A 56,412-nucleotide genomic window follows, 5' to 3' on the forward strand; every position below is an offset into this window, starting at 1 on the left:
ACGGTGGTCGCGGGTGACGGTGTCGCGTGGGCCGGTCCCCGGCGGGTTGTTTCAGGGCTTGATCGGTGGCAAGCCCGAGCCGCGTCCGGTGCGGTCGCCGGGCGCGTGGCGCAGTCGTTGTCGCAGTTCGTGGCCGAACCGGTGGCGGACCGCCACGGCCAGGCACAGTGTCCCGACGGCCATCAGTGCGGCCAGGTGCTCCTTGCCCGCCAGGTTCTCCTTGATGAGCACCTCGGCCACCATGGCGACGGTCACCGCGCCCGCCGTGGCGTACGCGCCGTACCGCCAGGCCACGTACACGGCGAGTCCCACCACGGCCGCCGACGGGCCGGTGTCCACCACCTGTGCGTCCGTCCAGGGCAGCCCGAACGGGGCGTGCGTGCCGAGGGAGATGCCCACGCGTGCGTACAGGGTCCCGGCGAGCGTGGCGACGTACGCGATGGTCAGCGTCCGCCACCAGCCGATGCACACCTCGGCGATCCCGAACACGAGCAGGATCTGCGCGAGCGCACCCCACACGGGCAGGTCCAGCGCCGGCACGAAGAGGGAGAGGGGGGTGCGCAGCAGGGCCAGCCACAGGGGGTCCTCGGCCCGTACGGCGCCCATGTTCTGCACGAACTGAAAGCCCCACTGCTGGTTCTGCACCCACTGGAGCAGAGCGGTCAGGCCCACTGCCGAGAGTGTCATCGGGACCGCCCGCAGGCGCCGCTTCAGCAGGGCGTTGCGCAGGGTGACGCAGAGCAGCCCCCACTCCTCACGGGCCCAGCGGGCGAGCGTGCTCATCAGGTGTTCCTCATCCCCGTACGGTCATCGGTGCGTGTCGAGATGCCTGCGGTGCAGCCACTTCGGCAGTCCCGGCGCCGCGGGGCCTGTCGCCGGATTCCCGCCTGCCCCGCGGCGTCTGGCACGCACGCTCGCCGCGTTGCCGAAACGCCCACGTGGCTCCTCCCTCACGCTCGGCTTCGCTCGCGCGGGGGCACCCCCATCGAGGACGCTCCGGCGCCTTGCGATCGCACGCATCAGACGCCGCGGGGCCCGCCCTCCGGGCGGACGGCGGGAATCCGGCGACAGGCCCCCCAGGAAACCCTCCGCGCGGGCCGAGGCGAGTCCGATGCGCAGCAGGTCCGCGCTCTTCTCGAAGAGCAGGAACCGAGGCTCCCAGATGGGCCGGTACTTGGCGTTGGCGCGGTACAGCGACTCGATCTGCCACCAGCGGGAGAAGAAGCTGAGCAGCGACCGCCACAGCCGCAGCACCGGACCGGCGCCGAGGCGCGCGCCACGTTCGAAGACCGAACGGAACATGGCGAAGTTCAGTGAGACCTGCGTGATCCTGATCTCGCCCGCCCGGCGCAGCAGTTCGATGACCATGAACTCCATCAGCCCGTTGTCGGAGTCGCGGTCCCGGCGCATCAGGTCCAGCGACAGTCCGTGCGGGCCCCACGGCACGAAGGACAGCAGCGCGCGCAGCCTGCCCTCGGCGTCGGCGCACTCCAGCATCACGCACTGTCCGTCCTCGGGATCCCCGAGCCGCCCGAGCGCCATGCTGAACCCGCGCTCGGTCGCCCCGTCGCGCCAGTCGTCCGCCCGCTCCACCAGCTGCGTCATCTCGTCCGCCGGGATGTCCGCGTGGCGCCGGATGCGCACCGTGTACCCGGCCCGCTTCACCCGGTTGTGCGCCTGGCGCACGGTGCGCATGGCCCGTCCCTCCAGGGTGAACTCGGCCACCTCCACGAGCGCCTCGTCGCCGAGTTCGAGCGCGTCCAGGCCGTGCCGGGCGTAGATCGTGCCCGCCTCCTCGCTCGCGCCCATCACCGCCGGGATCCAGCCGTGCGCCCGCGCCTCGGCCAGCCATGGATCGATCGCCCCCGGCCAGGCCTCGGGGTCCCCGATCGGGTCCCCGGAGGCGAGTGAGACCCCGCCGACGACCCGGTAGGCGACGGCCGCCTTCCCGGTCGGCGACCACACCACGCTCTTCTCCCGGCGCAGCGCGAAGTAGCCCAGCGAGTCCCGCTCGCCGTGCTGGTCCAGCAGGGCCCGCAGCCGTTTCTCGTCGTCCTCGGTCAGCGGGTCGACGGCGCGCCGGGAGCGGAAGGCGGCGTAGAAGACGGCGAGGACGAGGGCCGTGCTGAGCACGTTGATCGCGACGTTGGCCCAGTTCGGCGGGTCGATGCCGGGGAAGCGGGACTCGTCGGCGGCCACCGACACCAGGCGCAGGGCGCCGTAGTGCCAGCGCTCCAGGAAGGTCGAACGGGCCGCGTCCGGCGCCTCGTTGGTCAGGGTGATCAGGAGCCCGGCGAGCAGGGAGGCGGCGAGCCCGCCGCCGGTGGCGACCGTCGCGGCGAGCCGGGGGTTGGATCGGTCGCCCTTGGCGTAGAACTCCCGGCGGCCGGCCAGCAGCGCGGCGACGAAGACGGCCGTGAGGCCGAGCGAGATCCAGTTCTGCGTGTACCGCCGGATCTCCGGGAACACCATGGCGAACGCGAACAGTGCCAGGAACGCCCCGCTCATCACCAGGTTGAGGATCCACGCCGCGCGTTTGCGACGGCGCATGGTGATCGCGAGGAACGCGGTGAAGACGCCCGAGGCGAAGCCGGCCGTCAGCAGGTATGGCGTGAAGTAGTCGTCCTGGTTGTGCCGGCGCACGTCCTGCCCGAGCGAGACCCAGACCGCGCTGAGGAAGTTGATGAAGGCGACGGTCCGCAGGTACCAGACGGCGAAGGCGGCGGCCCGTCGGGAAGCCCCGGTGGACCGCCGCCCCTGCTCACCCGGGCGCCCCGGTTCGGCTTGCGGTGGTACGGCAATTCGGGCATCTCCCATGGGGCAGGATCATATGGGGGCCGCCCTGGCGAACCACACTTTTCCGCCGGGGCGCCCCTCTCGTCCCGCTGCCCCCGGGCGCTGCCGCTCTACTCCTCTTCCGCCGGTTCCCCTGCTGTCCCCGCTACCTCTGCTTCCCCGGGTTCCTTCGCGGAATTCCCGGAAAGTTCCTCCGGCTTCTCGGGCAGCTCCGCTGCCAGCGCCGCCGCGGAGCGGACCAGGGGCAGCGCGAGCAGCGCACCCGTGCCCTCGCCGACCCTGACGCCCTGCCGCAGCAGCGGTTCCAGCGCCATCCGGTCCAGCGCCTTCGCCTGCCCCGGCTCCCCGCTGTCGTGCCCGGCCAGCCACCAGTCCGGCGCCCGGAAGGCGATCCGCTGCCCGACCAGCGCACAGGCCGCGGTCACCACGCCGTCCAGGATCACCGGCAGCTTCCGTACGGCGCACTGGAGCAGGAACCCGGTCATCGCGGCCAGATCCGCGCCGCCCACGGCCGCCAGCAGCTGCAACTGGTCCCCGAGCACCGGCCGGGCCCGCCGCAGCGCGTCCCGGATCGCCGCGCACTTGCGCATCCACGCCAGGTCGTCGATCGCGAGCCCGCCGCGTCCGGTCACCACCGACGCGTCGGTCCCGCACAGCGCCGCGATCAGGACCGCCGCCGGCGTGGTACCGCCCACGCTGATGTCGCCGAGCACGACCAGGTCCGTACCCGAGTCGGCCTCCTCGTCGGCGATCGCCATGCCCGCCCGCAGGGCCGCCTCGGCCTCGTCCGCGGTGAGCGCGTCCTCGATGTCGATACGGCCGCTGCCGCGCCGCACCCGGTGCCGTACGACGTCCTCGGGGAAGGCGTCCGGGTCGCAGTCCAGGGCCATGTCCACGACCCGTACGGGGACCTCCTGGCGCCGTGCGAGCACGGACACCGGGCTCGCGCCCTCCAGCACCGCCCGCACCAGCTGCCCGGCGCCGCCCGCCGGCCGCGCCGAGACGCCCAGCTCGGCGACCCCGTGGTCACCGGCGAAGAGGATCACCCGTGGCCGCTCCACCGGCCGTACCGGTGCGGCGCTCTGTGCGGCGGCCAGCCACTCGCCCAGCTCGTCGAGGCGCCCCAGTGCCCCGGGGGGCACGATCTGGCGCTCCCGCCGGGCCTCGGCGTCACGGCGAACACCCCCGTCGGGGCGCTCGATCAGATCGGTGAAGTCGTCCAGATTAAGCCTGCTCATTCGCCGAACAGTACCGCCAGCGAACGGCTCCTTCCGCGCCACGTCGCCACCACACCCGCATGACGTCTTTGCGCCCAAGATCGGTATCCCATACGTTCCGTTTTACAGCGGAATGTCGCACAGGGAGCCGCCCATGCCGACCTCGCCCCCCACCCCGCACACCGGGTCGCCCGCCGACCCGCACCACGAGCCGCGCCGCGCGGACTGCCCCTGGTGCGGCGGCAGGCGGCTGCGCACCCGGGCGCGGGCCACGCCGCCGCGCCGCCGCGGCCCGGGCACCTGCGCCGTGCAACAGTGCCGCGACTGCGGGCACGCCTTCCAGAACCCCCGGCTCACAGCGGAGGGCCTCGCCCTGCGCCACCTGGCCTTCTACGCCAGCCACCTGGGCGACTTCGCCGACCGGATCCTGTCCCCGGGCGCCGTCCGCCGCCGGCACCTGGCCGCGGCCCATGCCGTGCTGGCGCTGGCCGAGCCGGAGAGCTGGCTGGACGTGGGCACGGGGCACGCCCGCTTCCCCGAGACGGCCAGGGAGGTCTTCCCGTACACGTCTTTCGACGGCCTGGACCCGACCCCGCGCGTCGAACAGGCCCGCCGGGCGGGCCGCGTCGAGGAGGCGCACATCGGCGATCTCACGAACCCCTGGGTCCTGCCCCGGCTGCGCTCGCGCTACGACGTGGTCAGCGTGTTCCACCACCTGGAGCACAGCCCCGACCCGCGCGCCGAACTCCGCGCGGCCCTGGCGGCGCTGCGCCCCGGCGGCCTCCTGCTGATCGAACTCCCGGACCCGCGCAGCCTGTTCGGGAGACTGCTGGGCCGCCGGTGGCTCCCGTACGGCCAGCCCCGCCATCTCCACCTGCTGCCGCTGGCCAACCTGTGCGCGGAACTGGAGGCCCAGGGCTGCACGATCCTCACGACGGACCGCCGGGCACCCCACATCCCCTACGACCTGTCGGCGGCGCTGTCCCTGTCCCTGGCCCAGGCGCCCTCGTTCCTCCGGCGGGCCTTCGGCCCCGCCGTCGCCGCGGCCTCGGCCCTGGACCACATCCTGGCGCCGCTGCTGCGCCGCACCCGCTTCTCGAACGCGTACCGCGTCCTCGCCCGCCTCGACCGGGCGCCCGGCGCGGGAGCCCGCCGCGATCAGCCCCGCAGCACCAGCGCCTGACCCGCCACCACCAGCAGCACCTGTTCGCACTCGGCCGCGAACGCCGCGTTCAGCCGCCCGAGTTCGTCCCGGTAGCGCCGCCCGGAGGCGGTGGCCGGGACGATGCCCGAGCCCACCTCGTTCGAGACCGCCACCACCGTCCGGCGCGTGGCGCGCACGGCGTCCGTCAGTTCGCGCACCCGCTCCCGCAGCAGCTTCTCGCCGCCGCCCGCCCACTCCGCGTCGTCCCACGCCCCCACGGCGTCCATCGCGTCCGTCAGCCACAGCGACAGGCAGTCGATCAGCAGCGGCGGGCCGTCCCGGCCCAGCAGGGGCACCAGATCGGTCGTCTCCGTCGTACGCCACGAGCCCGGCCGCCGGTCCCGGTGCAGGGCCACCCGGGCCGCCCACTCGGTGTCCCCGCCGCGCATACCGCCGGTCGCCACGTACAGCACGTCCGGGAAGGACTCCAGGCGCCGCTCGGCCTCCACGGACTTGCCCGAGCGCGCCCCGCCCAGCACCAGGGTGCGGCGCGGCACGTCCGGCACGTCCTCGTACACCCCGACCGTCAGCGTCGTACCGTCCGGCACCGCCCGCGCCCCGGCCGCCGCCAGCCGCCGCCGCGTCTCCGGGCCGGGCGGCACGTCGTGGTCCAGGTGGACGGCGACCACGTCCGTCGTCGGGCCGGCCGAACCCACCGCCCGCAGCCGGGCCAGCGCGTCGGGCCGGCCCGCCACGTCCGCGAGGACCAGGTGGTACGACTCCGTCCTCGGCCCCTCCAGACCGGCCGGGGCGCCGCCCGGCGGCAGGTACAGCAGCCGCTGTCCGTCCGGTCCCGTCACCGCGTACCCGGTGCCGCCCGCGTCCATCGCGACCGCCCGCACCCGATGCCCCGTCAGCAGCGCCAACTCCCGCCCGTCCGGGACCCGGCCGGGCTGCGGCAGCCCGGCCGGCACCTCCACCGCCGGGCCGTCGTGCGGATGCGACAGCAGCACCTGCCGCACCCCGCCCAGCGAATGCCCGGCTCGCGCCGCCGCGAACGCCACGCCCGGCGTGAGGTCGAGCAGCAGCGCCCCGTCCACCAGCACGGCGGTCGCCGCCCGGGCGTCCGGTCCGAGCGCACTCGCGCAGGCGGCACAGGGGCAGTCGGGGCGGGGCAGTCCGGCCGGGGCGCCGGTACCGAGCAGAGTCACTTCCACGGAATCGATTTTCGCCCGTCTGATCAGGTCTCGCGCTTCCGGCTAGTCTGCCAGCACGTGTCGGATCGAAGGAGGCCCTGCATGACGGCATGGACGTGGCGGTTCGAGAAGGCCGACGGGACGGAGGTCGAGCCCGCCGTGGAGCCCGAGGAGTTCACCACGCAGGGGGATGCCGAGTCCTGGATCGGCGAGCAGTGGCGGGCGCTGCTGGACGGCGGCACCGAGCAGGTGCGGCTGTTCGAGGACGGCACCGAGATCTACCCGGCTCCGATGAGCCTGCGCGCCGCCGCCGAGAGCTGAGGGCGGCGGGGGTACGGCCGTACGGTCGTACCCCCGGTCTCCCCTTCGCCGGTTCCTCACTGCTCGCCGAGCGTCACGTGCACCGTCTTCTCGGCGCCGCCCCGCTCGTACGTCACCGACGTCTTCTGGCCCGGCCTGTCCGCCGCCAGCGCCTCGGCGAGGGAAGTGATGGTGCTGATGGGCTGGTTGCCCAGCCTGGTGATGATGTCGCCCTGCCGCAGGCCCGCCCCGGCGGCCGCGCTGCCGGGCTTGACGCTGACCACCGCCACCCCGGCCGGCCGGTAGCTCGCGTCCACGACCGTCCGCCCGACGACGCCGAGCGCGGCCCGCTCCGAGTCGACGACCCTGCCTTCCTTCACGATCTGGCCGGCGATCGTCCTCACCATCGACGCCGGGATGGCGAACCCGATGCCGGGCGCGGCGCTGCCCCCGAGGGCGGGGTCGGCGGCGGCGAGCGTCGGGATGCCGATGACCTCCCCGTTCAGGTTGACCAGGGCGCCGCCGCTGTTGCCGGGGTTGATGGCGGCCGAGGTCTGCACCAGGTTGGCGAGCGTCGCGCCCGTACCGCCGCGCGAGCGGGTCTCGCTGACGGTCCGTCCGACCGCCGAGACGATGCCCTGCGTCACGCTGGACGACAGCCCGAGCGGCGAGCCCATGGCCAGCACGATCTGGCCGACGTCCACCTTCTCGGAGTCGCCGAACGTCGCCGCCCGCAGCCCGTGCGGCACCTTGTCCAGCTTGATCACGGCCAGGTCCTGCAAGGGATACGAGTACACGAGGCTCGCGGTGAGCGGCTCCTCGCTGTTGGCCGTGGTCACCCTGAAGGTCTTGTCCTGCCCGACCACGTGCGCGTTGGTGACGATGTGTCCCCGGTCGTCGTACACCACCCCGGAGCCCAGCTCGTCGCGCGCCTGGATCTGCACGACCGACGGCAGGACCTCCCTGATCACCTTCTGGTACTGGCCCTGGAGATCGCTCGCGGCCATCGGTACGTCCGCCCGTGCCGTCGTCGCGGAGTCCTGGGCCGCCGGGGCGGAGGCGGGGGAGCAGCCGGCGACGAGGGCCGCGCAGCACACCAGCGCGGCAGCGGCCACGGCCCGGCCGAGGGCACGGGTACGGGTAGCGTCCATGCCCCGAGTCTCACCGACCGCCGGTCACCCGGCCCGCGCTGTTCCTCCGAACGGGCGCGGGTGCCCGGCGCCGCCGGATCGGGGCGTCGTGGGCGGCCGTGTCGGTGAAGACCCGTACCTCGTACCGGGCGTGCGGCGGGGCCGTGAGGTCGGCCGGTCGGGCTGTGGTGGGTGGGGGCGTCGTCGTGGGAAGGGGTGGGGGTGGCTGGTTCAGCCGCGTACGCCGCACAGGTGCAGCAGTGCCGCCACGCCGCGGTAGGGGTCGGTGCGGCCGGCCCGTTCCTCGGCTGCCAGGAGCGTGTCCAGGTCGTCCGGGATGGGGGCGTCGTCGGCGGCCGTGTCGGTGAAGACCCGTACCCCGTACCAGGCGTGCAGCGGGGCCGCGAGGCCGGCGAGCGTCGCGGTCAGCGTGGCCAGCCGGTCGGCCCGGACGTCCAGGCCCAGCCGGTTGTGGTACGCCGTCGTGTCGTACGCGCCCAGGGCGCCCGCCCAGTCGCCGCACAGGCCCGGGCGCATGGCGAGCGCGTCGCCGTTGCGCACCAGCAGGGAGAGCAGGCCGCCGGGGGCCAGCATCCGGGCCAGGCCCGCCACCAGCGGGTCGGGCTCCTCGACGTACATCAGCACGCCGTGGCACAGCACCACGTCGAAGCTGCCCGGCAGGAAGTGCACACCCGTGTCCCGCCCGTCGCCCTGCACCAGCCGGACCCGCTCGCGGATGCCCTCGGGCTGCGCGGCCAGCGCCGCACGGGCGGCGTCGATCATCGCCGCGTCCTGCTCGACGCCGGTGACCTGGTGACCGAGCCGGGCCAGCCGCAGCGCCTGCGTGCCCTGGCCCATCCCCACGTCGAGCACCCGCAGCCGCTGTCCGACCGGGAACCGCCCGGCTATCTGCTCGTCCAGCTGCCGGGCCACCAGCTCCTGCCGGACGACATCACGCAGCCCGCCCAGCTTGCGCAGCCAGGCTCCTGCCGCATCCCCGGTGAAGGCGTCTGCGCTCAGGGCCGCTCTCCGCGCTTGACCTGCGGCTTGGGCAGCCGGAGCCGGCGCATCTGGAGGGAGCGCATCAGGGCGTAGGCGACGGCGCCCCGGGTGTTCTGCCCGGAGAACTTCTCCTTGAGGCGCTTCTTCAGCCGGAAGCCGCTGATCGCCCCGTCCAGCACGATGAGCACGATCACGACCAGCCACAGCAGCAGCGCGATGCTCTGGATCGCGCCCACCCGCACCACGCTCAGCACGAGGATGACCACGGCCAGCGGCAGGAAGAACTCCGCCACGTTGAACCGCGAGTCCACCCAGTCCCGGGCGAAGCGGCGCACCGGGCCCTTGTCCCGGGCCGGCAGATACCGCTCGTCGCCGGTGGCCAGAGCCTGGCGCTGGCGCTCCAGCGCCAGGCGCCGCTCCTCGCGCTGGCGCTTGGCGGCGTCCTTGCGGGTCGTCGGCGTATGGGCGACGCTGCGGCGCTGGGACTGGGCGTCACTGCGCTTGGGCGTGGGCCTGCCCTTCTTGGCCTGCGGGTCACGGGGCTGCTTGGAGTCGGTCACCTGCGCCTTGTCGGCGTGGGCCTTCTCTTCCTTGGCACGGCTACGGAACACAAAGACCAAGGGTAAGCGCTGCACCGGCATGGACCCCAGCCCAGTGGGGAACGATCCGGCAACGCCAGTCGTCATCAGGGGACAGAGGGGACGTCACGACAGGGGGTCACCTACTCCTCACGCCGGAGCGGTACGGTCCGCAGTCGTCCTTGGGGATGAGCGCATCACTCCCCGAACAGTGCGGTAATGGAGTCAGGGCCCGTACTGTGGGTCCTGTCGCAGGATCTGTGAGCTGGAGTCCGTCAGAAGGGGGCGCGCGAAGCCCATGAGCGGTGTCATGAAGCGTATGGGGATGATCTTCCGCGCGAAGGCGAACAAGGCCCTTGACCGGGCCGAGGACCCGCGCGAGACCCTCGATTACTCGTACCAGAAGCAGCTGGAGCTGCTCCAGAAGGTGCGCCGGGGCGTCGCCGACGTGGCGACCAGCCGCAAGCGTCTGGAACTTCAGCTCAACCAGTTGCAGCAGCAGTCCTCCAAGCTGGAGGACCAGGGCCGCAAGGCGCTCGCGCTCGGCCGCGAGGACCTGGCCCGCGAGGCGCTGTCCCGCCGCGCCGCGCTCCAGCAGCAGGTCACCGACCTGGAGACGCAGCACGCGACCCTCCAGGGCGAGGAGGAGAAGCTCACTCTCGCGGCCCAGCGCCTCCAGGCCAAGGTGGACGCCTTCCGCACGAAGAAGGAGACCATCAAGGCCACCTACACCGCCGCCCAGGCCCAGACCCGCATCGGCGAGGCCTTCACCGGCATCTCCGAGGAGATGGGCGACGTCGGCCTGGCCATCCAGCGCGCCGAGGACAAGACGCAGCAGCTCCAGGCCCGCGCCGGCGCCATCGACGAACTCCTCGCCTCCGGCGCCCTCGACGACCCGACCGGCACGGCCAAGGACGACATCGCCGCCGAGCTGGACCGGCTCTCCGGTGGTACGGATGTGGAGCTGGAGCTCCAGCGGATGAAGGCCGAACTGGCCGGAGGTTCCCCGCAGCAGGCCATCGAGGGCGGTACCGCGCAGGGGCAGCCCCAGCAGCAGCCGCAGGACACCCCGCGTTTCGACAAGCAGTAGTCCGGCACCGGGGCCCGAGCCGAGGAGGCCGACGTGATCGTGCGGATCATGGGGGAGGGCCAGTGGCAACTGGCCGACTCCCACTTCCCTGAGCTGAACAAGCTGGACGACGAGCTGCTGGACGAGATGGAGAGCGGCGACGAGGAAGGCTTCCGCCGTGTCCTCGGCGCCCTCCTCGACGCCGTCCGCCGCCTCGGCGCTCCGCTTGCGGACGATGCGCTGGAGCCCTCGGAACTGATCCTTCCGTCGCCGGACGCCTCGCTGGAGGAGGTCCGGGAGATGCTCGGCGACGAGGGACTGATCCCGGGCTGACCTCACGGGTGAACGGGGTGGTGCGTGACCACCCCGCCCGGCACGAGGACAGGGTGTTGCGAAGCCCCCGTACTGTTCCTCCTGTGAGCACTCTCGAACGCGCCCGGTGCAGCGTCAGGGCGCACCCGTGGGCCCTGGACGCGGGCCTCGCCGCGGGCGTGCTGGTCTGCATGATCGCGGGATCGTTCGTGACGCCGCGCGGGACCGACGGGGTCACCTGGGGTGCCCGCACCCCGGCCGCCCTGAGCCTCCTCCTCATGCTGCTCGCCGCGGGCGCGCTCGTCTTCCGGCGCCGCACCCCCATGCCGGTGCTCGCCGTCACCGGCACGCTCGCCGTCGTCGAGTGCGTCACCGGTGACCCGCGCGCCCCGGTCACGATGGCCGCCGTCGTCGCCCTCTACACCGTCGCCTCGACCACCGACCGGACCACCACCCTGCGCGTCGGCCTGCTCACCATGACCGTGCTGACGGCCGCCGCCATGCTCGGCGGCCCCCTGCCCTGGTACGCGCAGGAGAACCTGGGCGTGCTCGCCTGGACCGGTATCGGCGCCACCGCCGGGGACGCCGTGCGCAGCCGGCGCGCGGTCGTGCAGGCCATCCGCGAGCGGGCCGAACGGGCCGAGCGGACCCGTGAGGAGGAGGCCCGGCGCCGGGTCGCCGAGGAGCGGCTGCGCATCGCCCGCGACCTGCACGACGTCGTCGCCCACCACATCGCCCTGGTGAACGTGCAGGCAGGAGTCGCCGCGCACGTCATGGACAAGCGGCCGGACCAGGCCAAGGAGGCCCTCGCGCACGTCCGCGAGGCCAGCCGCAGCGCCCTCGACGAGTTGCGCGCGACCGTCGGCCTGCTCCGGCAGTCCGGCGACCCCGAGGCACCCACCGAGCCCGCGCCCGGGCTCGGCCGGCTGGAGGAGCTCGCGGGCACCTTCCGCAGCGCCGGGCTCCCGGTGGAGGTGGCCCGCGCCGGACCGGACGCGGATCTGCCCGCCGCCGTCGAGCTGGCCGCCTACCGCATCGTCCAGGAGGCCCTGACCAATGTGCAGAAGCACGCCGGGACCGGTGCCAGGGCCGAGGTCAGCGTCGTCCGGGTGGGACCGGACATCGAGGTGACCGTGGTGGACGACGGCCCGGGCGGGCCGAGCGCGCCCGGCACCGGCGGCGGGCACGGGCTGCTCGGCATGCGCGAGCGGGTCGCCGCCCTCGGCGGCACCCTCACCACCGGCCCCCGCTACGGCGGCGGCTTCCGCGTCCATGCGATCCTGCCCGTCAAGACCCGCACCGAGACCCGTACGGCCTGAGCGCCGTACGACGGCCCCCGGGGGAGCCCGCGTGACGATCCGTGTCCTGCTCGCCGACGATCAGGCCCTGCTGCGCAGCGCGTTCCGGGTGCTCGTCGACTCCGAGCCCGACATGGAGGTGATCGGCGAGGCCTCCGACGGCGCGGAGGCGGTCCGGCTGGCCAGGGAGCAGGGCGCCGACGTCGTCCTCATGGACATCCGGATGCCGGGCACGGACGGGCTCGCCGCCACCCGGATGATCAGCGAGGACCCGTCCCTCTCCGAGGTCCGCGTGGTCATCCTGACGACCTTCGAGGTCGACGACTACGTCGTCCAGGCGCTGCGCGCGGGCGCCTCCGGCTTCCTCGGCAAGGGCAGCGAGCCGGAGGAGCTGCTGAACGCCATCCGGGTCGCGGCGGGCGGCGAGGCCCTCCTGTCGCCGACCGCCACCAAGGGGCTGATCGCCCGCTTCCTCGCCCAGGGCGACGACGACGGCCGCGACCCCGCCCGCTCCGAGCGGCTCGGCGCGCTCACCGGACGGGAGCGGGAGGTGCTGATCCAGGTCGCCGGCGGCCACTCCAACGACGAGATCGCCGAGCGCCTGGAGGTCAGCCCGCTCACGGTCAAGACGCACGTCAACCGGGCCATGGCCAAGCTGGGCGCCCGCGACCGGGCCCAGCTCGTGGTGATCGCGTACGAGTCGGGGCTGGTCAGGCCGCGCACGGACTGATCTCCACCCCGGGGCCGACCCACGGTGTACTCCGTTCTCCACCCGGCGTACTGCGGGCGGAGTAGGGCGCGGATAAGGAAATGGACCCTGGGGCTACGGTTTCGCCCTTCGCGATGGGCGAGGGTGAGAGGGTCTGCCGCTCATAGATTGAGAGACCCTGACCCATGTCCTGGCTGTCGAGGTTCAGCCTGCGCCAAAGGGCCCTGATCGGCCTGATGTCGCTCATCGCGCTCGTCTTCGGGCTGATCGCGATACCCCAGATCAAGCAGCAGCTGCTGCCCACCATCAACCTGCCCATGGTCTCGGTGATCGCGCCGTACCAGGGCGCCTCGCCCGATGTGGTCGAGAAGCAGGTCATCGAGCCGATCGAGAACACCCTCCAGGGCGTCGACGGCGTCAAGGGCGTCACCTCGACCGCCAGCGAGGGCAACGCCGTGATCATGGCGTCCTTCGACTACGGCAACGACACCAAGCAGCTCGTCTCCGACGTCCAGCAGGCCGTCAACCGGGCCCGCAACCAGCTCCCGTCCGGCGTCGACCCGCAGGTCATCTCCGGCTCGACCGACGACATGCCGACCGTCGTCCTCGCCGTCACCTCCGACAAGGACCAGCAGGCCCTCGCCGACCAGCTGGACAAGACGGTCGTACCGACGCTGAAGGACATCTCCGGTGTCGGCCGCGTCGCGGTCACCGGTGTGCGCGACCTCCAGGTCACGGTCACCCCGGACGACGCGAAGCTGGCGCAGGCCGGTCTCACCCCCGCCGCGCTCGGCCAGGCCCTCCAGACAGGCGGCGCGACCGTCCCGGCCGGATCCTTCGACGAGGGCGGCGTGAGCCGCACCGTCCAGGTCGGCGGCGGCTTCACCTCGCTCGCGCAGATCCAGGACCTGACGGTCACCGGCGAGGGCGGCGGCAAGCCCGTACGCCTCGGTGACGTGGCCGCGGTCAAGGAGCAGCCGGCCCCGGCCGACTCCATCACCCGCACCGACGGCAGGCCCAGCCTCGCCGTCAACGTGACCATGGACCACGACGGCAGCGCGGTCACCATCTCGAACGCCGTCAAGGACAAGCTGCCCGGCCTGCGCACGCAGCTCGGCTCGGGTGCCGAGCTCACGGTCGTCAGCGACCAGGGCCCGGCCGTCTCCAAGTCCATCAAGGGCCTGACCACCGAGGGCGCGCTCGGCCTGCTCTTCGCGGTCCTCGTCATCCTGGTCTTCCTCGCGTCGATCCGCTCGACGCTGGTCACGGCGGTGTCCATCCCGCTGTCCGTCGTCCTCGCCCTGATCGTGCTGTGGACGCGCGGCCTGTCCCTGAACATGCTCACGCTGGGCGCGCTGACCATCGCCGTCGGCCGGGTCGTGGACGACTCGATCGTGGTCCTGGAGAACATCAAGCGGCACCTCGGCTACGGCGAGGAGCGGCAGGCGGCGATCGTCACCGCGGTGCGCGAGGTGGCCGGCGCGGTCACCTCCTCGACCCTCACCACGGTCGCCGTGTTCCTGCCGATCGGCCTGGTCGGCGGCATGGTGGGCGCCCTGTTCGGCTCGTTCAGCATCACGGTGACGGCGGCCCTGCTGGCCTCGCTGCTCGTGTCGCTGACGGTCGTCCCGGTCCTGTCGTACTGGTTCGTGCGCGCCCCCAAGGGCACCCCGGACGACGCGGCCGAGGCCCGGCGCCGGGCCGAGGAGAAGGAGGCGAGCAGCCGCCTCCAGCGCGTCTACGTCCCCGTCCTGCGCTTCGCCACGCGCCGCCGCCTGACCAGCCTGCTGATCGCCGTCGTGGTCCTGGTGCTCACGTTCGGCATGGGCGGCATGCTGAAGACCAACTTCTTCGACCAGGGCGCGCAGGAAGTCCTCACGGTCAAGCAGGAGTTGAAGCCCGGCACCAGCCTCGCGGCCACCGACGTCCAGGCGAAGAAGGTCGAGCGGCTCATCGCCTCGACCAAGGGCGTCAAGGACTACCAGGTCACCGTCGGCTCCTCCGGCTTCATGGCGGCCTTCGGCGGCGGCACCGGCACCAACCAGGCGTCGTACCAGGTCATGCTGAAGGACTCGAAGTCGTACGACGACGTCCAAAAGCACCTGGAGGACGGGCTGAAGAAGCTCTCCGGCATCGGCACGACCACCGTGTCCGCCGGTGACGGCTTCGGCAACCAGAACCTGAGCGTGGTGGTCAAGGCCGCCGACCCGCAGACGCTGCGCACGGCGGCGGACCAGGTCCGCTCCACGGTCGCGGGCCTCGGCGGCGTCACCGACGTCACCAGCGACCTCTCGACCAGCGTGCCGCGGATCTCGGTCAAGGCCAACGCGAAGGCGGCGGCCGCCGGTCTGGACGACCAGAAGCTCGGCGCGCTGGTCGCGGAGGCGGTGCGCGGCACGACGGCGGCGAAGGCGACCCTCGACGACACCGAGCGCGACGTCGTGGTGCGGTCGGCCGAGCCCGCGACGACCCTGGCCCAGCTGAAGAACCTGCGGGTGGGCCCGGCCAAGCTGGGTGACCTCGCCACGGTGCAGGTGGTGGACGGGCCGGTGTCGCTGACCCGGATCGACGGCCAGCGCGCCGCGACCATCACGGCGAAGCCGACCGGTGACAACACGGGTGCCATCAGCACCAAGCTCCAGTCGAAGATCAAGGCGCTGAAGCTGCCGACGGGTGCCACGGCCGAGATCGGCGGCGTCACCTCCGACCAGAACGACGCGTTCAAGAACCTGGCCCTGGCCATGCTGGCGGCCGTCGCGATCGTCTTCATGCTCCTGGTCGCGACGTTCCGTTCGCTGGTCCAGCCGCTGATCCTGCTGGTCTCGATCCCGTTCGCGGCGACGGGCGCGATCGGCCTGCTGGTCGCCACCGGCACCCCGATGGGCGTCCCGGCGATGATCGGCATGCTGATGCTGATCGGCATCGTGGTCACCAACGCGATCGTGCTGATCGACCTGATCAACCAGTACCGCGGACAGGGCTACGGCGTGGTCGAGGCCGTGATCGAGGGCGGCCGGCACCGGCTGCGCCCGATCCTGATGACGGCCCTGGCGACGATCTTCGCCCTGCTGCCGATGGCCCTGGGCGTCACGGGCGAGGGCGGCTTCATCGCCCAGCCCCTCGCGGTCGTCGTCATCGGCGGCCTGATCACGTCCACCCTGCTGACCCTGCTCCTCGTCCCGACGCTCTACGCCATGCTGGAACTCCGCAAGGAGCGCCGGGCGAAGAAGCGGGCGGCGAGGAAGGGCACGCCGGTCCCGACCGAGTCCGCCCTGGACGAACCGGAGCCGGCCGGAGTGTAGGAGCCGGTTGTGCCGTCGGCCGGGCCCGCGTCGCAGCGCGGGTCCGGCCGACGCGTATCGGGCCCGGTTCACCGAGACGACGGCGTCGAGCAGTTCGTGCAGAGGACGTCGCTTGCGGGGCCTTTCCGGTCAAATCCGCCAGGCGGTCGCCGAGGTGGTCCCGAGAAGTTCTCGGGCGTCATGGGGGCTTGGCGCAGTACGGCGTCTCGTGCACCACGAGCGCCTCGGCTTCGAGCCGAAGTATTCGAGCCGAAGTAGTGGCGGGCGGAGAGGCAGGCAGTGAGGGCGGTCGGTTGTCACGCCTCGCCGATGCCCTGGAGGCGGAGTCGCTCGACTCTGCCGAGGAGGTGTCGGCTGGGGCGCTCGGCTTCCGGAGAGGTGATCGGTCAGAGGAAGTCCGTGGTCTCCAGCTCGAAGGCGAAGGGTTCGGGGAGGGGGAGGGGCTTGCCGAAGGCGAGGACGCAGTGCTGCCTGTAGTCGCCGTTCTCCGGGTCGCTGAACAGGGTGACCTCGGAGCTACCTCGGTCGACCAGCAGGTAGAGAGGGATGCCGCCACGGGCGTAGCAGTGGCGTTTGGCCTCGCGGTCGATCTTGGGCTTGCTGGAGGTCACCTCCAGCACCATGGCAACTCCCTGGCAGGGCATCCACGGATCAGCGCCTCGGAAGAGCCGCAGTTCCACGGGGGCGAACGTGCAGTCAGGGATGACGTGGTCCTGCGGGCGGCCTTCCGCTTTCTCCAGCTTCAGCCCCTTGTTGCCGGAGAAATCCATGTCGGTCCGGGACTTCTTGATCACCTGCCTCACAATCCGGCTGAAATGATCCTCGTGGTCCCCGTCCGGCGGCGGTGTCACAACGATCTCCCCCTCGACCAGCTCAGCCCGGAAACCCTCCGGTGTGTCCAGGGCGAGAAACCCCTCCAGCAGGATCTCTGCCTGCGTGAGCGGCTCATGGGCCACGGCAGTCATGTCACGCCCCTCCTTCGGTCGCTCGTCAGACTCGGCCATCGCAAGATCACCTGTCCATGAGATCGGGAACCGTTCCCCCGATCGTGGCACGAAAGGGGCGCCTCCCGACACCGGGAAGCGCCCCTCCTCCACGTACGGCCGACCATGCTTACGGCAGCGCGAGCATCCGCTCCAGGGCCAGCTTGGCGAACGCCTCGGTCTCCTTGTCGACCTCGATCCGGTTGACCAGGGTGCCCTCGGCCAGGGACTCCAGGGTCCAGACCAGGTGGGGCAGGTCGATGCGGTTCATGGTCGAGCAGAAGCAGACCGTCCTGTCCAGGAAGACGATCTCCTTGCCCTCGGGAGCGAAACGGTTCGCCAGGCGGCGGACCAGGTTCAGCTCCGTGCCGATGGCCCACTTGGACCCGGCCGGCGCGGCCTCCAGGGCCTTGATGATGTACTCGGTCGAGCCGACGTAGTCGGCCGCGGCCACGACCTCGTGCTTGCACTCGGGGTGGACCAGGACGTTCACGCCCGGGATGCGCTCACGGACGTCGTTGACCGAGTCCAGGCTGAAGCGGCCGTGCACCGAGCAGTGGCCGCGCCACAGGATCATCTTCGCGGCCCGCAGTTGCTCCGCCGTCAGGCCGCCGTTCGGCTTGTGCGGGTTGTAGACCACGCAGTCGTCCAGGGTCATCCCCATGTCGCGGACGGCGGTGTTGCGGCCCAGGTGCTGGTCCGGCAGGAAGAGCACCTTCTCGCCCTGATCGAAGGCCCACTCCAGCGCCCGCTCGGCGTTCGACGAGGTGCAGATCGTGCCGCCGTGCTTGCCGGTGAACGCCTTGATGTCGGCCGAGGAGTTCATGTACGAGACCGGCACGACCTGCTCGGCCACGCCCGCCTCGGTCAGCACGTCCCAGCACTCGGCGACCTGCTCGGCCGTCGCCATGTCGGCCATGGAGCAGCCGGCTGCGAGGTCGGGCAGGACGACCTTCTGGTCGTCGGAGGTGAGGATGTCCGCCGACTCGGCCATGAAGTGCACACCGCAGAAGACGATGTACTCGGCCTCCGGGCGCGCGGCGGCGTCCCGGGCCAGCTTGAAGGAGTCACCCGTGACGTCGGCGAACTGGATGACCTCGTCACGCTGGTAGTGGTGGCCGAGCACGAAGACCTTGTCGCCGAGCTTCTCCTTGGCCGCGCGGGCGCGCTCGACCAGGTCCGGGTCGGACGGCGACGGCAGGTCACCGGGACACTCGACGCCCCGCTCGCTCTTCGGGTCGGCCTCACGGCCGAGCAGCAGCAGGGCGAGCGGAGTCGGCTGCACGTCGAGCTCCGGGGTCTGGGCGGTGGTCACGGCACGCACCCTTTCTACTTTTCGTCTAACTGACGCTATCTATCATATCCGCTTCACGTCACTTTGACGATGGCCATAACGTCGATGTGACATGAATCCCGCTCCAGCCGCCTCGTGGGCCGCTGTCCGCGTCCTCGGCCATGTGCGAGCATGAAGACGGAAGTGAAACCGCGACAACGCGACCGCCCGGCCCGGAATGAATCCGCGGAAGCGCCGGTTGCACTGGTCGGCAAGCAGTCTCCGTACAACCCGGGAGAGATGTAGATGTCCGTATCGGACGAGACCACCACCGTCACCGACGGCATCATCCTGACCGACGCCGCCGCGGCCAAGGTCAAGGCCCTGCTCGACCAGGAAGGCCGTGACGACCTCGCGCTGCGCGTCGCCGTCCAGCCCGGCGGCTGCTCCGGCCTGCGCTACCAGCTCTTCTTCGACGAGCGCTCGCTCGACGGCGACGTGGTGAAGGACTTCGGCGGCGTCAAGGTCGTCACCGACCGCATGAGCGCTCCGTACCTGGGCGGCGCCACCGTCGACTTCGTGGACACCATCGAGAAGCAGGGCTTCACGATCGACAACCCGAACGCGACCGGCTCCTGCGCCTGCGGCGACTCCTTCAGCTGAGCCCGCCACGGCATGACGAAGGCGGCGGCCCTCTCCGCGGGGCCGCCGCCTTCGTCGTACGCCCGGGTCACCGTGCCCGTGCCCCGGTCTCCGGTCGCAGCGCGCCCGGCTTGGCCTGAGGGATCGGCGTGCCGTCCGCACCGACCACCGTCCGCCCGTCCAGCGGCGCGGTCAGCCGCACGGTCTTCACGTACTCCTTGGCGATCATCACGCACACCTTGTCCGGCCAGGGATGCTCGGTGACGGTGACGGTCACCCTGCCGTCGCTCTCCTTCGCCGCCGCCGAGTAGTCCGCGCACACCCCGCCGTAGAAGCTCACGGTCAGCTCACGGTCGTCGGCCGTGTACCCCTCGACCTTCACGGTGTGCGGCTTCGGCGCCGTGCTCGGCCCGCCCGAAGGAGCCCCGCCGGAGGGAGCCCCGATGGACGGCGCGGGCGTCAGATACGCGGGATCGACCGCCGGGTACGTCACCGTGTACGCACCGCCCGCCGCGTCGCCCCGCACCCGGAACAGCCAGGACGGCACCAGTGCCTGCTTCCCGGCGACGGAGTGCGCGGCGAGCCCGAACACCGCCTTGTCGACGGTGGCCGTGTCCGCCCCGGAGGTGCCGGCGTCCGCCCCGCAGGGCCGCTCGAACCGGTCCTTGACCGGCACCGGACGGGTGCAGCCGCCGATCCCCATCCGGTGGTCGCCCTTCGGCGCCGCGTTCATCAGCTTCAACGTCTTCGCCGCGTCCAGGACCGGATACGTGTCGCCCTTCACCGGCGCCGCGAGCAGCCCGTGCCCGCCCGCCACCTCGCCCTGCCCGTCGACCGTCAGACCGGTCGTCCAGCCGTACGTCGGCAGCCCGCCGACCACCGGCTCGGCGTTCACCACCCGCTGGACTCCCATCACCTGGCTCGCGTCGACCTTCGCGTCGTCCAGCCCGGCCGCCTTCAGCACGGGGGCCGCCGCCGCGGTCGCCCTCGACACGCTCACCGCGCCGCCCGTCGGACCCATCGGGCCGTGTGAGCACAGGGCGCCCTTCGCGCAGTCGTCGGTGCCCGGCGCGTAGCGGCTGAAGGTCCAGCTGCCCGGCGCGTCCCGGTTCACCGTGAGGCTCGGGCCCGTGCCGTCCTTGCCGCCGACCCGCCAGATCCCGCCCTCGGCCACCGGCGTCCCGGCCACCCCGAGCGCCCGGGCGAGCCTGGTCACGGCGTCCTGGCCGACCTCGCCGCGCGGGGTGTACACCGGCGCGGAGCCGGGGCCGCCCGGCAGCCCGCCGTGGGCCACGTACGTCGCGCCGTAGGGGTCGCCGCTCCGGCCGTCCAGGGCGAGCGGCGGGGGAGTGGCCCCCGCGCCGGCCGCCCCCGGTCCGCCGTCCGTACGACCGCCCGTGGCGCCGCTCGCCGCGAGATAGGCGCCACCGCCGCCGACCAGCAGCACGGCGGCGGCCACGGAGAGGACGGCGGCCCGGGACCGGCGCCGTCCGCCGTGCTCGTCGTCGGCGCGCTCCGCACGACTCCCGGTGTGTGCGGAGCCCTCAAGGTGCTCGCGGTCCTCGGGTCGCTCGGTGTTCACCGCATCGCTCCTCGTTGGTCGAGGCAGGTCGTACCCCGCCTCCCCCTGGTGGGGGACGGCAATGGGACGCGTGAGGGGAGCGTGCGGTTCCCGGGCGGTGCGCCCGTGCGTCAGTCGCCGTAGTCGGACATCTCGTCCAGCAGCCGCGCGGAGCGCGCCGGCACGCGCACCCCATGGATACGGGACGGCGGCACCGGCCGCGACTCGGCATGCGCGGGCACCGACCAGCGCCCGGCCATCCGGGCGCAGTCGACGCGCAGCGTGGCGAGGTCGCCCTCCAGGTCGGCCGGGGCGGGGGAGTGGACCCTGAGGTTCGTCATGCTGGCACCGTAGGCTCGGCCGGCGGTGCGAAGAAAGGGCTACTATCGGGTAGTTTTGCCAACTACAGCGGTGTCGCCCGACCGGGTAGCGTGAACTGTCAATCCAGCCTCCCGCAGGAGAATGCCCGTCGTGCGCATCGCAGTCACCGGCTCCATCGCCACCGACCACCTCATGACCTTCCCCGGCCGTTTCGCCGACCAGCTCGTCGCGGACCAGCTGCACACGGTGTCGCTCTCCTTCCTGGTCGACAACCTCGACGTGCGCCGCGGCGGCGTCGCCGCCAACATCGCGTTCGGTATGGGGCAGCTGGGTACGCGGCCGATCCTGGTCGGTGCCGCCGGCTTCGACTTCGACGAGTACCGGGCCTGGCTCGAACGGCACGGCGTGGACACCGACTCGGTCCGGATCTCCGAGACCCTGCACACCGCCCGCTTCGTGTGCACCACCGACGCCGACCACAACCAGATCGGCTCCTTCTACACCGGCGCGATGAGCGAGGCCCGCCTCATCGAGCTGAAGACCGTCGCCGACCGCGTGGGCGGCCTCGACCTGGTCCTCATCGGCGCCGACGACCCGGAGGGCATGCTCCGCCACACGGAGGAGTGCCGCTCGCGTGCGATCCCCTTCGCCGCCGACTTCTCCCAGCAGATCGCCCGCATGGAGGGCGACGAGATCCGGGTGCTGATGGAGGGGGCGACGTACCTCTTCTCGAACGAGTACGAGAAGGGCCTGATCGAGACCAAGACCGGCTGGAGCGACGCCGAGATCCTGGCGAAGGTCGGCCACCGCGTCACCACGCTCGGCTCGCGGGGCGTGCGCATCGAGCGGGCCGGCGAGGACCCGATCGAGGTCGGCTGCGCCGAGGAGGAGCGCAAGGCCGACCCCACGGGCGTCGGCGACGCCTTCCGCGCCGGCTTCTTGTCCGGGCTGGCCTGGGGCGTGTCCCTGGAGCGGGCGGCGCAGGTCGGCTGCATGCTCGCCACGCTGGTCATCGAGACGGTCGGCACGCAGGAGTACCAGCTGCGCCGCGCCCACTTCATGGAGCGCTTCACCAAGGCGTACGGGGACGAGGCCGCGCGGGAGGTCCAGGCCCACCTGGGCTGAGCCCGGCGCGGCTCAGCCCACCCTGCGCACCACGTACGCCGTCCCCCGCTCCGCCGGCTCCTCCCCGACGTACTCCTGCCCCCGCATCTCGCACCACGCCGGGATGTCCAGCCGGGCGGCCTCGTCGTCGGAGAGGACGCGGACCGTGCCGCCCACCGGCACGTCACCGAACACCTTGGCCAGTTCGATGACCGGGATCGGGCAGCGCTTGCCGAGGGAGTCGACGACGAGTTCCCCGGCTCCCCCGGCCGGTACGGCCGGCGCGGGGGCCGGGGCGCCCAGCTTCTCCCGGACGCCCGCCACGGCCCCCGGCAGCACCTCCAGGAACCGCTCCACGTCCGCCTCGGCCGCCCCCGGCGGCAGGGACACCCGGACGTTGCCCTCGCTCAGCACCCCCATCGCCTTCAGCACATGGCTGGGCGTCAGCGTGCTGCTCGTGCACGACGATCCGGACGACACGGCGAAACCCGCCTCGTCCAACGCGTGCAGCAGGGCCTCTCCGTCGACATAGAGACACGAGAAGGTGACGATCCCCGGCAGTCGCCGCTCGGGGTCGCCGACGACTTCGACGTCGGGCACGGTCGCCGGCACCCGCGTCCGGATCCGTGCCGTCAGCTCCCGCAGCCGCACCGCCTCCTGGGCCGCCTCGGCGCGTACCGCGCGCAGCGAGGCCACGGCCGCCACGATCGCCGGGATGTTCTCGAACCCGGGTGCCCGGCCCGACTCCCGTTCGCCGGCCGGTCCTTGGGCGGCGAACCGCACCCCCTTGCGGACGACGAGCAGTCCGACCCCGGGCGGCCCGCCCCACTTGTGCGCGCTGGCCGCGAGCAGCGACCAGCCGCCCCCGACCGGTCCCCAGCCCAGCGACTGCGCAGCGTCCACCAGCAACGGCACCCCGGCCGCCCGGCACACCTCGGCCACCTCGGCCACCGGCTGCACGGTCCCGACCTCGTGGTTGGCCGACTGGAGCACGGCGAGCGCGGTGCCCTCCCGGAGCGCGGCCGCGTAGGCGGCGGGGTCGGCGCGCCCGGTCCGCTCGACGGCCACCTGGGTGACCGTCCCGCCGCCCGACGCGTGCAGGTCGGCCGCATGGAGCACGGAGGAGTGTTCGACGGACGACACGATCAGGTGGCTTCCGACCCGCCGCCGCCCGGCCAACGCCCCCGCGACACCGGCGTGTACGGCCTGTGTCCCGGACGCCGTGAACACCACCTCGTCCGCCCGGCAGCCCACCGCCTCGGCCGCCGCCTCCCGCGCCGCGTCCAACAACATCCGCGCCTTGCGCCCCTCCCTGTAGAGCCGAGCGGGATCGGCCCACCCGTCGTCCAGGGAGGCCAACAGGGCCTGACGGGCGACCGGGTGGAGAGGAGCGCTGGAGGCAGCGTCAAAGTAGGCCATACGGCAACGTTAAGACCGCGGACGGGGCAGCCGGACAAGGGGCGCGAGGAACCGTGCGACCAGCCACGACGAGCCCGCGCCCGCCAATTCAGCGAACCACCCGCTCCAGTAGGCACCCCTCCCCGCGAACCCTCGGAGAGGGTGGGCTAGGGTTTGGTCCGCATAAACATCCAAACCCCTGCCCGTCGCAGGGCGGCGACCGACCAGCGAGAAGGCCGCAGCCGACCGCGCGGGCGAGACTCTCGGGAAGGCGCTACGTGAGTCCCAACGGCTCCGACCGCTCGCCGCGGCGCCCGATGCGGCGGAAGCTGCTGCAGGCACTGACCGCGGGCCTGGTCCTGGCGACCGCAACCGGTTGCACATACAAGGACTTCCCCCGCCTTGGCATGCCCACCCCGACCACGGAAGAGGCTCCGCGGATCCTCTCCCTGTGGCAGGGCTCCTGGGCTGCTGCACTGGCCACCGGCGTGCTGGTGTGGGGCCTGATCCTGTGGAGTGCTTTCTTCCACCGGCGCAGCCGCACCAAGGTCGAGGTACCTCCGCAGACTCGGTACAACATGCCGATCGAGGCCCTGTACACGGTGGTCCCGATCATCATCATCTCGGTGCTCTTCTACTTCACGGCCCGGGACGAGTCGAAGCTCCTGGACCTCTCAAAGAAGCCCGACGTCACGGTCAACGTGGTGGGCTTCCAGTGGAGCTGGGGCTTCAACTACGTCGAGAGCGTTCCCGGTGTCTCCGGCGACGCGAAGACCGACAAGAACCTGGACGCCATTCCGGACCGGTTCAAGAAGGACTTCCCGGCGAACGCCGGCGGCGTCTACGACGTCGGCACGCCCGCCACGAAGAACCCGCAGACGGGCAACCCCGGTCCGACCCTCTGGCTCCCCAAGGGCAAGACGGTCCGCTTCGTCCTCACGTCCCGTGACGTCATCCACTCCTTCTGGGTGGTGCCGTTCCTGATGAAGATGGACGTCATCCCGGGCCACACCAACTCGTTCCAGGTGACCCCCAACCATGAGGGCACCTTCCTCGGCAAGTGCGCCGAGCTCTGCGGTGTCGACCACTCCCGGATGCTGTTCAACGTGAAGGTCGTTTCCCCGGCAGCGTACGAGGCGCACCTCAAGGACCTCGCCAAGAAGGGGCAGACCGGTTACATTCCCGCCGGCATCGCGCAGACGAGCCACGAGAAGAACCGGGAGACGAACAACCTGTGAGCATCCTCAACGAACCCCAGGGTGCCGCGGCAGCCGCAGGCTCGTACGCGGACGAGCTGCCGGTCAGGCGCAAGCAGCCCGGTAATGTCGTGGTCAAGTGGATGACGACCACCGACCACAAGACGATCGGCACGATGTACCTCGTGACGTCGTTCGCGTTCTTCCTGATCGGCGGCGTGATGGCGCTGCTCATGCGCGCCGAGCTGGCCCGGCCGGGACTGCAGATCATGTCGAACGAGCAGTTCAACCAGGCGTTCACGATGCACGGCACGATCATGCTGCTGATGTTCGCGACGCCGCTGTTCGCCGGTTTCGCGAACTGGATCATGCCGCTGCAGATCGGCGCGCCCGACGTGGCGTTCCCGCGGCTGAACATGTTCGCCTACTGGCTGTACCTGTTCGGCTCGCTCATCGCGGTGGGCGGCTTCCTCACTCCGCAGGGCGCCGCCGACTTCGGCTGGTTCGCCTACTCGCCGCTGTCGGACGCGGTCCGCTCGCCGGGCGTCGGCTCGGACATGTGGATCATGGGTCTGGCCATGTCCGGCTTCGGCACCATCCTCGGCTCGGTCAACTTCATCACGACCATCATCTGCATGCGCGCCCCGGGCATGACCATGTTCCGCATGCCGATCTTCGTGTGGAACGTGCTGCTGACCGCCGTCCTGGTCCTGCTCGCCTTCCCGGTCCTCGCGGCCGCGCTGTTCGCCCTGGAGGCGGACCGTAAATTCGGCGCCCATGTATTCGACGCCGCAAATGGCGGAGCATTGCTATGGCAACACCTCTTCTGGTTCTTCGGCCATCCAGAGGTGTACATCATCGCGCTACCGTTCTTCGGCATCATTTCCGAGGTCATTCCGGTCTTCTCCCGTAAGCCGATGTTCGGTTACATGGGTCTGATCGCCGCGACCATCGCGATCGCCGGTCTGTCCGTGACGGTGTGGGCCCACCACATGTACGTCACCGGTGGTGTGCTGCTGCCGTTCTTCTCCTTCATGACGTTCCTGATCGCGGTGCCGACCGGTGTGAAGTTCTTCAACTGGATCGGCACGATGTGGAAGGGCTCGCTGTCCTTCGAGACGCCGATGCTCTGGGCGACCGGCTTCCTGATCACCTTCACGTTCGGTGGTCTGACCGGTGTCATCCTGGCCTCGCCCCCGATGGACTTCCACGTCTCCGACTCGTACTTCGTGGTGGCCCACTTCCACTACGTGGTCTTCGGCACGGTCGTCTTCGCCATGTTCTCCGGCTTCCACTTCTGGTGGCCGAAGATGACCGGCAAGATGCTGGACGAGCGCCTCGGCAAGCTCACGTTCTGGACGCTGTTCATCGGCTTCCACGGCACCTTCCTGGTCCAGCACTGGCTGGGCGCCGAGGGCATGCCGCGCCGTTACGCCGACTACCTGGCGGCCGACGGCTTCACCGCGCTGAACACGGTCTCGACGATCAGCTCCTTCCTGCTCGGCCTGTCGATCCTGCCGTTCCTCTACAACGTCTGGAAGACGGCCAAGTACGGCAAGAAGGTCGACGTCGACGACCCGTGGGGCTACGGCCGTTCGCTGGAGTGGGCGACCTCCTGCCCGCCGCCGCGGCACAACTTCCTCACCCTGCCGCGGATCCGCAGCGAATCCCCGGCGTTCGACCTGCACCACCCTGAGATCGCCGCTCTGGAGCAGCTGGAGCACTCCGGCGTCGGTGCCATCGCGGGCAGCAAGGAGGCCGGCAAGTGAAGATCCAGGGTCGGCTGTTCATCTGGCTGAGCGTCTTCATCCTGATCATGGCCATCGTGTACGGCGTGTGGTCGAAGGAGCCGGCCGGCACCACCGCGCTGTTCCTGGCCTTCGGCCTGAGCGTCATGATCGGCTTCTACCTGGGCTTCACCGCCCGGCGGGTCGACGCGGGCGCCCAGGACGACAAGGAGGCCGATGTCGCGGACGACGCGGGCGAGCTGGGCTTCTTCAGCCCGCACAGCTGGCAGCCGCTGCTGCTGGGCTTCGGCGGTGCGATCGCCTTCCTCAGCATCGCGGTCGGCTGGTGGCTGATCTACTTCGCCGCCCCGTTCATCGTCCTCGGCCTGTTCGGCTGGGTGTTCGAGTACTACCACGGTGAGAACCGCACCCAGTAGCACACGAGAACGCGCGCCGGAAGCCCGGACACTCCATGTGGAGCGTCCGGGCTTCCGGCTGTCGTCGTTCAAATGGAGCAGTGTCGATCCCTCGTACGGGTTACGTACCGGGTAAATGGGGTCAACACCTCATAGCGTGATCGTATGAACCACACTCCGCGGACCCGCACCGTCGTCAGCTGCACGCTGCTGGTGACCGCCCTCGGCGCGGGCGTCACCGCCTGCGGTTCGGACGGCAACCCCCTGTCGGCCAAGCCGTACGACGCGGCGGACCAGATCTCCGTCAGCGGCCCCGCCGGTGCGGGAAAGCGGGCCGACCCGGACAAGCCCCTGGAGATCACCGCCAACGACGGCGAGGGCCGGATCACCGACGTGACCGCCCAGGACGCCGCAGGACGCCACGTGGCGGGCGAACTCACCGCCGACGGCAGTCGATGGCACAGCACCTCCCCGCTGGCCGCCAACGCCCATTACACGATCGCGGTGAGCACGGAGGACGAGGACGGCGCGCCCGGCCGCAAGGTCCTCACGTTCGACACCGGCAAGCCCACCGCCAAGAAGCGACTGACCGTCACGCTCGGCCCGGACTCGGGCGAGTACGGCGTCGGGCAGCCCATCACCGCCGAACTCGACCAGGAGATCAAGGACAAGGGGCAGCGGGCCGTCATCGAGCGCGCCCTGCGGGTGGAGTCCACGCCGTCCGTGCAGGGCTCCTGGTACTGGGTGAACGGCAAGGAACTCCACTACCGGCCCAAGGAGTACTGGCCCGCCCACGCCACCGTCACGGTGCACAGCAACCTGGACGGCATCAAGATCAGCGACCGGCTGTGGGGCGGCGCGTCCAAGCCGCTGAAGATCACCACCGGTGACCGGGTCGAGGCCGTCACGGACGCCGCCGCGCACCGGCTGACGGTCTACAAGGACGGCCAGGCGATCAGATCGATCCCCGTCACCACGGGCAGGCCCGGCTTCGAGACCCGCAACGGCGTCAAGGTCGTCCTGAACAAGAGCTACCTCGTACGGATGCGCGGCACCACGATCGGCATCGCCGAGGGCACCTCCGACTCCTACGACCTGAACGTCTACTGGGCCACCCGGGTGACCTGGTCCGGCGAGTACGTGCACGCCGCGCCCTGGTCCGTGGGCTCACAGGGCTCCGCGAACGTCAGCCACGGCTGCACCGGCATGAGTACGTCGAACGCCCAGTGGTTCTTCCACAACATCCGCGAGGGCGACATCGTCAAGGTCGTCAACTCCAACGGCAAGCAGATGGAGCCCTTCGGCAACGGCTTCGGCGACTGGAACGTCGACTGGAAGAAGTGGCGCCAGGGCACCGCCCTGGCGAGCGGCACGCCCGTCGGCCAGTCGGCGGCGGACAGGGTGAGACTCGTACCAACGGCGCAGTGAGGGTGCCCGGACGGGGCGCGGGGCCGCCGCGCCCCGAGCCGCTAGGCGCTCAACAGCCGCTTGTGCCGCAGCAGAGAGGCCAGCGAGGACGTGAACTCCACCGGATCCACCGGAAGGGTCACCGCGGCGTCCGCGCGGCTCCACGTGGCCAGCCAGGCGTCCTGCGGGCGGCCCATCAGCAGCAGCACCGGCGGGCAGTTGAACACCTCGTCCTTGATCTGCCGGCACACGCCCATGCCCCCCATCGGCACGGCCTCGCCGTCGAGCACGCACACGTCGATGCCGCCGCGGTCCAGCTCGCGCAGCACCGCGTCCGGGGTCGCGCACTCCACGAACTCGACGAAGGGGACGTCGGGAGCGGGCCTGCGCCCGGCTGCCAGCCGTACCTGTTCGCGGGTGTTGGAGTCGTCGCTGTAAACCAGCACGGTGGCGGTCGGCTGCATTGTTCCTCCGGGACGTCAGCGTCGTACGGACGGGACGGACAGGGCCGTTCGGGCGGAGCTTACTCCGGTCAAAGCGCCCATGAACACCACGTCAACACCGGTTCGGCGGGCAGCAACACTCCGAACGGCACCCCCCGGAGTGAGGGCGGGATAAGCGACCGACATAATGTCGGTCGTGGCGACAGCAACGACAGTAGAAACCGGGCACGCGCACCCGTCGGTCAACCGGCCGAACCTCACCAGCGTCGGAACCATCATCTGGCTGAGTTCCGAGCTGATGTTCTTCGCGGCCCTCTTCGCGATGTACTTCACCCTGCGATCGGTGACGGGTCCGGCGCACTGGAAGCACATGGCCGAAGCACTCAATGTGCCCTTCTCGGCGACGAACACCACGATCCTGGTGCTCTCCTCACTCACCTGCCAGCTCGGCGTGTTCGCGGCCGAGCGCGGGGACGTGAAGAAGCTCCGTGGCTGGTTCATCGTCACCTTCATCATGGGTGCGATCTTCATCGGCGGTCAGATCTACGAGTACACCGAGCTGGTGAAGAAGGACGGCATCTCGCTGTCCTCCGACCCGTACGGCTCGGTGTTCTACCTGACCACCGGCTTCCACGGCCTGCACGTGACAGGCGGTCTCATCGCCTTCCTGCTGGTCCTCGGCCGCACCTACATGGCCAAGAGGTTCACTCACGAGCAGGCGACCGCCGCCATCGTCGTGTCCTACTACTGGCACTTCGTCGACGTGGTCTGGATCGGCCTCTTCGCCACGATCTACTTGATCAAGTAGCGGGACCTCCCGCATCCAGAAGCATCGACGCTGAAGATCCTGACACCGGGGTAATCCGTGAAAAAGCTCTCCGCACGACGACGCCATCCGCTGGCGGCGGTCGTCGTCCTACTCCTCGCGCTGGCGGCCACTGGGGGGCTGTACGCCGCGTTCGCACCCGCGGGCAAGGCGCAGGCCGATGAAACCTCCCAGTCCCTGACCATCACAGAGGGCAAGAAGCTCTACGAGGTCGGCTGCGCCAGCTGCCACGGCACCGGTGGCCAGGGCTCCTCCGACGGCCCGAGCCTGGTCGGCGTGGGCGCCGCGGCGGTCGACTTCCAGGTCGGCACCGGCCGTATGCCGGCGGCCACCATGCAGGGAGCCCAGGTCCCCCGCAAGAAGGTCGTCTACAACCAGACGCAGATCGACCAGCTCGCCGCGTACATCGCCTCGCTGGGCGCCGGCCCGAGCGTCCCCACCAAGGACCAGTACGGTCCGGACGGCGCGGACATCGCCAAGGGTGGCGAGCTGTTCCGCACCAACTGCGCGCAGTGCCACAACTTCACCGGCAAGGGCGGTGCCCTGACGCAGGGCAAGTTCGCGCCGAGCCTGGAGGGTGTCGCTCCGAAGCACATCTACGAGGCCATGCAGACGGGCCCGCAGAACATGCCGTCCTTCCCCGACACCACGATGTCGTCGAAGAACAAGAAGGACATCATCGCGTACCTGAACGCGGTCAACGGCGACAAGACGGAGAACCCGGGCGGTCTGGAGCTGGGCGGCCTCGGGCCGGTCAGTGAGGGTCTGTTCGCCTGGATCTTCGGCCTCGGCGCACTGATCGCGGTCGCCGTCTGGGTCGCCGCTCGGACCGCAAAGGCCAAGAAGTCATGAGTAGCCAAGACATTCCAGAAGAGAACCTGCCCGCTGAGCAGGAGCACGCGCACGGCGCCGTAAGCGTCGCGGACGAGGAGAACCCGTTCGCCGACCCGGGGCTGCCCCCGCACGAGCACCGGATCCAGGACATCGACGAGCGGGCCGCCAGGCGGTCCGAGCGCGTCGTCGCCCTGCTGTTCACGGTGTCGATGCTGGCCACCGTCGCCTTCATCGCCGCGTACCTGGCGATCCCGCACGACAAGTCGATCTTCGTCTTCCCGATCGGTCACCTCAGCGCGCTGAACTTCGCGCTCGGTGTGACCCTCGCGGTGGCGCTGTTCTGCATCGGCGCGGGCGCGGTCCACTGGGCCCGCACCCTGATGTCCGACGTGGAGGTCGCCGACGACCGGCACGCGATCGAGGCCTCGCCCGAGGTGCGCGCGAAGGTCATGGCCGACTTCCGCCAGGGTGCCGCCGAGTCCGGCCTCGGCCGCCGCAAGCTGATCCGCAACACGATGTTCGGCGCGCTGGCCATGGTGCCGCTCTCCGGCGTCTTCCTGCTCGGCGGTCTCGGCCCGGCCCCGAAGGACAAGCTGCGGCACACCATGTGGGCCAAGGGCAAGCGCCTGGTCAACATGAACACGAACCAGCCGCTGCGCCCCGAGGACGTCGCGGTCGGCTCGCTCACCTTCGCCAAGCCCGACGGCCTGGAGGAGACCAGCGAGGACTTCCAGAACGAGATCGCCAAGGCCGCCCTGATGATCGTCCGGCTCCAGCCGGAGAACATCAAGGACAAGCGCGAGCTCGACTGGTCGCACCAGGGCGTCGTCGCGTTCTCGAAGATCTGCACCCACGTCGGCTGCCCGATCTCGCTGTACGAGCAGCAGACGCACCACGTGCTGTGCCCGTGCCACCAGTCCACCTTCGACCTCTCCGACGGTGCCCGAGTGATCTTCGGCCCCGCCGGCCACGCCCTGCCGCAACTGCGCATCGGCGTGGACAGTGACGGTTACCTCGAGGCGCTCGGCGACTTCGAGGAGCCCGTCGGTCCTGCATTCTGGGAGCGCGGATGAGTACTGCAGCGAACGAATCCCCCCGCGCACGCGGGAAGGCCCCGGCCGGCGAGCGCGTCGCCGACTGGGCCGACGGCCGACTCGGGATCTACTCCCTGGCCAAGAGCAACATGCGCAAGATCTTCCCCGACCACTGGTCGTTCATGTTGGGCGAAGTGTGCATGTACAGCTTCATCATCATCATCCTGACGGGTGTCTATCTGACACTGTTCTTCCACCCGTCGATGAACGAGGTCGTGTACCACGGCTCGTATGTCCCGCTCCAGGGACAGCTGATGTCCGAGGCGTTCAACTCGACCCTGCACATCTCCTTCGACGTGCGCGGTGGTCTGCTCATGCGGCAGATCCACCACTGGGCCGCGCTGATCTTCCTCGCCGGCATGTTCGTGCACATGATGCGCGTGTTCTTCACCGGTGCGTTCCGCAAGCCGCGTGAGATCAACTGGCTGTTCGGCTTCCTGCTGTTCGTCCTCGGCATGTTCACCGGCTTCACCGGTTACTCGCTGCCGGACGACCTGCTCTCCGGCACCGGTGTCCGCTTCATGGAGGGCGCGATCCTGTCCGTGCCGATCGTCGGCACGTACCTGTCGATGTTCCTCTTCGGCGGCGAGTTCCCCGGTCACGACTTCGTGGCCCGGTTCTACTCGATCCACATCCTGCTGCTGCCGGGCATCATGCTCGGCCTGATGGTGGGCCACCTGATCCTGGTCTTCTACCACAAGCACACGCAGTTCGCGGGTCCCGGGAAGACCGAGAAGAACGTCGTCGGCATGCCGCTGCTGCCGGTCTACATGGCCAAGGCCGGAGGCTTCTTCTTCCTGGTCTTCGGTGTCATCGCGTTCATCGCGGCGGTCGCCCAGATCAACCCGATCTGGGCCATGGGCCCCTACCGTCCGGACCAGGTGTCCACCGGCGCCCAGCCCGACTGGTACATGGGCTTCTCCGAGGGCCTGATCCGGTTCATGCCGGGCTGGGAGATCAACCTCTGGGGTCACACGCTCGTCCTGGGTGTGTTCATCCCGCTGGTGATCTTCCCGCTGGTCCTCGTGGCGATCGCGGTCTACCCGTTCATCGAGTCCTGGGTCACCGGCGACAAGAGCGAGCACCACATCCTGGACCGCCCGCGCAACGCCCCGACCCGTACGGGTCTCGGTGTCGCCTGGATGACGCTGTACCTGACGCTGCTGGTCGGCGGCGGCAACGACCTGTGGGCCACGCACTTCCACCTGTCGATCAACGCCGTCACCTACTTCGTCCGGATCTTCTTCTTCGTCGGACCGGTCCTGGCGTTCCTCGTCACCAAGCGGATCTGCCTGGGCCTCCAGCGCCGCGACCGCGAGAAGGTGCTGCACGGTCGCGAGACCGGCATCATCAAGCGGCTGCCGCACGGTGAGTTCATCGAGGTGCACGAGCCGCTCAGCCAGGAGCAGCTGCACACGCTCACCGCGCACCACCAGTACGAGCCGGCCGCCATCGGTCCGGTGGTCGACGAGAACGGGGTCCAGCGCAAGGTCGGAACCTCGGAGAAGCTGCGGGCCAAGCTGTCCAGCGCCTACTACGGCGAGGACAACCAGATCCCGAAGCCGACCGTCGACGAGTACAAGGAGATCACGAGCGGCCACGGCCACCACTGATCCCCGCGTCGCCACGCCACGCCGAAGGGCCCCGTCCGCAAGCCGGACGGGGCCCTTCGCCCTGTCCCGGGGCCGATAGGGTGGGATCGGACGACGATTTCGCAGGTACGACCCTCAGGAGCGACCATGAGCGCTGTGACCCCCGCTGGAGGCGACACCGCGGCGGGCCGCTCCTGGCCCGCCCTGCTGAACGGCCTGCTGAACGGCGAGAACCTGTCCGCCGACGACACCGCCTGGGCGATGGACCGGATCATGCGCGGCGAGGCGACCGACGCCCAGATCGCCGGGTTCGCGGTGGCCCTGCGGGCCAAGGGACAGACGGTCGAGGAGATCACCGGCCTGGTCCGCACGATGTACGAGCACGCGAACGTGATCGAGGTGCCGGGCCGCACCGTCGACATCGTCGGCACGGGCGGCGACGGAGCGCGGACGGTGAACATCTCCACGATGTCCTCGCTGGTCGTCGCCGGTACGGGCGCCAAGGTCGTGAAGCACGGCAACCGCGCCGCCTCCTCCGCCTCCGGTGCCTCCGACGTCCTGGAGAAGCTGGGCGTCAACCTCGACCTCACGCCCCGGCGGGTGGCCGAGGTCGCCGAGGAGGCCGGCATCACCTTCTGCTTCGCGGTCAAGTTCCATCCGGCGCTGCGTCATGTCGGCGCCGCCCGCGGCCAGTTGGGCATCCGGACGGTGTTCAACCTGCTCGGTCCCCTCACCAACCCGGCGAAGGTGCGGTCCCAGGCGGTCGGCGTGGCCGTCGCGCGGGAGGCGCCGATCGTCGCGGGCGTGCTCGCGGAGCGCGGCAACTCCGCGCTGGTCTTCCGCGGCGACGACGGCCTGGACGAGCTGACGACGACGGCCACGTCCCATGTCTGGGTCGTACGGGACGGCAAGGTCACCGAGGAGGTCTTCGACCCACGCGACGTCGGTATCGACCTCGTCCCCGTGGAGGCCCTGCGCGGCGGCGACCCGGCCCACAACGCGGAGGTGGCCCGCCGGCTGCTGGACGGCGAGCGGGGCCCGGTCCGGGACGCCGTCGTACTGAACTCGGCGGCGGCCCTCGTCGCCCTGGACCCGACGGACACCCCGCTCGCCGAGCAGCTCGGCGCCGGCATGGCCCGGGCCGTCGAGTCGATCGACTCGGGCGCGGCGAAGCGGGCGCTGGAGCGCTGGGTGGCGGCGACCAACGCATAGCGGTCACGACGGGCGTCCCGCGATCCGGACCGGGGTTGCGGGACGACGATCAGTTGACGTAGGTTCCTGAACCAGGTCATGAGTGACAGTCATGAGGCCCCGGCCGACTGTCCGGCAACCCTCCGTCCGTGGCGGGGTGCCCCGGGTGAAGACCAGGTCGTAGGCAGCGAGGTCTACGGCAAGCGCGGACCCCTCGCACACTTCTGAGAGTGTGGGGCCAGGGGTCCTGGTCGTTCGAGGGAGCCTTCCGTGAGCAAGCGAATGCGATAGGGCCGCAGAGCCCCGCCTCCGCATCCCCTTTTCTCTTCTTTCCGTACGCCGCCCCGTGTCGTCTTCGGCTCCTTCGGCGTACGTCCTCACGGGAGTCCACTCATGTCTGTCTTCACCGCTGCCGCCGACCAGTCCGTTTGCTCCCCCCTGCCCGTTCTGGGCCGGGATGTCACCGTCCCGCTCGTGACCGGTGGCGAGGTCACCTACGCGGCGCTCGACTACGCGGCCAGCGCCCCCGCGCTCCAGCGCGTCTGGGACGACGTCGCCGCCTACGCGCCGTACTACGGCAGCGTCCACCGCGGCGCCGGCTACCTCTCGCAGCTCTCGACCGACCTGTTCGAGAACGCCCGCAGGACGGTCGCCGAGTTCCTCGGCTGCCGCGCCGACGACCAGGTGGTCTTCACCCGCTCGACCACGGACTCGCTCAACCTGCTCGCCCGTGCCCTGCCCGCCGGCTGCCAGGTCTTCGTCTTCGAGACCGAGCACCACGCCTCCCTGCTGCCCTGGCAGGACGCGCGGGTCACCTACCTCAACGCCCCGCGCACCCCGCGCCAGGCGGTCGAGACCCTGGAGCGGGCCCTCGCCGACCGCACTGCATCTATTCAAGAGGGGTACGGCCCGGCCCTGGTCTGCGTCACCGGCGCCTCCAACGTCACCGGCGAGCTGTGGCCGGTGCGCGAGCTGGCCGCCGCCGCGCACGCCCACGGCGCCCGGATCGTCCTGGACGCCGCCCAGCTGGCCCCGCACCACCCGGTGGACGTGCGCGACCTGGACGTCGACTGGGTCGCCTTCTCCGGGCACAAGCTGTACGCGCCCTTCGGCTCCGGCGTCCTCGCGGGCCGCGCGGACTGGCTGCGCGCGGCCGAGCCGTACCTCGCGGGCGGCGGCGCGAGCCGCACGGTCACCCGGCGTCCGGACGGGGGAGTGGCCGTGGAGTGGCACGAGAGCGCCGCCCGGCACGAGGCGGGCTCCCCGAACGTCATCGGTGCCTACGCCGTCGCGTCGGCCTGCAAGGCGCTCACCGAGGCCGGCTGGGAGAACCTGGTGGCCCGCGAGGAGCACCTGATCGCGAAGGTCCGCGCGGGCCTGGCCGCGGTGCCGCAGGTGAAGGTGCTGTCCCTGTTCGGCGACGACGCCCCGCGCGTCGGCGTGATCTCCTTCGTGGTGGAGGGCTGGAACAGCTCCCACTTCGCCGCCGCGCTCTCCGCCGAGTACGGCATCGGCGTCCGCGACGGCCTCTTCTGCGCCCACCCGCTGGTCCGCACCCTGCTCGGCAGCGACCCCCAGACCCAGGGCGAGTGCGGCGCCCCCGAGGCGGCCCCCGGCGAGAAGTCCCTCAACGCCATCCGCGTGAGCTTCGGCGCGGGCACCCCCGACGAGCACGTCGAGCGCTTCGTGACCGCCGTGCGGGAACTGGTGACCGAGGGTGCCCGGTGGACGTACCGCACGCAGGACGGCCGCTGCGTGCCGGCGGTGTGAGGGTTCGTACGCCCGTTCCGAGGCGGCTTTCAGCCGGTCAGGAGTCCAGTCCGATCGCGAAGGCCGCCTCCAGGTCGTGCTGGGAGTAGGTGCGGAAGGCCACGTGGGTGTCGGTGGCCTCCACGCCGGGGATCTTGCTGATCCGGCCGGGGATGACGTCGGCCAGTTCCTCGTGCCGGCCCACCCGGACCATCGCGATCAGGTCGTACGTGCCCGTGACGGAGAAGACCTCGCTGACCGAGTCCAGCGAGGCGATCTGCTCCGCGATCTCGGGGATCCGGTCCACGCTGGTCTTGATGAGGACGATCGCGGTGATCACGGCTGGTTCTCTCCCTCGGGGGCCGGAGCTGGGGTGCACTTCACTCTAGTCCCACGCCCGTAGCGCACCCACGCGTAGAGGAAGCCCAGCCCGAACCCCACCAGGTGCGCCAGATACGCCACCCCGGGCCCCTCGGAGGCCTGGCTCGCCGCCGCCCACTGCACCGCCACCCAGAACGGCAGCACGACCCAGGCGGGGAACCGCAGCGGCACGAAGAGGAGGAACGGCAGCAGACTGGTCACCCGGGCCCGGGGGAAGAGATACAGGAACGCGCCGAGGACCGCCGAGATGGCACCCGAGGCGCCCACCAGCGACTGTGCGGAGTCGGCGTTGGCGACCGCGTACCCGAGCAGGGCCAGGTAGCCGCATCCGGCGTAGAACAGGGTGAACTCGATCCGGCCCATCCGCTCCTCCGTCATCGCCCCGAAGACGAAGAGGAACAGCATGTTGCCGAGCAGGTGCACCCAGCTGCCGTGGACGAACAGGGCCGTGGCGGGCGTGAGGATCTCGCGGGCCGGCCCGCCGAACAACTCGGCCGGGACCACGCCCCAGTGCCGGAAGTAGGCCTGCTGGGCGGCCGCGAGGGCCTCCCCGGAGCCGTAGCCGGGGGTGAGCCCGGAGGCCGGGCCCAGCACGAAGATCAGGCTGCACAGCGCGATGAGCCCGTAGGTGATGGGTGCCGAGGTGCTCCGCACCGCTCTGAGAGTCCGGCCGGCCGTCGCGCTCCACTCGCTGATCATGAACACAGAGCATGACGTAACGGGATGCATGCCGACAGACCGCCTCGCCGTCGTGGACGGACGGGCGGCGAGTCCCTGCCAGGCCGTAGGGTTACGGCCACACGCGTCGGCCGACGGCGCGGAACAGAGCACGAGAAGGAAGCGGACTGCCACGATGACGGTTCCCCTGCCGACCGCGACCACCCGGTGGCGCTGCACCCTGTGCGGCAACCTGACCCGGTTCGACGTGACCCGTTCGTCGAAGGTCGTCGAGTACGTCCATCTCGATCTGGCCGGCGACCCGACGGTGGAGGAGCGCGAGGTGGTCAGTGAGACCATCGAATCGGTGCGCTGCCGCTGGTGCAACGCGGTGGACCAGGTGGAGCTCGTGGACAGGCCGGGCGCCGACTCCTGAGAGGGAGACGGCCCCGTAGAGGCATTGGGGTGTGACGGATGGTGGAGACCGCAGGCGGGGGGCCGGGCGACGGCACCGCCGAGGTGCTTGACCGTCCGCTGCCCGACGGCGTGCGCCGGCGGGTCGTGCAGATCGTCTCGGACGGCTTCGGCGGCCTGACCATGTCCGAACTGCCCGCCCAATTGCGGCAGTACGCCCGGTTCACCCCCAGTCGCCGGGCCAAGTTCGCCGGAAACGCGATGGCGGCGGCGCTGGAGACCGATCCGCTGTTCCGGCAGCGGATCGGGGAGAAGCTCAGAGAGGCGCAGCCGGAACTCACCGGCGCCCTCGACTCCGGCTCCCCGCCCCCGGCCGCGGACCCGCTCGACGTGGCGGCCGCGGCCTACGTACTGCGCCCCGCGGGCTGGGTGAAGCTGGTCGCCGCGGCCGGCGAGGAGGCCCAGCGCGCCGACGCCGAGCGGGTGGACGAGGAGAGCCGGGTCGAGCTGGAGCGGCTGCGCGCCGAGCTGGCGCAGGCCCGCGAGCACACCCGCGCCGAGGCGGAACGGCTGCGCGCGGAGCTGGAGTCGGCGAAGAAGGAGGCGGAGTCGCTGCACCGCAAGCTCCGGGCCGCCCACAGCGACGTCAAGCGTGGCGAGGCCGCTCTGCGCAAGGCGCAGACCGAGATGGACGCCGTACGGGCCGAGGCGCAGACGCAGGTGTCGGCCGCCGAGAGCGAGTCGCGGCGGCTCAAGGCCCGGCTCGGCGAGGCGGAGGCGGCCCTGGAGGCCACCCGGCGCGCCGCCCGCGAGGGCCGCAGCGTGGAGGACATGCGGGTACGGCTGCTGCTGGACACCCTGCTGGACGCCGCCCAGGGCCTGCGGCGCGAACTCGCCCTGCCGCCGGTCTCCGTACGGCCGGCCGAGACCGTGGACGCCGTCGAGCCCGGCCGGATGACCCCGAAGGACATCGCGGCACGGGCCCTGTCCGAGCACGATCCGGCCATCCTCGACCAGCTGCTCGCGCTGCCGCAGGCGCATCTGGTGGTCGACGGCTACAACGTCACCAAGACCGGCTATCCGCAGATGCCGCTGGAGAAGCAGCGGCTGCGGCTCCTCGGCCAGCTCTCGGCGCTCGCCGCGCAGACCGGCGCCGAGGTGACCTGTGTCTTCGACGGCGCCGAACTGGCCGCGCCCGTGCTGCTCGCACCGCCGCGCGGTGTGCGGGTGCTGTTCTCGAAGCCGGGCGTGACGGCCGACGAGCTGATCCGGCAGCTCGTGCGCGCGGAACCGCCGGGCCGTCCGGTCATCGTCGCCTCCACGGACCGTGAGGTGGCCGACGGCGTCGCCAAGGCGGGTGCCCGACCGGTCGCTTCTGCGGTGCTTCTCAAGCGGCTGTCCTGAAGGTCCAACGGGCATAGGCAATGCCCGAATTGGCAGCATCTTCACGCAACGTAGTGTCCATTGCGCATCACTCCATGTGAGTCGAGTGCAAAGATTGCATTGCGTGAGGGGATTTTCTGCTGAGAGGATTTGAACTGATCACAAGAAGGTCACTAGGGTCTGGGCTCGAACCTCCGAACGGGTGATCACTCACTCACTCACACGAAGGAGTTCGTCCCTCGTGGCGTCCCACCGTCGACCCAAGCAGCAGAGTCGCGCCCGCGTGACCGTGCTGACCACCGCAGCCGCCGCGGCCGTCGTGCTGAGCGCGAACGCCGCCAACGCCGCGCCGAGCCAGAAGCTCAGCAAGGACCAGGTCAAGGCCAAGGTCGACGACCTCTACTCGAAGGCCGAGCAGGCCTCCGAGAAGTACGACGGGGCGAAGGAGAAGCAGCAGAAGCTGCAGAAGGAAATATCCACCATCCAGGACAATGTCGCGCGGGGTCAGCAGGACCTCAACAAGCTGCGCGACAGCCTGGGTTCGCTGGCCACCTCGCAGTACCGCTCCGGCGGCATCGACCCCTCGGTCCAGCTCTTCCTGTCGTCCAACCCGAACGACTTCCTCGACAAGGCCTCCACGCTCGACCAGTTGAGCGCCCAGCAGGTCGACGCGCTGAAGAAGATCCAGGACAAACAGCGCGAACTGGCCCAGGAGCGGGCCGAGGCCAGTGAGAAGCTCAAGGATCTCTCCGCCACCCGCGCCCAGCTGGAGCAGAACAAGAAGGACGTCCAGGCCAAGCTCGCCGACGCGCAGCAGCTGCTCAACACCCTGACGGCCAAGGAGAAGCAGCAGCTGGCCGACCAGCAGCAGCGCGCCGACCGCTCCGCCAGCTCGCGGGTCGACCTCGGCAACAGCAAGGCCGCCTCCGGCCTGGCCGGGGCCGCCTTCGCCGCCGCCCAGTCGCAGATCGGCAAGCCGTACGTCTACGGCGCCACCGGCACCGCCTCCTACGACTGCTCGGGCCTGACCTCCTGGGCCTACGCCCAGGCCGGCGTCTCCATCCCGCGCACCTCGCAGGAGCAGGCCACCATAGGCACCCGGATCAGCTCCATGAACGACCTCCAGGTCGGCGACCTGGTCTTCTTCTTCGGCGACATCCACCACGTCGGCCTGTACGCCGGCAACGGCCAGGTGCTGCACGCCCCGCACACCGGTGCCGTGGTCCGCTACGAGTCCATCTCCGACATGCCGTTCCAGTTCGGCGTCCGGGTCTGATCATGCCTGCGGGTGCCCGGGCCGAGTAACCCGGCGCACCCCCGCGGACCCGCTGCGAAACGCGGACGCCGGGCGCCCGAACGGGCGAATCCCCGGAACCGGAACTGACTCCTCGCCCCGCCGATGACCTGCGTCAGCGGCGGGGCGTCCCCGTATGTCGCCTTCCGGGTCTTTGGCCCGGCCCCTCGCGTACGGCTACTGTCTGGCGCGCTCCCCCGACGCCGGGGCCTCCCCGTCCCCAGGCGCCGGGGGAGCGGTATCTGTCCGCCAGCAGAAGGACCGCCGTGGGGTCTCACCGCCGCCTTGCCTCGTCCGGATTCCACCGGGGCGCCGCCGCCCTGTGTGTCCTGTCCGCCGCAGCCACCGCGCTCGGCGCCGTACCCGCGCACGCGGCACCGCACGCCGACACCCGTGCCGAGGTGGACCGCCTCTACCAGGAGGCCGAGCAGGCGACCCAGGCCTTCGACAAGGCCCAGGAGCAGACCGACGCGCTGCGCCGCGAGGTGCACGACGCCCAGGACCACATCGCCCGGCAGCAGGCGCGCATCAACTCCCTGCGCGAGCAGCTCGGTGCGCTGGCCGGGGCGCAGTACCGGTCCGGCGGCCTCGACCCGACCGTCGCGCTGCTCTTCTCGGACAACCCCGAGGACTACCTCGACAAGGCCGCCACCCTCGACCGTATCGACGTCCAACAGGCGGGTCGGCTGCGGGAGTTGAGCTCCGCGCTGCGGGACCTCGCGCAGGAGCGCTCGGAGACGGCCGGCAAGCTCGCCGAGCTGGAGAAGAGCCGCAGGGCCGTCGTCGTGCACAAGCGGACCGTGGAGAAGAAGCTCGCCAGGGCCCGGCAGCTGCTCGACGCCCTGCCGACCGACGCCCGCGACGCCTACGACCGCGCCTCCCGCGACAGCGGCATCGGCCTGCCCGACCTGACCGGCGCCGTCGCCCCCGACGCCCGGGCCGCGGCCGCCGTGGCCGCCGCCCAGGCCGCCCTCGGCCACCCCTACGTCTGGGGCGCGAACGGCCCCTCCGGCTTCGACTGCTCGGGCCTGATGCAGTGGTCGTACGCGCAGGCCGGGCTCCAGCTGCCGCGCACCTCGCAGGAGCAGCGCTTCGCCGGCCGGCAGATCCCGCTCTCCCAGGCCCGCCCCGGTGACCTGGTGGTCTACCGCTCCGACGCCAGCCACGTGGCCATGTACGTCGGCGACGGCAAGGTCATCCACGCCCCCTACCCGGGCGCCGCGGTCCGCTACGACCCCGTCGGCATGATGCCGATCTCCTCGGTCACCCGGCCCTGAGCGGGTGGCGCGCCGTTACGATCGGGAAGTGACTGGTCGCAAACGGGCGTGGCGGGCGGGGGCCGCGGGCCTCGCTCTGCTGCTGGCGCTGACCGGATGCGGCCTCGGCGCCGCCACGGCCGACTCCGCCCGCGCCGAGGTGCAGCAGCTGCTCGACCGGCGCTCGGCGGCCCTGCTCGGGCACGACGAGGGGGCGTACGCGGTCACGGGCGCCCGTGCCGAGTACGCCCGGCTGCGCGCCGTCCCGCTGGCGTCCTGGGCCTACCGGGTCACCGACGTGCGCCAGAGCGGCTCCGGCGCCACCGCCGACGCCGAGCTGAGCTACCGCGTCGCCGGGTACGACACGGCCCCGCTCGACGCCGACCGCACCCTCACCCTCGGCCGCACCGCCGACGGCGGGTGGTGCGTCACCGCCGACGAACCCGCCCGGCAGGCCGGGCAGCAGCTGTGGGACCAGGGCACGGTGAGCGCCGTCCGGGGCGCGCACAGCCTGGTGCTGGGCATCGGCCGGACGGCCGCCGAACTGCGCGCCTACACCGGGCTCGCCGACCGTGCGGTCCCGGCCGTCTCCGGGGCGTGGGGCACGGACTGGAGCCGCCGGGTCGTCGTCCTCGTCCCGGCGTCCCTGGACGGCATGGCCGCGCTGCTCGGCTCGCCCGCCGCCGACTACCGGGGCATCGCCGCCGTCACCACGGGCGAGGCGGGAGGCTCCGCGCAGGCGCCCGCCGACCGGGTGGTGGTCAACCCGGACGCGTACGCCGGCCTCGGCGACCTCGGCAAACAGGTCGTGCTCACCCACGAGACCACCCACGTGGCCACCCGCGCGTACACCACCGCCGCGACCCCGCTGTGGCTCTCCGAGGGCTACGCGGACTGGATCGGCTACCTCGGCACCGGCCGCACCCCCACCGAAGTCGCGCCGGAACTGACCCGTGCCGTCCGCGGCGGCGAGGTGCCCACCGCCCTGCCCACGGACAAGGACTTCGGCTTCACCAGCGACCCGGTCAAGCTGGCCCAGGCCTACGAGAGCGGCTGGCTGGCCTGCCGGATGATCGCCGCCCACTGGGACACGGCCCGGCTGGACGCCTTCTACCGCGCCGTCGGTGCCCACCCACAGCGTGCGGGCGCGGTCGAGAACGCGCTGGAGAAGGTACTCGGCACGACACCGGAGGCGTTCACCGCGCAGTGGCGCGCGTACGTCAGGACCCAGCTCGGCTGAGCGCGCCCGGTCAGGGGGAGACCGGGGTCTGACGGGGGTGGGCCGGTTCGGGCGGGAGGGGGGTGGCGGGGAGCGGGGTGACGGTCGCGCGCCACAGGCGGCGGCCCGCCGTGAGGGCGGCCACGGCCAGCAGGCCGTTGCGGACCACCATCAGCAGCACCCCGTACCGGTCGCTCGTCACCACGTGCCCGAAGCCGAGCGGGAACTCCAGGACCGTCACGAAGGACGCGACCACCACCATCAGCGCGGGCGCCCCCATCCGGCTCGCCCGGTACGACAGGCAGACCGCCGCCACGCCCACCAGCCACACCAGGTACTGCGGGCTGATCACGCGGCTGGTGACCGTGAAGAGCAGGACCGCCGTGAACGCCGCGTCCGCGAGGACGGTCGGCGTGCGGCGCGCCACTTGCAGCCGCCACAGCAGCAGCCAGCCGAACGCGGCCCCGGTCAGCGCCAGCGCCGCCGTGCTGACCTGGTCCACGTGCGGGCCGAGGAATTCGATCGAGCCGTAGTTCAGCAGCACCTGGCCGCTCCAGCCGAAGTGCCGGGCCACGTGGAAGACCAGGGCGCCCAGCGACTCCACCTCGGTGCCCCGGTCGCGCTGGAAGGTCAGGAAGGCGAAGGCGCCCGGCATGGACACCGCGAACACGGCGGCGAGCCCGGCCGCCGTGATCGCCGCCGACGCCCAGGCCCGGCGCCGGAAGCAGCCCACCAGCAGCAGCGCCGGCCACACCTTCAGCAGCGCCCCGAACGCGGTCAGCGCGCCCATCACCCGCGGATGCCGGACGCCCGCCAGCAGCGCCGCCACGGCCACCGCGGTCACCATCACGTCGTAGCGGGCGTACACCGTCGGGCCGAGCAGCGGCACGCCCGCCACCCACACCCAGGCCCCGCGCAGCGACCGCCCGGGGCGCGGGCCCGGACGCACCAGCAGCCACAGCACGAGCGCGTCGGCGAGGAAGGCGAGCAGGAAGAAGGCGTGCTCGTACGACAGGAAGGGCAGCGCGGCGGGGGCGAGCACCGGGAGGGCGGCGGCGGGCGGGTACTGCCAGGTCACGTCGTCCAGCGGGAAGGTTCCCTGGAGCAGGACCTCGTACCAGCCGCGGTAGATCACCGACACGTCGGAGGTGACGTCCAGGCCCCCCGGGAAGATCCACACCTTGAAGACGAACAGCAGCAGCACGAGACGGGTGACGCCCCAGGTCGCGAGCAGCCATGCCAGGGACCGCCCGGCGCCCTTGGTCTCCACGTGTTCCCCTTGCCGTTCGATTCCCGGTTCGCTGTCGGCCTCGCCCGCCCCATGATGTCCTGCCCGGCTGTGTACCTGCCACAGACCCCGCCGCACCGGGCCGCACACAGCCCGATCGGGCCCGGCCGGCCACCGGCTCGTTCGGTAAGGTCGGCCACGATGCACAAGACCCTGATCGTCACCAACGACTTCCCGCCCCGCCCGGGTGGCATCCAGGCCTTCCTGCACAACATGGCCCTGCGCCTGGACCCCGGTCGGCTGGTCGTCTACGCCTCCACCTGGAAGCGCGGCCACGAGGGCGCCGAGGCCACCGCGGCCTTCGACGCCGAGCAGCCCTTCACCGTCGTACGCGACCGTACGACCATGCTGCTGCCGACCCCGCGGGCGACCCGGCGCGCGACCGGGCTGCTGCGCGAGCACGGCTGCACCTCGGTGTGGTTCGGGGCGGCGGCCCCGCTCGGCCTGATGGCCCCGGCGCTGCGCGCGGCCGGCGCCGAGCGGCTGGTGGCCACGACGCACGGGCACGAGACCGGCTGGGCCCAGCTGCCAGCCGCCCGGCAGCTGCTGCGCCGGATCGGCGAGTCGACGGACACGATCACCTATCTCGGCGAGTACACGCGCTCGCGCATCGCCACGGCCCTCACCCCGGCGGCGGCCGACCGCATGGTCCAACTGCCGCCCGGGGTCGACGAGAAGACCTTCCACCCCGGCTCCGGCGGCGACGAGGTCCGCGCCCGCCTCGGTCTCGCCGACCGCCCGGTCGTGGTCTGTGTCTCCCGCCTGGTCCCGCGCAAGGGCCAGGACACCCTCGTCCGGGCCCTGCCCCGCATCCTCGCGGCCGAGCCCGACACCGTGCTGCTGATCGTCGGCGGCGGCCCCTACGAGCGGGACCTGCGCCGCCTCGCCGACGAGACCGGCGTCGCGGCCTCGGTCCGCTTCACCGGCGCGGTCCCCTGGTCCGAGCTGCCCGCCCACTACGGCGCCGGCGACGTCTTCGCCATGCCCTGCCGCACACGCCGCGGCGGCCTGGACGTCGAGGGCCTCGGCATCGTCTACCTGGAGGCCTCCGCGACCGGACTGCCGGTGGTCGCGGGCGACTCCGGCGGCGCACCGGACGCCGTCCTGGACGGGGAGACGGGGTGGGTCGTGCGGGGCGGCTCCCCCGAGGAGGCGGCCGACCGCATCGTCCCGCTGCTCCAGGACCCCGGGCTGCGCCGCAGGATGGGGGAGCGGGGCCGTCAGTGGGTGGAGGAGCGCTGGCGCTGGGACCTGCTGGCGGAGAAGCTCAAAGCCCTTCTCTAAAACGTTCCGGGGAGTCTAGGCGGAACCGGAAAATCCGCACATGCTGCGCGCATGACAGCAAAACTGATGCAGCGTCAGCTGAGTAGACGTCACATCCTGGGCATGATCGCCCTCCAGACCGCCGCCACGGCCGGTCTCACCCGCATCGGTCTCCCGTCCGCGCACGCCGCCGAACCGGCCGCGGTCGACAACTCCCCGGCCATCGTGGTCGGTTCGGGCTACGGCGGCGCCGTCGCCGCCCTCCGGCTCGGCCAGGCCGGCATCCGCACCCTCGTCCTGGAGATGGGGCAGCTGTGGAACACCGCCGGCGGCGACGGCAAGGTCTTCTGCTCCACTCTCGCCCCCGACCAGCGCTCCATGTGGTTCCGCACCCGCACCGAGGCCCCGCTCGCCACCTTCCTCTGGCTGGACGTGGTCAACAAGGACATCAGCTCCTACCCCGGTGTCCTGGACCGCGTGCACTACGACCACATGTCCGTCTACGTCGGCCGGGGCGTCGGCGGCGGCTCGCTCGTCAACGGCGGCATGGCGGTCACACCCGTGAAGTCCTACTTCGCCGAGCAGTTCCCGACCGTCGACGCCGACGAGATGTACGGCACCTACTACCCGCGCGCCCGCACCATGCTCGGCGTCAACACCGTCGATCCGGCCTGGTTCGAGTCCACCGAGTGGTACCGGTTCGCCCGCACCTCCCGGAAGGCGGCGGGCAACGCGGGCCTGAAGACCACCTTCGTGCCGAACGTCTACGACTTCGGCTACATGCAGCAGGAAGCCGCCGGCACGGCAGTGAAGTCCGCGCTCGCTGGGGAGGTCATCTACGGCAACAACCACGGCAAGCGCAGCCTCGACAAGACCTACCTGGCCGCCGCCCTCGGCACCGGGAACGTCACGATCCACACCCTGGAGAAGGTCACGTCGGTCAGCCGCGCGAGCGACGGGTCGTACGTCCTGAGCACCGACCGGATCGACACCACCGGCGCGGTCGTGGAGAGCCGGCAGTACAGCTGCACGTACCTGTTCCTCGGCGGCGGCAGTCTCGGCACCACCGAACTCCTCGTCCGCGCCCGGGACACCGGCACCCTGCCCGCCCTGACCGCCGACGTCGGCGCCGGCTGGGGCACCAACGGCAACACCATGCTCGGCCGCGCCAACCACGTCTGGGACACCGTCGGCGCGAACCAGGCCACCATGCCGGTGCTGGGCATCGACGACTGGGCCAACACCGACAACCCGGTCTTCGCCGAGATCGCCCCGCTGCCCATGGGGTTCGAGCACTGGGTCAGCCTCTATCTGGCGATCACCAAGAACCCCGAGCGGGCGTCGTTCTCGTACGACTCCTCGTCCGGGGCGGTGAAACTCGGCTGGACCCCCGCCCAGAGCGCGGTCTCGGTGGCCATGGCCAAGAAGCTGTTCGACCGGATCAACCTGGCCAACGCCACCATCTACCGCTACGACCTGTTCGGCTCCACGAGCAAGGTCTTCGCCGACGACTTCTGCTACCACCCGCTCGGTGGCTGCGTCCTCGGGAAGGCCACGGACGACTACGGCCGGGTGAAGGGCTACGACCGGCTCTACGTCACCGACGGCTCGCTCGTGCCCGGCAACATCGGCGTGAACCCGTTCGTCACCATCACCGCGCTCGCCGAACGCACGATGGCGCGGGTCCTCGCCGAGGACACCGCGCCATGACACTCCGTCAGGAGACGTGCTGCTCCCGCTACTTCGCGTAGATCGCCTCGATCTCGCTCGCGTAGTCCTTCGCCACCACGTTCCGCTTGAGCTTCAGTGACGGGGTGAGGTGGCCCGACTCCTCCGTGAACTGGGAGGACAGAATGCGGAACTTCCGCACCGATTCCGCCTTCGACACCGCGGCGTTGCCGTCGTCGACGGCCGCCTGGATCGCCGCGTTCAGATCCGGGTCGTCCTTCAGCGACGCCGCGGTGGAACCCGCCGGCTTGCCGTGCTCCTCGGCCCACCGGCCCAGGAACTCCTCGTCGACGGTGACCAGCGCGCCCACGAACGGCCGCCCGTCGCCCACCACCATGCACTCCGCGACCAGCGCGTGCGCCCGGATACGGTCCTCGATCACGGCCGGGGCGACGTTCTTGCCGCCGGCGGTCACGATGATCTCCTTCTTGCGGCCCGTGATCCTGAGGTAGCCGTCCTCGTCCAGGGTGCCGATGTCACCGGTGTGGAACCAGCCGTCGGCCAGCGCCTCGGCCGTCGCGTCCGGGTTGTTCCAGTACTCCTTGAACAGGTGCTCGCCGTGCAGCAGCACCTCGCCGTCGTCCGCTATGCGCACCACCGAGCCGGGCAGCGGCTGGCCGACCGTGCCGATCTTCTGCCGGTCCCAGGGGTTGAACGCGGTCGCCGCGCAGGACTCGGTCAGGCCGTAGCCCTCCAGCACCGTGAAGCCGATGCCGCGGAAGAAGTGGCCGAGCCGCTCGCCGAGGGGGGCGCCGCCGGAGATGGCGTACTCGCCCCGGCCGCCGAGCACCGCGCGCAGCTTGCTGTAGACCAGCTTGTCGAAGGTCTTGTGCTTGATCTTCAGACCGAGCGACGGGCCCGACGGGGTGTCCAGCGCCTTGCTGTAGGCGATGGCGGTGTCGGCCGCCTTGTCGAAGATCCTGCCCTTGCCGTCCGCCTGCGCCTTGGCGCGCGCCGAGTTGTAGACCTTCTCGAAGACGCGCGGCACACCGAGGATCAACGTCGGCCGGAACGCGGCCAGTTCGTCGGTGAGGTTCTTGATGTCCGGGACGCAGCCCAGCTTGATCGGCGCCATCATCGGGGCGATCTGCACGAGCCGCCCGAAGACGTGCGCGAGGGGCAGGAAGAGCAGCACCGAGCACTCACCGGTGCGGAACAGCGGCCGCAGCCGCTCGACGACGTTGCCGCACTCGGCGAAGAAGCTGCGGTGGGTGAGCACACAGCCCTTGGGGCGCCCGGTCGTACCGCTGGTGTAGACGATGGTGGCCGGGTCGTCGGCGCGGGCGAGCGAGCTGCGCTCCTCGACGGTCTGGTCCGACACGTCCTGGCCGAGCCGGCCCAGCTCCTCCACGCCCCCGGCGTCGATCTGCCAGACGTGCTTGAGGGCGGGCAGCGACTCGCGCACCGACTCCACCGCGGCGGCGTGACCCGCCTGCTCCACGATGCACGCGGTCGCGCCCGAGTCGGACAGGATCCACTGCACCTGCTCCGGCGAGCTGGTCTCGTACACCGGCACGGTGACCGCGCCCGCGCTCCAGATCGCGAAGTCCAGCAGCGTCCACTCGTACCGGGTGCGGGACATCAGGCCCACCCGGTCGCCCGGCTGCACCCCGGCGGCGATGAGCCCCTTCGCGGCGGTGTGCACCTCGGCCAGGAACTGCCGGGCCGTCACGTCCTGCCAGGCGCCTCCCCCGGACTTCGTCTGGGGGGACCCCCATTTCGCTTCGCTCACCTTGCGGGCGATGACGGCGACGTCGGGATGCTGCGCGGCGTTTCTGCGGACGATGTCGGTCAGATTGCCGTCCGCAGGGACCTCGTACAAAGCCGGAAGGCTGAACTCGCGCAAGACTGCTGCTCCTCATAGGGCGCCGACGCCACGACACTGTGTGATGCGACGGAGCGGTCCAAGGCTCGGGCTGGTGCTCGGGGCTTCGGTGGCTGAAATCCGGAGCACGACTGGACTGCCCGGACGTTACCCGCCGGTATGCCGTTCCCGACAGGGGGTCCCGGCGAGATGTTCGCTGCGTCACACAGGCTGGCGTTCCTTCGCGCACAGTAGTCCACGGCTGAACCGACCGGCCAGTAACCGCAGGCCCGACCGCCACTGTTCACGCACATCGCACAGGCCTACGCTTGATCGCCATGGCATCCACACCGTCCGGAAACCGACCCGCGTGCCCGCGTGCGGCGCGCGGTACGCGCATCCACGTCATCAGCGACGTGCACGGCAACGCGAAGGCCCTGGCGCGGGCGGGCGAGGGTGCCGACGCCCTGATCTGTCTGGGCGACCTCGTCCTCTTCCTCGACTACGCCGACCACTCGCGCGGGATCTTCCCCGACCTGTTCGGCGAGGAGAACGCGGACCGCATCGTCGAGCTGCGCACCGCCCGCCGCTTCGAGGAGGCCCGGGAGTTCGGCGCGCGGCTGTGGGCCGGCATCGGCGCCGACCGGGCCGGCGCCATCGAGAAGGCCGTGCGCAAGCAGTACGCCGAGATGTTCGCCGCGTTCCCCACCCCGACGTACGCCACCTACGGCAATGTCGACATGCCGCCTTTGTGGCGCGAGTACGCCCGCCCGGGCACCACGGTCCTCGACGGCCAGCGGGTGGAGATCGGCGGCCGTGTCTTCGGCTTCGTGGGCGGCGGCCTGAAGACGCCCATGCGGACGCCGTACGAGATCGACGACGAGGAGTACGCGGCGAAGATCGAGGCGGTCGGCGAGGTCGACGTGCTGTGCACGCACATCCCGCCCGAGGTCCCCGAGCTGGTCTACGACACCGTCGCCCGCCGCTTCGAACGCGGCAGCCGCGCCCTGCTGGCCGCCATCCGCCGCACCAGGCCCCGCTATTCGCTCTTCGGACACGTCCATCAGCCGCTCGTGCGCCGGATGCGGATCGGCGCGACGGAATGCGTGAACGTGGGGCATTTCGCGGGCTCGGGCACGCCGTGGGTGCTCGAATGGTGACCGGCCCATGGCCGGGCGGCCCAGGGCGCGGGAGACGGGGTGAAGGCGGCAGGTCGGTGGCGCGGTAGCCTTCACGCTGCACATACGTGCGCACGACGATCTCAGTACGGCCCGCATCTGGAGGAGCCACGGCGATGGCGGAACACACCAGCTCGAGCATCACGATCGAGGCGGCACCGGCCGACGTCATGGCGGTGATCGCCGACTTCGCGCGCTACCCGGACTGGACCGGCGAGGTGAAGCTGGCCGAGGTCCTGGAGACCGACGCACGGGGCCGCGCCGAGCAGGTCCGCCTCGTCATGGACGCCGGCGCCATCAAGGACGACCAGGTCCTCGGCTACACCTGGACCGGCGACAACGAGGTCTCCTGGAGCCTCGTGAAGTCCCAGATGCTCCGCTCCCTCGACGGCTCCTACCTCCTGAAGCCGGCCGGCCAGGGCGCCACCGAGGTCACCTACCGCCTCACCGTCGACGTCAAGATCCCCATGCTCGGCATGATCAAGCGCAAGGCGGAGAAGGTCATCATCGACCGGGCGCTGGCCGGTCTGAAGAAGCGGGTGGAGTCGGGAGAGGCATCGGGAGAGGTGTCGGGGGAGAAGTAGTCACGCGCCGAGCCGCCCGCACGGCACCGGTAGCGTTCACCCCTATGCGCACCATCCTGATCACGGGCCCCGGCGGCAGCGGTCGTACCACGGTCGCCGCCGCGACCGCGCTCACCGCCGCCCGCGAGGGCACCCGGACCCTCCTGCTGAGCGCCGACCGCACCGACACCCCCGGCGCGGTCCTGGGCTCCGCGACAGGACCGGCGCCGCAGGAGGCCGCGCCGAACCTCACCGCCTGGCGCCCCGACGCCACCGGCCGCTTCCGCGAGGACCTCACCGCCTTCCAGTCCCGCGCCGCGAACGTCCTCGACCTGCTCGGCGCCGCCCGCCTGGACGCCGAGGAGGTCACCCCGCTGCCCGGCGCCGAGGAGCTGTCCTTCCTGCGCGCCCTGCGGGACGCCGCCCTCAGCGAGCGCTACGACCTCCTCGTCGTCGACCTCCCGCCCCTCCCGCAGGCCCTCGCCCTGCTCGGGCTGCCCGAGGAACTGCGTCGCTACCTGCGCCGGCTGCTCCCGCCCGAGCGGCAGGCCGCCCGCGCGCTGCGCCCCGTCCTCGGCCGGCTGGCCGGCGTGCCCATGCCCGCCGACTGGCTCTACGAGACGGCGGCCCGCTGGGACGTCGAACTGGCCGCCGTCGAGGCCGTCCTCACCGACCGCGCCACCGCCGTGCGCCTGGTCGCCGAGCCCGGTCCGGCCGGTGCCGACGCCCTGCGCACCGCCGGCCTCGGCCTCGCCCTGCGCGGCCTGCCCGTCGAGGCCCTGCTCGCCAACCGCGCCCTGCCCGAGACCGCGCCGGAGAGCTGGCCGGCCGGACTCCTCGCCCAGCAGCGCAAGGCCCTCGACGACTGGCGGGAGCTGCCCTACGACGTTCACCCCGTCCCCCACCTGGGCCGCGACCCGCGCGGCGGCGACGACCTCGGCTCCCTCGCCGTACCCCCCGTCAACCCGTCGACCGCACCGGTCGGGTGGCCCGTCACCGACCGGATCGCCGAGGACGGCGTGCTCGTCTGGCACGTCCCGCTGCCCGGCGCGATACGGGACGAGCTGGACCTGATCCGGCGCGGGGACGAGCTCGTGATCAGCGCGGGCCCGTTCCGCCGGATCGTCCCGCTGCCCTCCGCCCTGCGCCGCTGCACCGTCGCCGGGGCCGCGCTGCGCGAGGGCGAGCTGCGCATCCGGTTCGCCCCGGACCCCGACCTGTGGCCCGCCGCGGGCCGGTGAGCCGGGCCGGTGAGCGGGGGCGATGAACCGGGTACGCCCGTTCGGGTAACGTCGTAGAGGCGAACCGTAGTCAGGAGTCCGCCATGAGCGAAGAGCGCCCCGCAGCCGACTCGTACGACGCGCACGATGCGCGTGACGCGCACGCCGCGTACGAGAAAGAGGAGTACGGGAAAGAGAGCCGGGCGACCGACGCCGACGCCTGGGCCAAGGCCTGCGCCGAGGACCTCGCCGCCGAGAAGGCCCGCCGCCGCGCCGAGCACGGCCCGCAGCCGGGCTCGGCCGCCGAGGAGCTGAAGAAGTTCGTGGACACGGTGGCCGACAAGCTGTCCGGCCTCCAGTCACCCCTCCTCGGCGGCCTCGCCGGACCCGCCGCCCAGCAGGTCGTACGGCAGGTCGTCCAGCAGGCCAAGGCCGCCGTCGAGCCCGTCATGGAGCGCAACCCGGACGTCTTCGACCACCTGGCCGCGGCCGGCGGCGAGCTGCTGGCCGCCTACCGCTCCGCCGTCCAGGGCCAGGAGCAGCGCTGGACCGCCCGCACCGCCGACGACCTGACCGGTGAGGGGCGGGCCGGCAAGGGGGAGCCGCGGGACCCGGGCGAGGGCACCGGTCCGGGGGAGCGGATCGACCTGGACTGAAGCGCTTTCCCGGCAGGGCCTCGGGTACGGTTGGCCGTAGCGGGGCTCGACCGGAACTGAGGGATTCATGGGACTCACCATCGGCGTCGACATCGGCGGTACCAAGATCGCGGCCGGTGTGGTCGACGAGGAAGGCAACATCCTCTCGACCCACCAGGTGCCGACCCCGGGCACGCCCGAGGGCATCGTGGACGCCATCGCCGCTGCCGTCGAGGGCGCACGAGCCGGGCACGAGATCGTCGGCGTGGGCATCGGTGCGGCCGGTTACGTGAACCGGCAGCGCTCGACGGTGTACTTCGCGCCGAACATCGACTGGCGCCAGGAGCCGCTGAAGGAGAAGGTCGAGGCCCGCGTGGGCCTCCCGGTCGTGGTCGAGAACGACGCCAACGCCGCGGCGTGGGGCGAGTACAGGTTCGGCGCGGGCAAGGGTCACCGCAACGTCATCTGCATCACGCTCGGCACCGGCCTCGGCGGCGGCATCATCATCGGCAACAAGCTGCGCCGCGGACACTTCGGCGTGGCCGCCGAGTTCGGCCACATCCGGATGGTCCCGGACGGTCTGCTGTGCGGCTGCGGCTCGCAGGGCTGCTGGGAGCAGTACGCCTCCGGCCGCGCCCTGGTCCGCTACGCCAAGCAGCGCGCCAACGCCACCCCCGAGAACGCCGAGCTGCTGCTGTCGCTGGGCGACGGCACCCCCGACGGCATCGAGGGCAAGCACATCTCCATGGCCGCCCGCCAGGGCGACCCGGTGGCCGTCGACTCCTACCGCGAGCTGGCCCGCTGGGCCGGCGCGGGCCTCGCCGACCTGGCCTCCCTCTTCGACCCCTCGGCGTTCATCGTCGGCGGCGGCCTCTCCGACGAGGGTGAACTGGTCCTCGACCCGATCCGCAAGTCCTACAAGCGCTGGCTGGTCGGCGGCAACTGGCGCCCGGTGGCGGACGTCATCGCGGCCCAGCTCGGCAACAAGGCGGGCCTGGTCGGCGCGGCGGACCTGGCCCGGGAGCCGGACCCGATCATGTAGCGAGGCCGTCCTGCGACCGTGCCCGCCGCGTCCGCTCCCGGGACGGCGGGCATCGTCGTATGTTGATCGTCATGGCGACCGGCACGCTCCTTCCCAACTCCCGTACGGAACCCGACGGTTCGGCGGTCATCCGAGTCCTGAGCTACAACATCCGCTCGATGCGGGACGACACGGCCGCGTTGGCCGCGGTCATCTCCGCCTGCGCGCCCGACCTGGTCCTCGTCCAGGAGGCCCCGCGCTTCTTCCGCTGGCGCAAGAAGCTCGCCCGGCTCGCGGCGGCCTCCGGTCAGGTGGTCCTCACCGGCGGCGCCACCGCCGCGGGCCCCGCGATCCTCTGCTCGCTGCGGGCCACCGTCGAGCGCACGCAGGACGTCCTCCTGCCCCTCACCCCCGGCCTCCACCGGCGCGGCCTCGCCACCGCCGTGGTCCGGTTCGGCGGCGCCCGCCTCGGAGTGATCAGCGGCCATCTGAGCCTGGACGGGAAGGAGCGGTACGCGCAGGCCGGTCTGCTCCTCGACCGCCTCGCCGGTCTGGGCGTGGAGCACGCCGTCGCGGGCGGCGACCTCAACGAGGGCCCCGACGGCCCCGCCTTCCGGCTGCTCTCCGGCACCCTTCAGGACTGCCGGGCCGTCACCCCCTGGGGCGGCGAGGAGACCTGGCGCCACAGCGAGCCGCACCGCCGTATCGACGCGATCTTCGCCACGAAGGGCATCGGCGTGCTCGGCTGCGGGGTGCCTCTGGCGCAGCCCGGCGTCACCCGCTCCGACCTGATCGCGGCCACGGACCACCTCCCGGTCCTGGCCGCCCTCAGAGTCCCGGCGGGCTGAGCCGTCGGCACCTGTACACCCGTACCAAGGTCAGACGACCGCGCCCCGCCCCGGGTCGTCGTCCTCGTCGTCGTCCGTGCGCATCCGCATCACCAGCGTGGCGAAGCCGCCGAGGAAGCCGCCGATGCCCAGTGTGGTCAGCCACCACGTCATGTCCCAGCCCAGCAGCACCGCCAGCAGGAGCAGCAGCGGGCCGCCGACGACGCCGAGCCAGCCGAACTTGGCGGTGGTGTCGGCGGTCGGCAGCGGGGGCGGTTCGGGCGGGACGAAGTGGCCCTCGTCGTCTTCGTCGAAGTCGTCGTCGGAGGGCCGCGCGGTCGTGTAGTCGCGCGGGCCGCCGCCGACGCCGGGGGCGAAGGTGATCGAGCTGCCCAGGGGCCTCACCGGCGGCGGACCGGCGGGGCCGTCCCCCTCGCCCTCGCCGTCCGCCGACGTGTCCTTCGCCGGGCCCTGCGCCGTGTCGTCGGGGTCCTCGGCGACCGTCTCCGGCAGCGCGAGATCCTCCACCGACCTGAAGGGCCTCGCGCCCGGCGGGTCCGGCGGCTCCTCGCCGTACCCGGCGACGATGGCCTGCCAGGCGGCGTCCTCGTCGAAGGGCACGCCCTGCTCGTCCGGCTCGCGACCCTCGCGGTCCGAGTCGTGCTCAGCCAACTGCGGCCGTCCCTTCCTTGCCGTCCTTGCCGTCCTTGCCGACACCGTCCTTGCCCGCACCGTCCTTGCCGGCACCGGGCGCGAGCCGGCCGATGAACGCGAGGCTCTCCTCGAAGATCCGGTCCGCATCCTTGTCCAACGTCGCCACGTGGTAGCTCTGTTCCAGCACGATCTCGGTGACGTCCGTGGACGACACCCGGCTCAGCACCCGGGCCGAGTCGGCGGCCGGGACGACATGGTCCTGCGCGCTGCGCAGCAGCAGCAGCGGCTGGGTGACCTGGGGCAGCTCGCCGTCCAGCCGGCGCAGGAACTGCCGCAGCGAGTGCGCCGCGTGCAGCGGCACCCGGTCGTAGCCCACCTCGGCCGCGCCCTCCTGGGCGATGTCGCTGGCGATGCCCTTCGTCGTGCGCACGAGATGCCGGGCCACCGGAAGGGCGTACGCCGACAGGCCGTGCACCTTGTTCGCCGGGTTGACGACCACCGCGCCCGTGACCCGCGCGCCGTGCCGGGCGGCGAGCCGCAGGGCCAGCGCGCCGCCCATCGACAGGCCGAGGACGAACACCCGGGAGCAGCGCTCGGAGAGGACGCGCAGCTCGCGGTCCACCTCCGCGTACCAGTCCTGCCAGGTGGTGACCGCCATGTCCTCCCAGCGGGTGCCGTGGCCGGGCAGCAGCGGCAGGGACACGGTCAGGCCGTGGGCCGCGTGGTGCTCCGCCCAGGGGCGCAGCGACTGGGGCGAGCCGGTGAAGCCGTGGCAGAGGAGGACGCCCACCTCCCCGCCCTCGTGGCGGTACGGCTCAGCTCCGGGGAGAACCGGCACCTTCGACTCTCCTGTCCTTGGGACGGTGCTCCGGCGGCCCGACGGCCGGCAGAGGCGTGCGGAAAGAAATGCGTGGATGTGCTTCACCGTACGCGACCGCACTGACACCGACCAGGGTCGTCGGGCTCATTGACGGTCCTCCGGGTTAAGGTCTGTTCGACGGAAACGGGAGGCACACGGGTGTTGTACGGCACGATGAAGGTCGCCATCGGCGGGCCGCTGAAGGTCGCCTTCAGGCCCTGGGTGGAGGGACTGGAGAACATCCCGGCCGAGGGTCCGGCGATTCTGGCGAGCAATCACCTGTCGTTCTCGGACTCGTTCTTCCTGCCCGCGGTGCTGGACCGCAAGGTCACCTTCATCGCGAAGGCCGAGTACTTCACCACCCCGGGCGTGAAGGGCCGGCTGACGGCGGCCTTCTTCAAGGGCGTCGGACAGCTCCCGGTGGACCGCTCCGGGGCGCGCGGCGCCGGCGAGGCCGCGATCAGGAGCGGCATCGAGGTGCTGGAGCGCGGCGAGCTGTTCGGCATCTACCCCGAGGGCACCCGCTCGCCCGACGGCCGGCTCTACCGGGGCAAGCCCGGCGGCCTCGCGCGCGTGGCGCTCGCCACCGGCGCGCCGGTGATTCCCGTGGCGATGATCGACACGGAGAAGATCCAGCCGCCCGGCAAGGTGATGCCGAAGCTCATGCGCCCCGGCATCCGCATCGGCAAGCCGCTGGACTTCGGCCGCTACGCCGGCATGGAGCACGACCGCTTCGTCCTGCGCGCCCTGACCGACGAGGTCATGTACGAGATCATGAAGCTCTCCGGCCAGGAGTACGTCGACATGTACGCGACCGCCGCCAAGCGGCAGATCGCGGACGCGGCGAAGTCGGCCAAGGAGGCGGAGAAGGCCATGGAGGCCGGGAAGAAGGAAGAGGCCCAGGAGGCCTGAGAGAGGGGCTTGGGGGGACCGGGGGAGATGCCGAAGCGCGAGCGCG

53 protein-coding genes and 1 riboswitch (1 of these 54 cut by a window edge) are annotated in these 56,412 nt (G+C 71.4%); of the genes, 34 read left to right on the forward strand and 19 right to left on the reverse strand.

The features are described from left to right. Positions 1 to 51 precede the first annotated feature (51 nt). From ACZ4MF_RS01620 to cobT, 3 genes are all read right to left on the reverse strand, one after another. Positions 52 to 783: a hypothetical protein gene (locus tag ACZ4MF_RS01620; RefSeq protein ID WP_467488777.1), complete on the reverse strand. Its 732-nt coding sequence runs from the start codon at positions 781 to 783 to the stop codon at positions 52 to 54. Positions 784 to 807: 24 nt separating this feature from the next. After that, on the reverse strand, positions 808 to 2,817 hold the full coding sequence (locus ACZ4MF_RS01625) for a phosphatidylglycerol lysyltransferase domain-containing protein (RefSeq protein WP_467488779.1): 2,010 nt from the start codon (positions 2,815 to 2,817) through the stop codon (positions 808 to 810). A gap of 89 nt (positions 2,818 to 2,906) precedes the next feature. Next, the gene (gene cobT, locus ACZ4MF_RS01630) at positions 2,907 to 4,034 is read right to left on the reverse strand and encodes a nicotinate-nucleotide--dimethylbenzimidazole phosphoribosyltransferase (protein ID WP_467488781.1); all 1,128 of its coding nucleotides are present in this window, start codon (positions 4,032 to 4,034) and stop codon (positions 2,907 to 2,909) included. 133 nt (positions 4,035 to 4,167) lie between these two features. On the opposite strand from cobT, the gene ACZ4MF_RS01635 reads away from it, so the two are divergent. Beyond that, entirely contained in the window at positions 4,168 to 5,196 is a 1,029-nt protein-coding gene (locus tag ACZ4MF_RS01635; RefSeq protein WP_467488783.1) for a class I SAM-dependent methyltransferase, read from the forward strand. Here the strand turns inward: ACZ4MF_RS01635 and ACZ4MF_RS01640 are convergent. After that, on the reverse strand, positions 5,172 to 6,374 hold the full coding sequence (locus ACZ4MF_RS01640) for a bifunctional adenosylcobinamide kinase/adenosylcobinamide-phosphate guanylyltransferase (protein WP_467488785.1): 1,203 nt from the start codon (positions 6,372 to 6,374) through the stop codon (positions 5,172 to 5,174). The genes ACZ4MF_RS01635 and ACZ4MF_RS01640 overlap by 25 nt on opposite strands. A gap of 81 nt (positions 6,375 to 6,455) precedes the next feature. Between ACZ4MF_RS01640 and ACZ4MF_RS01645 the strand changes: the two genes are divergently transcribed. Further along, a complete protein-coding gene (locus ACZ4MF_RS01645) occupies positions 6,456 to 6,674 on the forward strand; it encodes a hypothetical protein (RefSeq protein WP_356020840.1) in 219 nt (72 codons plus the stop codon). A 56-nt stretch (positions 6,675 to 6,730) separates the two neighbouring features. Here the strand turns inward: ACZ4MF_RS01645 and ACZ4MF_RS01650 are convergent, their stop codons facing one another. From ACZ4MF_RS01650 to ACZ4MF_RS01660, 3 genes are all read right to left on the reverse strand, one after another. Then, on the reverse strand, positions 6,731 to 7,804 hold the full coding sequence (locus ACZ4MF_RS01650; protein ID WP_467488787.1) for a S1C family serine protease: 1,074 nt from the start codon (positions 7,802 to 7,804) through the stop codon (positions 6,731 to 6,733). A 210-nt stretch (positions 7,805 to 8,014) separates the two neighbouring features. After that, the gene (locus ACZ4MF_RS01655; protein ID WP_467488789.1) at positions 8,015 to 8,716 is read right to left on the reverse strand and encodes a class I SAM-dependent methyltransferase; all 702 of its coding nucleotides are present in this window, start codon (positions 8,714 to 8,716) and stop codon (positions 8,015 to 8,017) included. Between the two features lie 83 nt (positions 8,717 to 8,799). Then, a complete protein-coding gene (locus tag ACZ4MF_RS01660) occupies positions 8,800 to 9,426 on the reverse strand; it encodes a DUF3043 domain-containing protein (RefSeq protein WP_467488791.1) in 627 nt (208 codons plus the stop codon). A 235-nt stretch (positions 9,427 to 9,661) separates the two neighbouring features. Here ACZ4MF_RS01660 and ACZ4MF_RS01665 point away from each other — a divergent pair, with 235 nt between their 5' ends. The 5 genes from ACZ4MF_RS01665 to ACZ4MF_RS01685 all read left to right on the forward strand — a co-directional run bounded on the left by ACZ4MF_RS01665 (position 9,662) and on the right by ACZ4MF_RS01685 (position 16,053). Then, positions 9,662 to 10,453 carry a PspA/IM30 family protein gene (locus ACZ4MF_RS01665; protein ID WP_362820555.1) on the forward strand — a complete coding sequence of 264 codons (792 nt, stop codon included), beginning with the start codon at positions 9,662 to 9,664 and terminating at the stop codon, positions 10,451 to 10,453. A gap of 33 nt (positions 10,454 to 10,486) precedes the next feature. Next, positions 10,487 to 10,765 carry a PspA-associated protein PspAA gene (pspAA, locus tag ACZ4MF_RS01670; RefSeq protein WP_356020849.1) on the forward strand — a complete coding sequence of 93 codons (279 nt, stop codon included), beginning with the start codon at positions 10,487 to 10,489 and terminating at the stop codon, positions 10,763 to 10,765. Positions 10,766 to 10,848: 83 nt separating this feature from the next. Beyond that, positions 10,849 to 12,063 carry a sensor histidine kinase gene (locus tag ACZ4MF_RS01675; protein WP_356020852.1) on the forward strand — a complete coding sequence of 405 codons (1,215 nt, stop codon included), beginning with the start codon at positions 10,849 to 10,851 and terminating at the stop codon, positions 12,061 to 12,063. A gap of 31 nt (positions 12,064 to 12,094) precedes the next feature. Then, the gene (locus ACZ4MF_RS01680; protein ID WP_467488794.1) at positions 12,095 to 12,772 is read left to right on the forward strand and encodes a response regulator; all 678 of its coding nucleotides are present in this window, start codon (positions 12,095 to 12,097) and stop codon (positions 12,770 to 12,772) included. Between the two features lie 164 nt (positions 12,773 to 12,936). Further along, the gene (locus ACZ4MF_RS01685; protein ID WP_467488796.1) at positions 12,937 to 16,053 is read left to right on the forward strand and encodes an efflux RND transporter permease subunit; all 3,117 of its coding nucleotides are present in this window, start codon (positions 12,937 to 12,939) and stop codon (positions 16,051 to 16,053) included. 386 nt (positions 16,054 to 16,439) lie between these two features. Here the strand turns inward: ACZ4MF_RS01685 and ACZ4MF_RS01690 are convergent, their stop codons facing one another. Together ACZ4MF_RS01690 and nadA are read right to left on the reverse strand one after the other, a co-directional pair. Then, positions 16,440 to 17,018 (reverse strand): Uma2 family endonuclease, encoded by a 579-nt coding sequence (locus ACZ4MF_RS01690; RefSeq protein ID WP_467488798.1) that lies wholly within the window; start codon positions 17,016 to 17,018, stop codon positions 16,440 to 16,442. Between the two features lie 148 nt (positions 17,019 to 17,166). Further along, positions 17,167 to 18,351 carry a quinolinate synthase NadA gene (nadA, locus tag ACZ4MF_RS01695; RefSeq protein WP_467488800.1) on the reverse strand — a complete coding sequence of 395 codons (1,185 nt, stop codon included), beginning with the start codon at positions 18,349 to 18,351 and terminating at the stop codon, positions 17,167 to 17,169. A gap of 264 nt (positions 18,352 to 18,615) precedes the next feature. On the opposite strand from nadA, the gene ACZ4MF_RS01700 reads away from it, so the two are divergent. Next, on the forward strand, positions 18,616 to 18,972 hold the full coding sequence (locus ACZ4MF_RS01700; protein ID WP_030340884.1) for an iron-sulfur cluster assembly accessory protein: 357 nt from the start codon (positions 18,616 to 18,618) through the stop codon (positions 18,970 to 18,972). Between the two features lie 67 nt (positions 18,973 to 19,039). On the opposite strand, the gene ACZ4MF_RS01705 is transcribed toward ACZ4MF_RS01700, so the two are convergent. Next, a complete protein-coding gene (locus ACZ4MF_RS01705; protein WP_467488802.1) occupies positions 19,040 to 20,533 on the reverse strand; it encodes a hypothetical protein in 1,494 nt (497 codons plus the stop codon). Positions 20,534 to 20,643: 110 nt separating this feature from the next. Next, a complete protein-coding gene (locus tag ACZ4MF_RS01710; protein ID WP_467488804.1) occupies positions 20,644 to 20,853 on the reverse strand; it encodes a hypothetical protein in 210 nt (69 codons plus the stop codon). Between the two features lie 130 nt (positions 20,854 to 20,983). Between ACZ4MF_RS01710 and ACZ4MF_RS01715 the strand changes: the two genes are divergently transcribed. Then, the gene (locus ACZ4MF_RS01715) at positions 20,984 to 21,958 is read left to right on the forward strand and encodes a carbohydrate kinase family protein (protein WP_467488806.1); all 975 of its coding nucleotides are present in this window, start codon (positions 20,984 to 20,986) and stop codon (positions 21,956 to 21,958) included. A gap of 12 nt (positions 21,959 to 21,970) precedes the next feature. Here the strand turns inward: ACZ4MF_RS01715 and ACZ4MF_RS01720 are convergent, their stop codons facing one another. Next, positions 21,971 to 23,356, reverse strand: coding sequence for an aminotransferase class V-fold PLP-dependent enzyme (locus tag ACZ4MF_RS01720; protein ID WP_467488808.1), 1,386 nt, complete (start codon positions 23,354 to 23,356; stop codon positions 21,971 to 21,973). A gap of 257 nt (positions 23,357 to 23,613) precedes the next feature. Between ACZ4MF_RS01720 and ctaC the strand changes: the two genes are divergently transcribed. The 4 genes from ctaC to ACZ4MF_RS01740 all read left to right on the forward strand — a co-directional run bounded on the left by ctaC (position 23,614) and on the right by ACZ4MF_RS01740 (position 28,102). Further along, positions 23,614 to 24,573, forward strand: coding sequence for an aa3-type cytochrome oxidase subunit II (ctaC, locus tag ACZ4MF_RS01725; RefSeq protein WP_356020870.1), 960 nt, complete (start codon positions 23,614 to 23,616; stop codon positions 24,571 to 24,573). Beyond that, positions 24,570 to 26,300 carry an aa3-type cytochrome oxidase subunit I gene (gene ctaD, locus ACZ4MF_RS01730; protein WP_071382878.1) on the forward strand — a complete coding sequence of 577 codons (1,731 nt, stop codon included), beginning with the start codon at positions 24,570 to 24,572 and terminating at the stop codon, positions 26,298 to 26,300. The genes ctaC and ctaD overlap by 4 nt, the downstream gene beginning before the upstream one ends. Then, positions 26,297 to 26,695, forward strand: a complete 399-nt coding sequence (locus tag ACZ4MF_RS01735) for a cytochrome c oxidase subunit 4 (protein WP_467488811.1) — start codon at positions 26,297 to 26,299, stop codon at positions 26,693 to 26,695. The genes ctaD and ACZ4MF_RS01735 overlap by 4 nt, the downstream gene beginning before the upstream one ends. A gap of 144 nt (positions 26,696 to 26,839) precedes the next feature. Continuing rightward, the gene (locus ACZ4MF_RS01740) at positions 26,840 to 28,102 is read left to right on the forward strand and encodes a L,D-transpeptidase (RefSeq protein WP_467488813.1); all 1,263 of its coding nucleotides are present in this window, start codon (positions 26,840 to 26,842) and stop codon (positions 28,100 to 28,102) included. 41 nt (positions 28,103 to 28,143) lie between these two features. On the opposite strand, the gene ACZ4MF_RS01745 is transcribed toward ACZ4MF_RS01740, so the two are convergent. Next, complete coding sequence (locus tag ACZ4MF_RS01745; protein ID WP_467488815.1) at positions 28,144 to 28,545, reverse strand: response regulator; 402 nt, start codon at positions 28,543 to 28,545, stop codon at positions 28,144 to 28,146. 166 nt (positions 28,546 to 28,711) lie between these two features. Here ACZ4MF_RS01745 and ctaE point away from each other — a divergent pair, with 166 nt between their 5' ends. The 6 genes from ctaE (at position 28,712) to ACZ4MF_RS01775 (ending at position 35,831) form a co-directional block, all read left to right on the forward strand. Beyond that, positions 28,712 to 29,332 (forward strand): aa3-type cytochrome oxidase subunit III, encoded by a 621-nt coding sequence (gene ctaE / locus ACZ4MF_RS01750; RefSeq protein ID WP_071372384.1) that lies wholly within the window; start codon positions 28,712 to 28,714, stop codon positions 29,330 to 29,332. Between the two features lie 57 nt (positions 29,333 to 29,389). After that, positions 29,390 to 30,202: a cytochrome bc1 complex diheme cytochrome c subunit gene (gene qcrC, locus ACZ4MF_RS01755; protein WP_356020881.1), complete on the forward strand. Its 813-nt coding sequence runs from the start codon at positions 29,390 to 29,392 to the stop codon at positions 30,200 to 30,202. Continuing rightward, positions 30,199 to 31,257, forward strand: a complete 1,059-nt coding sequence (qcrA, locus tag ACZ4MF_RS01760) for a cytochrome bc1 complex Rieske iron-sulfur subunit (protein WP_467488818.1) — start codon at positions 30,199 to 30,201, stop codon at positions 31,255 to 31,257. Before qcrC ends, qcrA begins: the two co-directional genes overlap by 4 nt. Beyond that, on the forward strand, positions 31,254 to 32,891 hold the full coding sequence (gene qcrB / locus ACZ4MF_RS01765; RefSeq protein ID WP_467488820.1) for a cytochrome bc1 complex cytochrome b subunit: 1,638 nt from the start codon (positions 31,254 to 31,256) through the stop codon (positions 32,889 to 32,891). Before qcrA ends, qcrB begins: the two co-directional genes overlap by 4 nt. Before the next feature lie 126 nt (positions 32,892 to 33,017). Next, complete coding sequence (gene trpD / locus ACZ4MF_RS01770; protein WP_467488822.1) at positions 33,018 to 34,082, forward strand: anthranilate phosphoribosyltransferase; 1,065 nt, start codon at positions 33,018 to 33,020, stop codon at positions 34,080 to 34,082. 74 nt (positions 34,083 to 34,156) lie between these two features. Next, positions 34,157 to 34,273, forward strand: a riboswitch (SAM riboswitch). Positions 34,274 to 34,454: 181 nt separating this feature from the next. Next, a complete protein-coding gene (locus tag ACZ4MF_RS01775; RefSeq protein ID WP_467488824.1) occupies positions 34,455 to 35,831 on the forward strand; it encodes an aminotransferase class V-fold PLP-dependent enzyme in 1,377 nt (458 codons plus the stop codon). 37 nt (positions 35,832 to 35,868) lie between these two features. Here ACZ4MF_RS01775 and ACZ4MF_RS01780 read toward each other — a convergent pair whose 3' ends face one another. Both ACZ4MF_RS01780 and ACZ4MF_RS01785 read right to left on the reverse strand, forming a co-directional pair. Continuing rightward, positions 35,869 to 36,150, reverse strand: coding sequence for an Lrp/AsnC family transcriptional regulator (locus ACZ4MF_RS01780; RefSeq protein WP_071382869.1), 282 nt, complete (start codon positions 36,148 to 36,150; stop codon positions 35,869 to 35,871). Then, complete coding sequence (locus ACZ4MF_RS01785; protein ID WP_467488826.1) at positions 36,147 to 36,890, reverse strand: rhomboid family intramembrane serine protease; 744 nt, start codon at positions 36,888 to 36,890, stop codon at positions 36,147 to 36,149. Before ACZ4MF_RS01785 ends, ACZ4MF_RS01780 begins: the two co-directional genes overlap by 4 nt. A gap of 154 nt (positions 36,891 to 37,044) precedes the next feature. On the opposite strand from ACZ4MF_RS01785, the gene ACZ4MF_RS01790 reads away from it, so the two are divergent. The 5 genes from ACZ4MF_RS01790 (at position 37,045) to ACZ4MF_RS01810 (ending at position 42,435) form a co-directional block, all read left to right on the forward strand. Beyond that, positions 37,045 to 37,284 (forward strand): hypothetical protein, encoded by a 240-nt coding sequence (locus tag ACZ4MF_RS01790; RefSeq protein ID WP_071372391.1) that lies wholly within the window; start codon positions 37,045 to 37,047, stop codon positions 37,282 to 37,284. Between the two features lie 38 nt (positions 37,285 to 37,322). Then, positions 37,323 to 38,666: an NYN domain-containing protein gene (locus ACZ4MF_RS01795; RefSeq protein WP_467488828.1), complete on the forward strand. Its 1,344-nt coding sequence runs from the start codon at positions 37,323 to 37,325 to the stop codon at positions 38,664 to 38,666. A gap of 220 nt (positions 38,667 to 38,886) precedes the next feature. Then, positions 38,887 to 39,921, forward strand: a complete 1,035-nt coding sequence (locus tag ACZ4MF_RS01800) for a C40 family peptidase (protein WP_467488830.1) — start codon at positions 38,887 to 38,889, stop codon at positions 39,919 to 39,921. A gap of 284 nt (positions 39,922 to 40,205) precedes the next feature. Beyond that, positions 40,206 to 41,216 (forward strand): C40 family peptidase, encoded by a 1,011-nt coding sequence (locus ACZ4MF_RS01805; RefSeq protein WP_467488832.1) that lies wholly within the window; start codon positions 40,206 to 40,208, stop codon positions 41,214 to 41,216. A gap of 28 nt (positions 41,217 to 41,244) precedes the next feature. Continuing rightward, on the forward strand, positions 41,245 to 42,435 hold the full coding sequence (locus ACZ4MF_RS01810; protein WP_467488834.1) for a hypothetical protein: 1,191 nt from the start codon (positions 41,245 to 41,247) through the stop codon (positions 42,433 to 42,435). A 10-nt stretch (positions 42,436 to 42,445) separates the two neighbouring features. Here ACZ4MF_RS01810 and ACZ4MF_RS01815 read toward each other — a convergent pair whose 3' ends face one another. Next, positions 42,446 to 43,684 (reverse strand): glycosyltransferase 87 family protein, encoded by a 1,239-nt coding sequence (locus tag ACZ4MF_RS01815; protein ID WP_467488836.1) that lies wholly within the window; start codon positions 43,682 to 43,684, stop codon positions 42,446 to 42,448. Positions 43,685 to 43,843: 159 nt separating this feature from the next. On the opposite strand from ACZ4MF_RS01815, the gene ACZ4MF_RS01820 reads away from it, so the two are divergent. Beyond that, positions 43,844 to 44,986 carry a glycosyltransferase family 4 protein gene (locus tag ACZ4MF_RS01820; RefSeq protein ID WP_467488838.1) on the forward strand — a complete coding sequence of 381 codons (1,143 nt, stop codon included), beginning with the start codon at positions 43,844 to 43,846 and terminating at the stop codon, positions 44,984 to 44,986. Positions 44,987 to 45,037: 51 nt separating this feature from the next. Continuing rightward, on the forward strand, positions 45,038 to 46,675 hold the full coding sequence (locus tag ACZ4MF_RS01825; protein WP_467488840.1) for a GMC oxidoreductase: 1,638 nt from the start codon (positions 45,038 to 45,040) through the stop codon (positions 46,673 to 46,675). Positions 46,676 to 46,703: 28 nt separating this feature from the next. Here the strand turns inward: ACZ4MF_RS01825 and ACZ4MF_RS01830 are convergent, their stop codons facing one another. Then, a complete protein-coding gene (locus ACZ4MF_RS01830) occupies positions 46,704 to 48,539 on the reverse strand; it encodes an AMP-dependent synthetase/ligase (protein ID WP_467488842.1) in 1,836 nt (611 codons plus the stop codon). A 296-nt stretch (positions 48,540 to 48,835) separates the two neighbouring features. Between ACZ4MF_RS01830 and ACZ4MF_RS01835 the strand changes: the two genes are divergently transcribed. From ACZ4MF_RS01835 to ACZ4MF_RS01860, 6 genes are all read left to right on the forward strand, one after another. After that, entirely contained in the window at positions 48,836 to 49,657 is an 822-nt protein-coding gene (locus ACZ4MF_RS01835) for a metallophosphoesterase family protein (RefSeq protein ID WP_467488844.1), read from the forward strand. A 134-nt stretch (positions 49,658 to 49,791) separates the two neighbouring features. After that, positions 49,792 to 50,259, forward strand: coding sequence for an SRPBCC family protein (locus ACZ4MF_RS01840; protein WP_356020918.1), 468 nt, complete (start codon positions 49,792 to 49,794; stop codon positions 50,257 to 50,259). Between the two features lie 44 nt (positions 50,260 to 50,303). After that, positions 50,304 to 51,479, forward strand: coding sequence for an ArsA family ATPase (locus ACZ4MF_RS01845; protein WP_467488846.1), 1,176 nt, complete (start codon positions 50,304 to 50,306; stop codon positions 51,477 to 51,479). Positions 51,480 to 51,562: 83 nt separating this feature from the next. Beyond that, positions 51,563 to 52,114, forward strand: a complete 552-nt coding sequence (locus ACZ4MF_RS01850) for a DUF5304 domain-containing protein (RefSeq protein WP_467488848.1) — start codon at positions 51,563 to 51,565, stop codon at positions 52,112 to 52,114. A gap of 67 nt (positions 52,115 to 52,181) precedes the next feature. Then, the gene (locus tag ACZ4MF_RS01855; RefSeq protein ID WP_071372402.1) at positions 52,182 to 53,135 is read left to right on the forward strand and encodes an ROK family glucokinase; all 954 of its coding nucleotides are present in this window, start codon (positions 52,182 to 52,184) and stop codon (positions 53,133 to 53,135) included. A 71-nt stretch (positions 53,136 to 53,206) separates the two neighbouring features. After that, positions 53,207 to 53,962, forward strand: a complete 756-nt coding sequence (locus ACZ4MF_RS01860; protein WP_467488850.1) for an endonuclease/exonuclease/phosphatase family protein — start codon at positions 53,207 to 53,209, stop codon at positions 53,960 to 53,962. A gap of 30 nt (positions 53,963 to 53,992) precedes the next feature. Here ACZ4MF_RS01860 and ACZ4MF_RS01865 read toward each other — a convergent pair whose 3' ends face one another. Then, the gene (locus ACZ4MF_RS01865) at positions 53,993 to 54,613 is read right to left on the reverse strand and encodes a hypothetical protein (RefSeq protein WP_467488852.1); all 621 of its coding nucleotides are present in this window, start codon (positions 54,611 to 54,613) and stop codon (positions 53,993 to 53,995) included. Next, entirely contained in the window at positions 54,606 to 55,433 is an 828-nt protein-coding gene (locus ACZ4MF_RS01870) for an alpha/beta hydrolase (protein WP_467488854.1), read from the reverse strand. The genes ACZ4MF_RS01865 and ACZ4MF_RS01870 overlap by 8 nt, the downstream gene beginning before the upstream one ends. Before the next feature lie 183 nt (positions 55,434 to 55,616). Between ACZ4MF_RS01870 and ACZ4MF_RS01875 the strand changes: the two genes are divergently transcribed. Together ACZ4MF_RS01875 and macS are read left to right on the forward strand one after the other, a co-directional pair. Continuing rightward, positions 55,617 to 56,366, forward strand: a complete 750-nt coding sequence (locus tag ACZ4MF_RS01875) for a lysophospholipid acyltransferase family protein (RefSeq protein WP_356021346.1) — start codon at positions 55,617 to 55,619, stop codon at positions 56,364 to 56,366. A gap of 27 nt (positions 56,367 to 56,393) precedes the next feature. Continuing rightward, positions 56,394 to 56,412, forward strand: the 5' portion of a protein-coding gene (gene macS, locus ACZ4MF_RS01880; protein ID WP_467488856.1) for a MacS family sensor histidine kinase. 1,214 nt of this gene lie beyond the right edge of the window; 19 of the gene's 1,233 nt are visible here — the first part of the coding sequence; it begins with the start codon at positions 56,394 to 56,396; its stop codon lies beyond the right edge, outside the window.

The sequence above is a fragment of the Streptomyces sp. NPDC025793 genome, from assembly GCF_055558375.1.

Bases quoted from the DNA above. Each gene is read 5' to 3' on its own strand.
- ACZ4MF_RS01620 (WP_467488777.1), bottom strand. From the start codon at position 783: ATGAGCACGCTCGCCCGCTGGGCCCGTGAGGAGTGGGGGCTGCTCTGC.
- ACZ4MF_RS01625 (WP_467488779.1), bottom strand. From the start codon at position 2,817: ATGGGAGATGCCCGAATTGCCGTACCACCGCAAGCCGAACCGGGGCGC.
- cobT (WP_467488781.1), bottom strand. From the start codon at position 4,034: ATGAGCAGGCTTAATCTGGACGACTTCACCGATCTGATCGAGCGCCCC.
- ACZ4MF_RS01635 (WP_467488783.1), top strand. From the start codon at position 4,168: ATGCCGACCTCGCCCCCCACCCCGCACACCGGGTCGCCCGCCGACCCG.
- ACZ4MF_RS01645 (WP_356020840.1), top strand. From the start codon at position 6,456: ATGACGGCATGGACGTGGCGGTTCGAGAAGGCCGACGGGACGGAGGTC.
- ACZ4MF_RS01650 (WP_467488787.1), bottom strand. From the start codon at position 7,804: ATGGACGCTACCCGTACCCGTGCCCTCGGCCGGGCCGTGGCCGCTGCC.
- ACZ4MF_RS01660 (WP_467488791.1), bottom strand. From the start codon at position 9,426: ATGCCGGTGCAGCGCTTACCCTTGGTCTTTGTGTTCCGTAGCCGTGCC.
- ACZ4MF_RS01665 (WP_362820555.1), top strand. From the start codon at position 9,662: ATGAGCGGTGTCATGAAGCGTATGGGGATGATCTTCCGCGCGAAGGCG.
- ACZ4MF_RS01685 (WP_467488796.1), top strand. From the start codon at position 12,937: ATGTCCTGGCTGTCGAGGTTCAGCCTGCGCCAAAGGGCCCTGATCGGC.
- ACZ4MF_RS01690 (WP_467488798.1), bottom strand. From the start codon at position 17,018: ATGACTGCCGTGGCCCATGAGCCGCTCACGCAGGCAGAGATCCTGCTG.
- ACZ4MF_RS01700 (WP_030340884.1), top strand. From the start codon at position 18,616: ATGTCCGTATCGGACGAGACCACCACCGTCACCGACGGCATCATCCTG.
- ACZ4MF_RS01710 (WP_467488804.1), bottom strand. From the start codon at position 20,853: ATGACGAACCTCAGGGTCCACTCCCCCGCCCCGGCCGACCTGGAGGGC.
- ACZ4MF_RS01720 (WP_467488808.1), bottom strand. From the start codon at position 23,356: ATGGCCTACTTTGACGCTGCCTCCAGCGCTCCTCTCCACCCGGTCGCC.
- ACZ4MF_RS01740 (WP_467488813.1), top strand. From the start codon at position 26,840: ATGAACCACACTCCGCGGACCCGCACCGTCGTCAGCTGCACGCTGCTG.
- ACZ4MF_RS01745 (WP_467488815.1), bottom strand. From the start codon at position 28,545: ATGCAGCCGACCGCCACCGTGCTGGTTTACAGCGACGACTCCAACACC.
- ctaE (WP_071372384.1), top strand. From the start codon at position 28,712: ATGTCGGTCGTGGCGACAGCAACGACAGTAGAAACCGGGCACGCGCAC.
- qcrA (WP_467488818.1), top strand. From the start codon at position 30,199: ATGAGTAGCCAAGACATTCCAGAAGAGAACCTGCCCGCTGAGCAGGAG.
- qcrB (WP_467488820.1), top strand. From the start codon at position 31,254: ATGAGTACTGCAGCGAACGAATCCCCCCGCGCACGCGGGAAGGCCCCG.
- trpD (WP_467488822.1), top strand. From the start codon at position 33,018: ATGAGCGCTGTGACCCCCGCTGGAGGCGACACCGCGGCGGGCCGCTCC.
- ACZ4MF_RS01775 (WP_467488824.1), top strand. From the start codon at position 34,455: ATGTCTGTCTTCACCGCTGCCGCCGACCAGTCCGTTTGCTCCCCCCTG.
- ACZ4MF_RS01785 (WP_467488826.1), bottom strand. From the start codon at position 36,890: ATGATCAGCGAGTGGAGCGCGACGGCCGGCCGGACTCTCAGAGCGGTG.
- ACZ4MF_RS01790 (WP_071372391.1), top strand. From the start codon at position 37,045: ATGACGGTTCCCCTGCCGACCGCGACCACCCGGTGGCGCTGCACCCTG.
- ACZ4MF_RS01795 (WP_467488828.1), top strand. From the start codon at position 37,323: ATGGTGGAGACCGCAGGCGGGGGGCCGGGCGACGGCACCGCCGAGGTG.
- ACZ4MF_RS01820 (WP_467488838.1), top strand. From the start codon at position 43,844: ATGCACAAGACCCTGATCGTCACCAACGACTTCCCGCCCCGCCCGGGT.
- ACZ4MF_RS01825 (WP_467488840.1), top strand. From the start codon at position 45,038: ATGACAGCAAAACTGATGCAGCGTCAGCTGAGTAGACGTCACATCCTG.
- ACZ4MF_RS01835 (WP_467488844.1), top strand. From the start codon at position 48,836: ATGGCATCCACACCGTCCGGAAACCGACCCGCGTGCCCGCGTGCGGCG.
- ACZ4MF_RS01840 (WP_356020918.1), top strand. From the start codon at position 49,792: ATGGCGGAACACACCAGCTCGAGCATCACGATCGAGGCGGCACCGGCC.
- ACZ4MF_RS01845 (WP_467488846.1), top strand. From the start codon at position 50,304: ATGCGCACCATCCTGATCACGGGCCCCGGCGGCAGCGGTCGTACCACG.
- ACZ4MF_RS01850 (WP_467488848.1), top strand. From the start codon at position 51,563: ATGAGCGAAGAGCGCCCCGCAGCCGACTCGTACGACGCGCACGATGCG.
- ACZ4MF_RS01855 (WP_071372402.1), top strand. From the start codon at position 52,182: ATGGGACTCACCATCGGCGTCGACATCGGCGGTACCAAGATCGCGGCC.
- ACZ4MF_RS01860 (WP_467488850.1), top strand. From the start codon at position 53,207: ATGGCGACCGGCACGCTCCTTCCCAACTCCCGTACGGAACCCGACGGT.